Here is a 50,123-nt window from a genome sequence, read left to right as displayed (position 1 = left end):
TGTTTGTACTATTTATTAGTTCAATTAATTTTTCCGTTATCTGTTCACGAAGCATATTACTCATGTCGTAACCACCCCATACCAAAGGAAGTGACTTGTGCAATCATTGACCACTCAAATTAAGCGAATATAGCATGATATAATTCTTTGTGGTAAAAAGGAGATGTGTGTAAAAGTCAATAAACGAGATCGTAGAAGCAGATCATCTCAATGTGACGCTCGAGTCATGAAACATCACGACCAGGTCCGGACAAATTTATCCATACTGGAGATTTTTCACACAAAGATAAGAAAAATAATATAAGATTCGTGATAAATACACTGCATGAATTTTATCATGTCGTCGAATAGTAGATAAAAACGAATCTTAAAGTGACTTAGACTTCCACTCAAGTGTCGAATCAATCATTTTACGTTAACCTACAATTCGTTTTCAAGAAACTTGATAGCAGTTGAATAAGCTAAAATGCATTGGTTTGCAACGATTATATCGGGTACCACCCCTTTGTGTATAATATTATTTCTCGTTTTGCGAGCATTGTCAATTCGATTAAAAAGAGAGATATCAAGTTCTTGTAAGGATCTTCTAATTGCTTGTTTTAGCCCTTGCTTACACATTAGTAAAAAACCTGCTTTTTCAATCTCCACTTTTTTTTCATTTCCTTTCTTATCGCGATATGTAATATATTTCAGGTGCTTCTTTAATCAAATACTCAAAAACAACTCTAGCGCCGACTGTGCAATAACTACAGAAGCAGCATAACTGCCAGCCAAATATAGGTATCGTGCAGAATGAAGCAACTGATAATAAAGGGAACATCCCAACTAGACTCCAACCGATCTTTAATTGCTGAAACTTTTTCAAGTGATGTGGGTGAACCTGATGTGAATGTGAGCGGTCTTGCAAATCCAATTTGTTTGTAGGAGATTGCTGTGCCTGGAGGACTCTTCGGATAAGGTCCGACAATTAAATCGAACATTCCCACATCCCAAGGTTGAACTTGCCCATTCCCAACATCTCCCGTTATATACTGATAAACTCGCAATATCTTGTTTATAAATTTAAGACTCTCTTCAAGGCACGGATCAATTGTTCCTTCAGTGAAAGGGTCTTTAGCCTGCATATCTGCGGATTCAAGCGCTTTTAGTACATTCCGACTTGGTCTAAAACGTACTGTAACAAAAGAGCTACTAAAGGGATCATATCTAAGATAGGGAGACCATTTAATCGTATTTTCGGCCGCTTCTATCATCTTGCTAACCTGTGTAATTTTATTTACTCTTTTTATCGTTACTTCAGCCTTCGCATCTTTTAGATGTACATCATAAGCTCCATCTGGAATTGGTATGTAAATCGGCAAAATGTACTTTATCTCTGCGAGATATTCATTGTACAGTTTCTCTTCAAAATGATATGGTGGTCGATCAACATCATCCACACTATTCGATTTCGTATCGTTCATAAGAACACCTTTTTACAAGTCTAAGATAAATTATCTAACATTAATGGGTTATAGTTTTGAAGAATTCGATATTTATTGTTTCACAATAAACTCCTAATGGCTACTATTTTTACTACCTGTAAGGCTTGCCAAAATCATTGATAAACTCCACATTTTTATCTATGGAGTTAATCTCTTTGAAGCTTCTTATTTTCTTGACTTAACAAGATCTTTAGTCTCTTTCTTAGCAACCTTCGCAGTTTCCTCTAATACACTAAAATTATCCATTCGTAGAATCAAAAATCCAAATAAAGAGAAAGCAAAATCTAAGAGAAATCTAGCCTCGTTAATTGATGGTTCTACTCCCTTGCTAAACTTGGACAGGTATCCGTAGTAGTTACTTATCATCTGTTTCACATAGTCATGAATGAAACCAATCTTCTCTAGGAATATTGTATGTGCACCGAGTTGGCCTCCCTGATAGCCGTATTTCAAAGCAGTCGCTCGAATTAAGGATGTTAAGGTATTAGTAAGTCGATTCGTTGATCCTATCAAATCACCACTATGAAAATTATCCAATCCAACACTAAATTGTTGCCAGATTTCATCTAGACCAAGCTTCCTCAAATTCGTTCTGATCTGAAGAGCATCCTTGCTGATAGAATCTGGATACATGACCGTGTATTTCAATCGGGATTGGAGTTTCTTGATAGACCCTACGGTCTGTTGAAATGCTTGGTATGCTGATCGGATATGAACTGCATATATCTTTGAATCATGATCAAACCCCATAGAGCGTCTTAGAAATTCCATCGCTACGAGAATTCCACCTACCGTTTTATAAATTTGTTTAAATTCCCAGTAGTGACCATACATAGTATATCCACTTGTTTTAACAAAAGGCTTGAAATCTGCTCTAGAACCTTGATTCACCCAAATTCGGCCCAGTAGTTCATATTCTAGATTCGCTAAAAATCTCTTGTTTTCTTCATGATACCCTCTTAATAGACCAAGAGCAGTATCTATGAGATTGTAAAGGTCTTGTAGTGCTTCACTTACAGCGATTAGATAGGGGCGGTACTTTTGATCACTTACATCTCTACAGGGTCTAGACAAATGTGAATCAAAAATAGACTGTACTTTCGAAACAGCATGCTCCAGCTTTTCAATAATTGTCATTAGAAACATACCCCGTCTACGTTAGAAAAGTGCCAGTCATTCATGTCTTCTGAGGATTATATCTCCATTAAAGAATTCGTTGGATTGCTTTGGTGAGTCTATGCGATACCATCATAGCTTACCATTTACAGATTTATCATTAGCGGCTCTATGTGAAAAGACCTCAATCATGGATCCATCCATATAAAATAAATCCTGTGAGATTGCGAACCCGAAAACATCATAGTACAAGTCTTTCTAATACTTTACATGATCCTCGACTTTTCACACATCTGCATCATTGACCTGAGATTTAAAGGCCCAATAAAATCTATAATATAACTAGAAAACGTAAGTATGTGATTTATCAGTGCACGATTACTACAATTAATTATGCAAATCGGAGTCTTAACCAGTGGTGGCGACAGCCCCGGAATGAATGCTGCAGTCCGGGCGATCGTACGAGTTGGAATCTACAGGGGTTGTGAGGTCTACGGGATTCGTGGTGGTTTCCAAGGTCTCCTCGACAAAGACTTCCACAAGTTAGAGGCGAGGTCCGTAGCCAACATCATCCACCGAGGGGGAACCGTCCTCTCGACAGGCCGCTCGGAAGAATTCCGAACCGAGGAGGGCCAGAAGAAGGCTGCAAAAATCCTAACCGAGGAGGGCTTTGATGCTCTCATTGCGATTGGTGGCAACGGCACCATGCAGGCCCTCAAGAAGCTGGAGCAGTACTGGGATGGACGGATCATCGGTCTCCCCGGGACTATCGACAACGATGTCTATGGCACGGACTTCAGCATTGGGTTTGATACGGCGGTCAACAACGCTATCGACGCAATAGACAAGATCCGAGATACTGCTCAGTCGTTTGACAGAATCTTTCTGATCGAGGTGATGGGACGACACTCAGGGGCGATCGCACTCCATGTGGGTATCGCATGTGGAGCCGAGGCCATTCTCGTTCCCGAGACCCCAACAGACCTCGAGGAGATCGTGAACTGTGTAGTCAAGGGACGCAGGCGAGGAAAGGGTTTTGTGTTCATAGTGATCGCGGAGGGCGACGAGGCGGGGAACGCCGTAGAAATCAGCCGAAAGATGTCCAAGCTCGTGGGTGAGACCTGTAGGGTTTCCGTCTTAGGCTATATCCAACGAGGAGGAAATCCCACCCGGCAGGATAGGATTCTTGCCACCAAGTTGGGCGCAGCGGCAATCGGTCGAATCCTTGACGGAAAGACGGGAGTCATGCTTGGAGTTATCGACAACAAGATCGTGGAGACCCCTCTTGAAGACACGTACACAAAGAGAAAGGAAATCGATAAGGAACTCTTAGACCTCGTGGCACCGCTCTCGATCTAGTTCACGAATCAGCTCCCAATCACGTGTGACCACTTCATTCGGAGTTGGTGTCGCCTAAATCTTCCTTATCGCCGGGATGATTCTCTTTCGTGTTCTCTCTGCAAGCTCCTTGATCTCACTGATCGCGTCCTGTGATATTGGTACTTCTACCTCGTCTCTTGAGAACTCCACGCCCTTCATTCTGTCCACTCTGAAGAACAGCCTCATTGGTTCTACCATTCGTGTAAACGTCAGATTATCTGCTGCGTCTTCCCACTTCTTGATCTCGTCTGCGAGCGCACTGGTGCTCACGGAGAACATGTAGGTCCTGCTCTTGTCGCTCTTGATAATGTCCTCTAGATTCTTTATTGCGGCACTCTTGTATGTTGGGGAGAAGAGGAGCAGGTTCATAGCAGACCCAAAGACCAGCGTACCCAAGTCGGTCTCTTCAACCATGTTTTCTGCCAGTTCGATCACATCGTTCCATACATCAGGCTTCAGCAGATTCGCCTTGACAGTATGATCGTTTACCTCTTCATACGCATCAATAGAGAGATCAAACTGGATATACGCCATTCTTTCACGATAGTCGTCCAAGTCGACGTTGTATAGTCGGCGCATGGAAGTCTTCACAAATTCTACAGTTGGATATTGAAGAGGGATCCCCACTACAGAGCCTCCAGACTTTAGCCATGAGGCAACAAATGCAAATACCACCAGTGGCTTCCCTGTTCCCCCGGGGCCGCTGATGAGAGTCGACGAGGGATAAGGAAATCCCTCCGGCAGTATCCTCTGAAGCCATGTCTCTGTGGGTCGTACCGTATTCAGTTCTCGTCTACTGGAGTGTGGCAAATTCCGTCATCTCCTTTTCTCAACTTTTTGATAGTGACCGTTACCATTGATCCTGTCATTTGAGGTGCAGGTGCGAACACTCTCTCATCACCCGAAACAGTCTTTGTGCATGCGTAGAACCCAAGCGCATCACGCTCGGTCGAAACGCTCTCTAGCCCATCAGGCTGTCGCAGCATAGTTCACATCAACTGTCACTTCGGGTATGCAGATTTAATTCTCCTCTACTTAATATACGTTAAGCATTACATAAGTTTAGAGGTTGCGCTAAGAGCACTCTCCGTATATCTCTTCTCAAATCCAATCGCAATCACGCTAGGATTCATCGATAATAGAGTGCTAGAAACCCCGCGTGAAGATCCATATACTAAGAGAAAGGAGATAGCCATGAACTTTTAGATCTCTTAAGACCTCTCTCAATTTAGCAGACACTGTACAGGTCAATCTAATTCAAAATAATGGGGATGAGGAGATCATTCCCCTGAGGAAAAAAACCTCGTGAACAAGAGTTCAAGGAGGATAGATCTCCAGCATCAAATGGAATCATTGCTGTCGATAGCGAATGAAGAGAATCACGATAATCACAATAATTCCCACAGTTTCAACAATGACGACCACAAGCAATAGATCTATCGAAGAGGGTGTAGTCGGTATTGAGGTACCTGTTGTTGTCGTGGTTGGCGTGGTTGGCGTCGTAGTGGTGGTCGTTGTAGTAGTTGTTGTTGTCGTAGTAGTCGTCGTGGTAGTACTGGCTGTCACTGTTACCATTACGCAGTCTGAGGCTTTATTCCCAGAACTATCAAACACGATCAGCGTATAGTTATACACGCCTTTGCTCAAGAACTCTACATTCACAGTGATGGAAGATCCGTCCCAACTGCCAGAATACAGTAACGTGCTATTACGGTAGACTTCGTAGCTGGAGGGGTGCAGATCAGAGGGAGTCCATGTGATGCTCTGGCCCAAGGCCCCTTCCACATATGAGAGATCCGAGGGGTGATCGATCAGCGGCAAGATATCATCAATAACAGTCACGAAGACCGTATCGACAACTTGATTCTCAACCACATCTGAGACCACTATCGTGAAGTTATACACTCCAAGTCCTAGACCGTCCACATTTACGGTAATAGCACTTCCATCCCAACTATCTTGGACAAGTAGAGCCTGATTTCTATAGACTACGTACTCATAGGGGTGCACATCAGCTGGTGTCCATGTGATGGAGTTACTGGTCTCACCCTCAGTGTAGATTAGATCAGCAGGATGATTGATCACCGGAGCATCAGTATCCGGAGGCCATAACTGTGGATGGTAGTCAACACTCCCCGCAGTTCCCGGAATAGCGTACAGCCCCACACCACCATACCCGGACCAGTAGTTTCCGGTAGTGGAATTCCACTGGTTAGCAAGACCATTATCTTGGGCATTAACGGTGTTCCAAGCAAGGACATTCTCATAGAACATGCTTGCATTTGATTGTGAGCCCACCCTAATTCCCGTGCCACCATTGTGGGTAATGACATTGCCAAATACAGTACTTGAGTTACAGGAGCTGCTGAACACGATCCCATCAATATCATTATCAGTAATTGTATTATTTATTAGATCATTACCTACGTTGGAACTGGAATAAAATCCACTGAGATGATTATTTGTGATTGTGTTTCTAATAATTCTGTTATTATCCGCGTAGCTACTGATCGTGATGCCATTCCCGCTGTTGTCAGATATTGTGTTGTTTTCAACGGTATTATTGTCACAGACAGTGGAGAACTGAAGGCCATTATGCGAATTACTAGTAATCGTGTTATTGCCGATCAAACAATCATTTGTCGAGCTAAACGAGATCCCATAAGAATTGTGAGTGATGGTGTTGTTACCTATCACAATGCTTTGTGTACCAGAGAGGGAGATCCCTGTTGCCAAGTTTTGTGAGATAGTATTGTTTGCTATCACCATGTACCTTGAACCGTCCATGTGGATCGCGTCATCGGAATTACCAATGAGGGTGTTATTTACGATTGAATCATTGTCCCCCTGTTCAGTGGAGATCCCATATCCGGAATTGTCAGTGAGAGTATTGTTGATAATGTCACAGTTCGTGGAGAATCCGAGCTGGATACCAATAGTCACATTGGCATATGTCCCATCCTGTACGGTCACGCCATCACAATTTGCCAGAATGACCTGAGCATATTTGGGGCCATCGATCACTCCTCCTGTGAGATTCGCGAAGTATCCCACCGGAAGCCCATTGATCAGATTGTCCATTCCAATTGTATGAGACCACGAGTATGACATTGAACCTTCGATAACAATCCCGTTATGATCAAGAATATTATTTTGTAAGGTCTCATTATAAGAAAATTGGACAAGAATACCACCGTGTGGATTCCGCGAGATGGTATTGTTGACCACGTGATTATCGTTAGCCGAGGCAATATCCACACCAACTTCGTTCAGAGCAAGTGTGTTGTTGACAACCCAACTATCAGTCGATATGAAGTAAAGGTAAATCCCTTGGTCAGAATTATGAAGGATCGTATTGTTGCGGATCATACTGTTGACCGAGTATTGAACTTCTATTCCTTTGTGTGAATTATCGTTGATAGTATTATTAATAATTGTGGCATAGTCTGAATGCGTGAGAGAGAGACCATCGTCAGAATTATTGTTGATTTGATTATTAATTACTTTACTGTAATCCGAGTACGAGAGAAATATGCCACCCCACTCATTTTGTGTGACAGTATTGTTATCTATGGTATTATTGTCGGCCGAAGAAATTACTACTCCGTAATAATTCTTGATGAGCGTATTATTACGTATTATATTATTTTGGCTCGATGAATAGAAACCAACCCCATTATTCTTAGCAGAGATGAGGTTCCGCGTGATCATGCCATGAGTCACATTTTCAAGGTACACTCCATTGTTTGTACCATCGCCACTTAACAGGCAGCCGCGAATCACAAAGTAAGCGTCAGTATCACGTATGTCTATGCAATTTGCACTATTCGTGATATTCAGATTCACTATAATATAGGGATCATTTGAGGTTCCACTACCAGAGAATCCGAGTGCGCTAAAGTTCGAATTATCTGTAATAACTATCGGCGTGTGCTCTATGTATGTTGGCTTGAATTGGAATCCCGATTGCAATCCCTCATCAACATCGGTATTTATTGAGGAGTGCAATGCAGTAGGAGTAATCCAAATCAATGCAAGGGAAAAAGAAAATATAAAAAATAGAACTACACTCTTAGAAACGGGTGTATTTGCATTCATAAGATACAGCTCGAATTTTGATAGATATGTAACAATATAAAGCTAAGTTTATAAAAATATAAGCTCTGTGAAAGTATATCACACTATCAATCGTCGTGCACTGTCCGCGACCCAAGTTGAAACACTCCCAGCACGATACTCGAAGACACAAGAATGATCGACCATCAAATTGGACACAACAAAGATATCGAGAGTACCGGATCAACTATGGAAACAATGCCCTCAAGAGTGTGGCAAATGCAAGCACTATAATGAGTATAGAGAGACCATGCTCCAGCCATCGTGGTTTTGTCTTGAGCGAGAAGAAGCTGCCAAAGCGTGCACCAATTGTGGATCCGAGAAGTACGACCAGCCCTTCAACGACTAGGAGGTAACTCTGGCTCCAATAGAGAAAGACCCCGACAAGTGAGGTGAACACGGCAGCAAATAGAGCAGTCGCAATCGCCCGACGCATGTCTACATTGAATAGTCGAAGAATAGGAACGAACAGAGATCCTTCACTTCCACCTCTCATGCCTGTGAGAACGTTACTGACAAATATGCTAGAGGAGAGAGCGGGAAAAGTCGGATGCATTTGTTGAGACGTGTTAGGGGCGAGCGTGCTAAAATTCAGAGCCAAGACTGATAGGATCGAGACGATAACAAAGACGATCGCCAACAGAAGCGAGGAATACGCGAGGTGAAAGGCGATCAGCGTACCAACCACAGTTCCAAGGGTGCCTCCAAGGATCATATACTTGCCGAGATGAAAATCGATGTGTTCTCTATGAGAGACCGCGCCCATGAGAGTCGTGACGGGCAAGGCCATCAGATTCATGCCGTATGCAGTGATCAGAGAGAAACCGATGAGGTTCAATAGTGGGATCCGAACGGAGCCACCACCAATACCAAAGAACCCACTTGCAAAACCAGAGATCAACCCGACAATCCCAGTGAGGAGAAGGAACTGCATATAATCCATATTTTTTACCTTCGATCACGCATCAAGTAGCGCTGCGAATTGGTAAGGGATTTTAAGGTATTGCAAAGGACACTTTGCGGGATCGTCGTTTTGCATTAGGTGCTATAGCACCCAAAATAATAGAAAAAATTACACTCATCAATCATTCGAACTGACTCGACCATCTTGCAGTGTACGATTCACATAACGACAATAATCGGTGCGATCCGATGCCACTTTGTAATCACTTCAACCAAAGTAATAACACGGCGACAGAAAGAAGATCAGGGGAGAAAATAATCTCCCCCGTAAACTGATTGATTATGACTTCCGTCGTCTATCGACATAGACAACCACAATAACCACAGAGATTCCGAGAGTCACGCCAATAATGATGATCAATAGAATCTCAGCAGGGGATAGCGGAGTAGGTTGAGGCGTATTTGGTGGAGAGGTTCCGGAGGTAGTAGTGGGTGATGTTGTTCCTGAAGTTGTGGTTGTACCAGTAGTCGTGGTAGTAGTGGTTGTTGTAGTAGTGGTCGTTGTCGTGGTAGCCGTCGTTGAACCAGAAGTCACGATCACAAAGACTGTGTCCTTCGCATTATTCCCTGCCGCATCATACACGACCAATGTGTAGTTGTATGCACCCTCATTCAAAGCATCTACATTCACAGTGATAGAGCTCCCATCCCAACTACCGGAATATATGAGAGAGCTATTCCGATAAAGCTCAAGCCTTGAGGGGTGAGCATCAGACGGGTTCCATGTGATGACATGACCAGTAGTTCCGGGTTCATAAGTGATGTCAGCAGGATGATCGATTGTTGGAGCGGTGCCATCTACAACTGTGACAAAGACAGTATCTGTGGACCAATGCCCAACCACATCAAATAATTTTACTGTATAATTATATACTCCAAGACCAAGACCATCTAAGTTAACAGAGATTGCACTGCCATCCCAACTACCCGATTCCAGAACCGTTCCGTTCCGGTATACCTCATAACTCGTTGGGTGAGCATCAGATGGGTTCCACGTGATGACATGACCAGTGGCTCCCTCATTACAGATCATATCGACCGGATGGTCAATTACTGGAGCATCATTATCCGGAGGCCATAATTGTGGGTGATAGTCAATACTCCCTGCCGATCCCGAGATCGCATAGGTTCCCACACCACCGTAGTCAGACCAATAATTACCAATGGAGGAATTCCATTGATTAGATTGGCCAGCATCTATAGCATTTTGTGAGTTCCAAGCCACCACATTTTGATAGATCAAATTCGAAACGGAGTGTAGTCCAATATCGATACCCCGAGAATTATAAGTAATTGAATTATTTACTATCAGGCTCCCATTACACGAAGATGTAAAGAATATTCCTTGATACGTGTTATGAGAGATCGTATTATTGACAATCGTCAGGTCACTGGTACTGGAAAAGTATAATCCGCTAAGTTGATTCTGAGAGATTGTATTATTTCTTAGTGTATTATTATCACATGAGGATGAAAAGACAACTCCATTCCCGTCATTATTGGTGATGTCATTATTAGTGATCGAATTATTGGTAGATGATGATGTGAAATAGATCCCATTTTTTGTGTTCTGGGCGATCGTGTTGTTATCAATGATATTATCGTTCGAGGATGTCAATGAAATACCGTGGTTATGACTATGAGCGATGATATTGTTACTGATCAAATTGCTGCCCGATGTAGAGAGAGAGAGGCCCACACCGGAATTGTCAGTAATAGTGTTGTTGACTATCGTATTATGATCTGAAGAGAGTGAGAAGATCCCAGTACCAGAATTTGAAGCAAAAGTGTTGTTTGAGATCACATCATCGCTCGCGGCGTACAAGAACAGTCCATCACCTGAATTATCAGAAATTGTATTGTTAGTCATGTTACAATGTGAGGAATAACCGAATTCCACACCGCTAGTAACATTGGCGAACACACCATCTTCCAGAGTCACACCAGTACAGTTGGCAAGAATGACCTGCCCGTACTGTGAACCGTCAACAGTTCCACTGGTGAGATTCCAAAAGTAGCCAACTGGAAGCCCATTGACAATATTGTCTAGTCCGATTGTATGATGCCAAGCGGCCACGATCGTCCCATAGATATAGATACCATTATGATCAAGAGAATTATTTGTAAATATTTCGTCCAGAGAATTGTTGATGTAAACTCCATCATCTGAGTTCCCAGTAATTGTATTGTTGACTAATTCGTTATTATTAGACGAAAATGCAAATTCAATACCACGTGAGTTAAGGGTGATTGTATTGTTTGCGATTACGTTGTTAATTGAAGTGGAATAGAGATGGATACCATCGTCTGAGTTTTGAGTGATTCTATTGCCTTCGACTAAATTCTTGTCGGACGAAAAGAAGTATATTCCATCATTTTGATTGTGAGAAATTATGTTGTTAATGAGAGAGTTATCATCCGATAAGTAGTATTCTATCCCAACACTGAAATTATCGCTAATCGTATTGTTAGCAACCGTATTGTTGTTTGCGTGGTCAAGGTAAATTCCACCCCACGAGTTCTGCGAAACTGAATTATTGGTCAGCGTATTATTATTAGAATAAATGACTGCAATTCCATAATGGCTGTAATTGAGTGTGTTATTAGTAATCGTGTTATTGTAATTATCAGAGGTAAGACTGATTGCACGTTCCTTTCCCGTAATGAGGTTGCCCTCTACTGTTCCGTGAGTCACGTTTTCAAAATCCACGCCAATACCCAAGTTTTGAGTGCTCTTGAGCAGACAATTGCGTATCACAAAATATGCATCGGTATCACTAATATCAATGCAATTCGAATCACTTGTAATATTGAAGCCGTTTATGATGTATGGATCAAGCGCAGTCCCACTGCCAGAGAAACCCATCGAGCTGAAGTTCGCATTGGAGGTAATGACTATGGGAGCACGTTCTACGTATGACACCTGAACACGAGGACTCAACTGCTGACGGCCATCAGTGACATTAGCCGCAGGTGAGATCCCAGTATTAGGGAGCATAGTAGATCCAACAACAAGAGAAAATAAAAAGAAAAAAGCAATGACTGATTTCACACGAAATATTCGCGCCATCATTTTTAGTACCACTTAAGTCAAATTTGGAAAGTATCATTATAAAGATTGGCTCGAATAATATAAAAATCCGGGACAATCGGTACGGATGGCAGAACATGATAGAGATACCAATCGACCATGCACAAGCCTTTGTATTAGACGCTCAGGGAGTAAGAACAGATTGACCAGCAAAGACCGTAATTGATGTCGCCGAGCGTATACACAACATCTATCTCAAGAGAACGAAAACTGTGGTGCTTCCTCTTTAGTCATGTTTTGAGGCCTAAGAACGGTATGGATGTGGAGAATAAGTGAGCAGACACTCGACAAAGGAATTCTATGTAAATCAATCCTTTGCCAACTCCACGCAACTGTGTGTGCAAACACGAGCGAATAAGTTTTGAAACAGTGTCCGCCAACAGCATGGTGAACCACCACCAAAATCATGCAATCCACGGAAAGCGAAGGATCGGGCCACGAACGGGTCTCTTACCTCCGTCGCCTCACTATGAAGACCACTAGACCAAGAATGATAAGAGATCCGCCGCCCCCGGTCATGATACGCCATTGGAGGGTCTCTGTGAATTTTGGCAGGTCATAGTCATACTGAATGGTGCTGTTGCTCCTTGTTGCGATCTCCTCGAACGTGGCCTTTGCACTTGGTGAAGAGAAGTCGTATGCCGAAACATCCACCCCTCTATACAGGAGCATATAGTGCAGGTGTGGATAATGATCGCTGTGGAGTAAGGTAGCAATTGTTGCACCTGCTGCAACAGACTCACCGACCTCGATCGTGATAGCATCTGTCTGCTTGGAATTATTCGAAGAGTCAGTAAATCCCGGTTCGAGTACAAGCTTTACCTCCCACACTCGATCGATGGTTATGACCACACTGAAGAGAACATTTCCGGCATAAGGATTCACGCTCTCACTGACACTTGCGATCTTGCCTTCACAGGGAGAGATCACGGTCACATTTTCGGAAACGACCAAGTCGATCCCATTATGATATACTCCGGGTTCGCCCCAATCGGGAGTGTGGTATGCAGCCAAGCGTTCAATTGAGTCAGGTTGCTGAATGGGAAATTCTAACAGTGGCGATGGCGTATCGGGCAAATTTCCAAGACCAATAATAGAAGCACCTATAATCAGCAATAGCAATGAGAAAATAGTATATTTTTTCATCATGTTTCTCGTCAGTACTGGGGCCACATAATAGTTACTGTGACCAAATGGAATTCGAAACGTCCTTGCCATTTGTATTCATGAATGCCAGAGGTACACGTTCTATGATACGACCGTTGAATGATTCCCCTTTTTGTCAAATCGGATGCCAATTCCTGCGGTCATACCGTTGAAATTATAAAACTAAAATTTCAGAAACAGATACAAAGACTAAAAGCCTAAAATAATAAGATATATTTTCGTGTGGTACGTACTATTTTTTTGTAAAAATCAGGCCGACCAAAGAATAAATGCAAGCGGGTGACCTCGGATTGAGGTCATAGCCCGCGATATTAAAAGAACTGCTGACGGAAACTATGACATCTTTGCCTCGAAGGCATCCATGCATTTTTCAGAACAGAACTGGTAGGATTTGCCACCCACATCTAGCTGATAGTGACCACCAGGGCGCATCTTGCCACCACATTCATCGCAGGTGATGTCAAGTTTCCCACCGATGACGCTAACGAATTTTTTTATTTTTTCACTCATTAAATCACCGGCCAATGGTTTGAATCAAATGGTAATAAATTTGTGGCGCATATACCTCAGCAATGGTGCACTTGAAAGGCCACACATTAGAGTGGCAGTAAAATAAAAGGAGTTTATCAGCAATCACTACAACAATAGTGTATGCGAAGATCACACTCGTATCAGACAAGGCTCCTTGATTTTGAGGAAGAAAGACCCCCAATCCCAAAAGCGGCCTCATGGCGCAGAGAACCGACAGGCAGACTCTGGACAAAGACGATTCGTAGTGATGAGGAGTGGATCGTGTGTGATTTTGATGGCACCGTCTTTTTAGCACAGGTCGAAGATGATACGATTCTTGCATATGGCCAGAGAGCGGTCTGCCGATGGTGTGGCGGTCCCATCAAGATTCGTGGCAACAAGGTGTTCTGTGAGGGGGCGTGCAAGACATACCAAGGGAGAATCTCGAGAGATCTCAATGACTATCTCAGATGGGGTGGTGCGAGATCGTTCACACTACAACGCGAGATTGCCGCTATTGAACATCTCGAGCTATTGAAGGACGAACAGGAGTATCCAACCTATGCAGCAGACTGGAGCGAGTTAGATGAATTTGTGATCTGACATCCTTCAACCATTCTATTGAATGCAACCATTTGTTATCGAAAACGATTAGTATCTACAAGGAGATCGCTCTGTGACAACCGCATTCTTATAGAGAAGGCACACTACACACAATAGTAATCATTGAAACTTGCCCACTCCATGTCCTGCTCCAAGTGAAACAGTTGCTGTACTTAGTAACAAAACAATATATCACAAATAACATGAGTAGCAGCAAAAGAACAATGAAAAGAGGATAAAATGAGAGAGAGTAATACGGTAACTATTACCTGCAAATGCGATCAAAACTGATGAAGTATTTTGATAAGTCAGGCACAATAATAAAACAAGTCTTGAATAATTATTTTTATGAATCCAAGACACGATAACTTGTCGAAAAGAGTAGAGAGATTTTCAAGAATCTTATCCCGCACTACCGGAGATAGGCGGGAAAAAGAACATGTGGCTCCAAGACCTAATAGATACGACAATGATGTTGGCATTCATTCGTACATTGGAACAGGAAAATACGGGCACTAGAGAAATTGGAAAAATATTCTACGAGATCTCCGAAAAGCATTTTGATTCAATGCCTCGAATAACAAAGTGGATGATACTCCATCTCATATTTAGCAGGGTTGCCAGCAGTCACAGAAAACTTGGACATTCCTGGACATTGAACATAGGAGTGTATAAACTCCCAACCACATCTCACGTATGACCATTACCATGATTGTGAGGTTGTTGGTGTCCACTGCCGTTGGTGGGCGGACGCTGGACCTACTGTCCAAGAATGTCAAACTTAACAATCAACGGCTATGCAAAATATGTACCATATGTCTGTCTCGCAGATTATGCATTAGCACGGTCTGTGGGATTTGGGATGATAAGAACACAAACAATATCTAACGGCGCTCCGAAATGCGATTTTAGATTTAGAAAAGATTTCATAACACCATCGGGGTTTCCTCCAGATAGCCTAGAAGAATTCAAAGCAACCGAATAAGATAGGAACTTGATATCATACCTCAGTCTAATCACATAAACAAAAAAGTAGAGGGCTATGAAAATGTTCGTAAAACGACTTGCTGACTGTAAGGAGATCGTAGCTGGTGATGAGACCCGCCTGCGGGAGATTCTAAATCCTCTCCACGGCGACGACCTTCAGATCGACTATAGTCTGGCCCATGCGATTGTCGGTCCCGGACAGAGCACACGGCCACATCTTCTAAAGACATCCTCTGAAGTCTACTATATTCTCCAAGGAGAAGGAATTATGACCATTAATGGTGAGAGGAAGAGAGTAAAATCGGGAGACACCGTATACATCCCACCAGCTGCAAAACAGTTCATCAATAATACGGGAAAAGAAAATCTTGTATTCGTATGTATGGTCAGTCCACCGTGGCACTCCGAAGATGAAGTTATTTTAGATGAGTAAGCAATTGCCTCAGAGTTGACCTGTTCCAACCATGATGTATCACCTTGTCGTTCATCAGAATCCAGATTTATGATGACGAACCTGAGAAGGGCGTTTCCCTCACTACATTTTCTTCATCGACTCGCATAGATAGTTCCTATTTGATGGTTCACCACATTTGAGGCAAGTTCTACATAACCCATGAAAACCTCAAAACAGTTTCTGAAATATTGTTCCACAACCTCTCCCATTATGTGAAGTGAAATTGTTACGATAACTTTGATGTGGTCAATGTCCACACTATCCAAAGCCGATGAAAGAGTTGCAGGCACAAATTCTATCGACAATGAAGGTGTTAAGCTGTTGATTGTAGTGTTATCACCTTCCGCATCAAGATTAATGAACACACCTTCACACAGTTTCTTCTGTATGAATAGACTCCAATCACCTTGCTGGTTTAAGGAAAAAGAATCAGTTTCAATCGACATACTAGAAAAGATATTTTTAACAGCGGTTGTTAAATCGCCAGAACTTTGGACCATGGCTTGTGAACTACGACTGATCCATTTTATTTTTGATGATGGATTTGTTGAACTTTCAATCTCTGTTGCGCCCCAATGATAGGTTGCAACATACTCTATATCGCCAGATGGATCACTCATCTTTAGCGTCAAGTCCAGCGTTACATTCTCACCTATATCGACTTGCTCACGCAACTTAATTGCGGCCGGAATCATGATGATTACAACAAGTACTAACACTAATGGGGTTGCTCTACTCAAATTGCGTGTATTCCTTTGCTATTCTATTTACTTGAAGGTTGTCCAAGCACAACCATCCATGTTCATATCCGAGTTTTAAGGATATAAACTATTACACAAATGGGGCTCTGTGAGAAAAGTCAACAGTCATAGATCATTCAAGGCAGAGTGAATCCTGAAGAGTTTTGGATTCAATCACAAAGCTATGATCTTACTTTTCGTAATCACTTGTTACTAGCTTTCCAGCACCATGTTTTGTTTCATTTTGTTTCATAATCAAAAGATAATTGAAAAGTCCGATAACCTATCAATTATCTACGTGCGACAGTCAACCGGTAATTAACCATAGTTACCTATATAAGGATATGCGCATGTTAGTGAATTGTTCAGTTTTGGAGTAAATGCTAACCTATATATTTTGAAGTATCATATTAGAAACGTCATATAGAACGAGAACGCATCGCCCCTATATCAAGCATTCTGAAAAGGCTCAAAATATTGGCAGTGGAACGCAGGGACACCAAGCTGGATCACTTGGGAGTCAAAAACAATGGAAGTCGAACCATCGCTCAATACTCAAATAATAAAGATACTTGGTGATAATCCGATAGGATTAACTATCAGCGATATATCTAGGATAATCGGCGTTAGCAGAAATACAGTTTCAAAATATGTACAGACTCTGGAAGCACGAGAAGAAATTGCTCATAAGGAGGTAGGATCGGCCAAGTTATTTTATCTTGCGTCCCGGGTGAAAAAGACTCGACTTATAGATGTTTTTCCAATACCATTGGTTGTGGTTGATGCAAAGCTTACCATTATTAAATCAAATCAATCATTTCAACTCTTAGTAGGCCGTCCTAATGAGGAAATAGAAGGCCAGACAATTACAGAGTTTATAACAAGACCAAATAAAAAAGAAATGAAAAAAGTGTTAAAAGAATGCATAGTGAATCAAACACCACTTTCAATGATAACCATGAAAGTCGACAAATATACCTATGAAACGTTTCTCATTCCGGTCAGATTAGAGAACGGACAGATAGGAATCTCAATTCAGTGTATTATTCCGCTGGATACACACAATCAGTTGTTCAATAACGAAATCAAGGAACTCATGACATCTGTCATAGACACATTTCCAGTGTTTTTTGCCATAATTGATGCAACAACGAAACAAGTCCTCATTGTTAATGACAGTGAACATTCAATCTATCCCTTAAAGAATTCGGATCACAGGCACAACCAAAATCAATCAATAATTACTGAAGATCAGATACAAGATGTTGTTGACGACATAGATTTGTTAACCCCGTTCACACTTGCAATATCTATCACGCTTCAGTTCAAAGAAAAATTTGAAACACTAACAGTACGTAGAGTAAATCGGAAGAACACCAATCTCCTAATAATCCATGGCGAGTATTACGAAAGTAGTGATCAACAGAAGAATTCCGACGATGTAGTATTACAACTGATCGATACAATGTTATCGATCATTCAAGATAGAACCAACACGCATGACTCTGAAGATAATATGCTAAGAGAAATTTCACAAATCATAACAAAGATCCACAGTGAAATATTGATAACTGGCACTATTGACTGGGAGAATAGCATCCTAAAGTTGAAGTATGTAAAACTGCCTGATGCATGGAAAGAAATGGACACAAAGAGGGCCAAAGGGAGAGGCAGTAGAGAAGAACATGTGTTAACAGATCAACCTGCAAAAGCACATCATATATTCATGAGAAAAGCATCAAAAATGATAGATCCAACTTTAAAGAAGCAATTAGAAAAAAATCAAGCAGAAATCCAATCAGCAATTATTACAAAAATAGTCAGAGATGGAAAGGTACTGTTCTCGCTTGCTGGAAAGTTTACTAATAAGGGATTGACAGCAACAGAAATCACTTACATGAAAATTATGTCTTCATTTGGGTCATGCTCTAGACTATTTCAAGCGATATAAGATATTTACACTATGCCGACTAAAAATCGTCATGGCTGATAAAAAAACAGGAGCGACGCTAAGCAGAAGCCAAATGCAGACAAAGTAAGCAGTAGCAAGTATCAGCAGTACAAAACTAGTCCGCAAGGCCACCATTTGCTTATCAACTAACATGAAATACTCAATCTTGGACCAATGCGACCTCCGAGGACATCGTAGTGTTAAGTATTTGGTCCGGAGGTATTAATTAGAATGGATTACAAGGGATTACTTGATGTATCCAACTTTTCGATCGCAGCCATAATCCGATCCATTTACAAAATGGGTCTGACTGGCGAGCTGATCACAACACAGGTAACTGATGAATATGCAGCTGATGATATTTTAGAGTTACTGCATGACTCTAAACTTACAGTTGAGGGATCAAATCCGGATGAGGTAACACAATCATTCATGGAATTGATGAATACACTTGGCGCTGTAAGAAGTGTTGGATTTCCTTCTGTTACAGAGGATGTCATCGAAGTATCTTTACAAGATTGCGTATTTAATACTGCAACGAAACTAATACGAAAAAGCAGCCCTAATGAGATTCCTGTTTGCACATGGATATCAATTTTGTCAGCGGCCATATACAAATCAACAAACAAGACACTCACTGTTTCAAAATACGAGTGGGATGAAGCGACCAACACATGCAAGTTCAAACTAACAATGGAGTGATAACCATGGCGGATCGGTGTAATTGCATTCATGCAGGAGAAACAAATTCAGAGGGACAGATCTGGTGCAAGAAGAAGAATGTGTATGTAACTGGTTCGCAGGAAGAAACTTGCGAATTCTTCGAGGCAAAATGAACGAGGTGATAATAAAATGAGTTCAAAGACAAGAAAACTTGTTGATATACTAAACCAATTAGTGACTTCAAGCGAAATCGACGGCGCAGCACTTGTCAGTTCAAAGGGCCAGTTAATGGCCTCAGTGCTGCAAAAAGATGTAGACGAAAAAGCAATTGCAGCTATGGCTGCTGCTCTGACATCCATAGGTACGAGAGTCGGTATGACACTGAAAGGTGGAGAGCCAAAAAATATTGTGATCGAGGGGATTTCGAAGATAATCCTTGTGAGAACATTAGATAAAGCGTCAGTCATCGCAACAGCGCCCGCAGATTCCAAGATAGGGATGCTGGATTTTGAGTTAGGGAAGGTCTTGAAGGAGATTTCAAGCGTTCTTTAATAGTCCATCGAGGGATAGACATCCCTCCCCTTTTTTTAGGAGCGACAAAAATGAGAATACAAATAAAGAATTATGACTACAAGGTATATGTTACGGGGCCATTCCAGGCAGGCAAGACAACACTAATCCATACCCTTGATCCAAATACAGTATCTATCGAAAGGGATCTCAAAGGGGGCTATCAAGGTGAGAAATGCACAACTACAACGGCATTTGATCTTGGTCGTGTGACATGGGCCCGAAAAAGAGTTTCAGATAAGGGGCTAATTATCCCTCAAAGGGAGTTTCTTGCCGAGGCGGAAGAGTACATCGGATGGATAAGGAAAGAAATAGAATTGCGAGGTGTACCGGGGCAATTACATTTCAAAGCAGTCAGAGATGCAATGAGGATTCATACTGATGGAGTACTACTGATTATTGATTCAGCGGACCCAGGGATGATTGGAGAGGCATTATCGATGCTTGCTGAAACTCAAGCCGCATTCAATGAAGAGATCCCCATTCAAGTCATAGCGAATAAACAAGACAGAGAGTCTGCATCATCTCCACAGAAAGTTGCAGAATGGCTTGGTGTAAGAAGGACAATTGGAATGAGTGGTAAAGACTTCCATTCTGCTGAAATGGCACTGACACGACTCCTTCACCTCATCGAACAACCGGATTCAGAAGAATCATCAGTCTTGGAATTATATAATTAAAAGACCACCGTATAGAAATTAGGATAGAACATGGATAGGAGAAAAAGACAACAATGAAAAGCGGCATATATCATGAATTAATGAAAAATATAAGCGATCTTCAAAACGCCCTAAAAGAAAGTGTTTGCATTGTGATTACAGATTATCGGGGACTAATTATTGCGGAGTATACACATAATGATTTTGATACAAAAGAAGTGGCTGCAATGACCTCGCTTCTAGTGAATGCAACTAATAGAATCTCTGAGGTATTCCAAGATTCAACTTCAATAATTTCATCTATTTGCTCAGAAGATCTAACTCTATATGCTCTTGAAATTCATGTTAAAAATAAAAGATTCCAGCTAGGGATATTAATGAAAACAACCAAGACCTACAATTTTTGGATGCGACTCCGTAATAGATTGAACTCAAGTGATAAGAAAACCATCAAGAATGAGAGCGATCTAATTAAACAGGTGCTTGAGAAATATGTGAGATAAAACTAACCTGCTGAAAATGGAACAGGGGATTATAATTTAAATATGTTTTACACCACGAGGTAAGGATAATGAGCAATATTCGAAAATACCAGCTTGCAACGCCCATGATGATCAAGTATAGATTCCATTGGTTAGAAAAAATAATTGAGAAGACTAGAATATGGAAGAGAGCACTATCAAGTATAATTAAAAAGTCCCCGTTTTCAGAACACCAAGACAACTCAATCAGATTGCATCCGTCTTACACGACACCTATCATTTCACAACAGATACTGGATAAAGTTTCAGAACCTATTCTTGTCATCAATGCGAACACACTTACCGTCATTATGGCAAATGATTCCGCAAAAAACAAAGGGATTGCAGAAGGCGGGTCTCTAAGAAACAATGAAAAATGGAACGAAATTTTTAATTACGAAAACTATAGATTTTTTGATTTGATTAACACAGGGTATACGGGAACATTAGAATTAACTCGGATTGATAATTTCGGCCACATTAGGTATGAAACAATTGATATCTATCCAATCAGATCTGACAACAAAACTAAACGGCTAGTTGCACTAAGGATAACGGATCAGACTGAAATAAAAGAAGTGCTAAAACAATTAAAATCAGCACGAAAGCAAGCTAAGATGCATCTTGATATTATGCGTCATGACTTGATCAATATATTTCAAATTATTACTTCATCTACAGAATTATTAGCCCATAACAAAGAAAATAATGAATCGTGCTCAAATATTCTAGAGATCATTAATGATTCTGTTAATCGTGCGGTAAATTTAATCCGCAAAATACAGTGGTTTGACACAAACAAAGATGAAAATGTTGAATTGGTTTCAATCCAAGATGCATTAGATTTTGCAATTGAGAGAATATATCATAACTATAGAGATACCCAGCTACAGATTTTAATTAACAGTACGAAAGTTGATTATCAAATTAATGCACAAATATCAGAGGCCTTTTTTGATATTATTGAAAATTCGATTGTCCACAACACAGCCAAGAATCGAACTGTATGGATCAATCTTCATTATACTCGTGACCAAATCATTATAGAGATATCTGATAATGGCCCAGGACTTTCTGAAGGTATGAAACAGTCAGTATTAGATTCTGAGAAAAGGATAAGTGGCACAGGACTTCATCATGCCGTTGAGATCATTACAAGCTTGGGTGGAACTATTCAGATAGGGGATCGGATTTCAGGCAACCCTTCTGAAGGCCTGAAGGTCACATTTACTCTCCCAAAATTAACAAAGGGTCGAGTCTTGAATCAATTCTTTAAAGCATCTAGTTAAATGCAGTGAAGAGAGCCCTCCAATCTACACAGAGAAATACGGTTGTTATATTTAATAAATAGAAACTCGACACCCGGTTCTTAAATGATGATAAACTTTGTTTCAAGAGAAACATCATTAAATAAAAATTGGCTGAATTAGTCTTATCTCCTGAGAACCGCTTGAAAATCGTGAAACTGGTAAGACTTGAAACTTACCCGCTTTTGATAAGCCAATGATAGAGAGATAATGTAATATATTAGAAATTACACACCAACTCCGAGATATCAGTTAGTTTATTGCTGTTTTGATTGAAGTCGTTCCAGTGCCAGTCTTGCAGCCTCGGTCTCAGGTTCAAGAAACAAGGCTTGTGTGGGACATCTGAACACGCACGCTCTGCAATTCACACACATCTCAGGATGTGCAAGAACCACCTTTCTGAGATCCTTGTTGAGTTCGGGAATTACCATTGGACATACATCCACACAGATGCCACAGCCATTGCACTTCTCAGAATCCAAGGAAATTCGGCCATAAGGTGTGAGTTCATACGAGGGCCCCCCATCGCATCATGACCTTGAGTTTACCCTTGTTCCAACTTCACGCCAGCAGTGATGATCTTAAATTCGGAGTCAGGCCATCGGTATCATATACTGTGACGACTGACAATAGACCAATTAACAGATAGAGAGGCCAAAGGTTCAAGGATGCAAGAATACCAAGTGAGGGGTATCATTCCCGGACCGTAAATTTCCAGAACATCCGTGGCAAACCATGAGTCCACTACCAACCACAACAGGACAAGGCCTGCCCAGATCATTACTTTCTTTGCGCCTAAATGTGCAGAGATGAAGGGCCAGAGGACAAACATTCCGTATATGTAAAATGCAATAGATAATAATAATAATGGAACAATCCAGAAGGTCAATTGATAGATCCTAGACTAATGCCCTATAGAACGTGTCCTTGAAAGGATACAGACAACTGACAGCATAACCATCTACTTGCAGGTCTTCAAGCATCTTGGTGACAAGCCGTCGCACATTCCCCTCTCCTCAGTGTTCGGGTGCGCTGGCGACCATAGCAAGACCGCCCATCTTTTTCCAACTACCGCGTACATTCTGTTCAAAGGGGATCATACGTGCAATCGCAACGGGATGACCATCAATCTCAACACATTCGAATTCTCGAAATACACCAGCAAAGACCGATTTGATCCGCGCACGTCGAGTCTCGGGAAATCCATATGCATATAGAGCAAGGTCCACAAATTCATCGGCATCCTCTGGAGTCCCATGTCGTATCAAAGTGATCACTCATAATGAATTCACTTGATGACAAAGGCTGTCACTAAAGCGTCAACATGACCTCAAGCGTGATTCTATGCGGGAGCATCTCCAAATCTCTGTTCGTAGAGCAGGAATGATCGCTTCTCATATTGACTATCAATGAAACCAAGATGCTTTGACCACTCTTTTACGCGAGGGCCAAGAAATACAACGACACGTGGAGGATTCTTGGACTCCGCCTCATCGAGAATTCGAGCCATAACATCAACAAAGGCAGTCCTGTCACTGGCATAGACAGTATAGGCGCCTCTCCGTCGTTCAGCCTGTCCAACATAGCGACTGAAGTACAGAGCCACGGCAAGACCATCATCGTTGATAATGACCTTGAACTCCGTCTTCTCACTAAGTCGCGTGAGCCCCTCAAGAGAAGGATAATCGAAAGACCAAGCAAGAGGAATATGATCTGTATCGATCAGGTCGGAATTTTCTTGAAGCAACGAGTGCAGACGCTCGGGTGAGACCGTGAGGGGGACAACATTCGGACTCGGCTGAGGATGCTCGGGATAAGGCGGTTCGAAGCCAGCATAACCGACACGAGTGGCAAGTCTAAATCCAACTCGATCCGCAACTAATTGAGATGGCTCGTTTCGACTCCCAGTAGCATACCAGAGGGTCTCAATTTTCTCCTCTTGTGCCTTTTCTACGATATGCAGGACCAATCGCGTTGCAAGCCCTTGTCCACGGTAGGAATCGCGCACGCGGAGACCCTCGACCCATGCGATCGTAGTATTCGGCACCCTCTCAAGAGCAGAAACGGCGATTAGATCGGAGCCATCGAAAATACCATAGACAAATGCGTTTGAACTCTTAATCCAGTTAGGGAAGGTCTCACCAACGTAATCATTACCATCCCAGATCGTAGAACTGAGATCCTTGACCGCCTCATGATCATCCATGGTGAGTTCTCGTATATTGTAAAGCATATATTATCCGACAACTAAAGCAAATAATAATGACTCGGCATCGGCATCAAAAATGAAAAGCGAGTGTTCAGAATTAGTTCTAGAAAACGAGAGTCACCCAGATTCATCTCTTTGCTAATTCTGTAGTATCAGACAGTAGTGATGATGAACATTGGAAACATAGGTAGTTGGATACCCCCAGCACCCCAATCGCTTGTTATCTTGACACCATATCTGTTCCTGCCGGAGGATGTAGACCTCTGAGAGACGCCGTGCAAGATCCCAAGCAACAGGACGGACGACCCCATCAACATCACGCATATTTTGAACAATGACGACAACATACGCCCCAGACCGCAGGAAGGGTTGGGTCTCCCGTAGGACATGAACAACGCCATCGAGATAGTCCTCGTAGGAGTCGATATTACCAAGATCTTGAGATGATGAACTGTATACTTGAGGGAGTCCCTTTTGCAGACGTTCCTTATGGACGGTTTCATTGTTTCCTCGTGATTTTCGCAACATATTCCAGTATGGTGGAGAGGTCATCAAGAGATCAAAGACTGGAGCAGTCGGAAAATGATCTCCGAGCACACTTGTAATCTTTGCGGAATCACCGACCAGCATGTGAGCCTCGCTTGCATCCGACACGGTCTCAAGTGCCTCCTGTGCAATGGTGACAAATTCATCTACAAGTTCTATTCCCACACTGTTCCTGTGCAAGCGCTTAGAGGCGATCAGAGTACTGCCTACTCCCGCAAAGGGATCAAGAACCCATTGCCCCTCACGTGTGAAAAAAGTGACAAAACGCTCGACGAGTTCCTCAGGGTATTTTGCAGGATGCGTCAGCTGACTCTGAGTTCTCCGACGCGGATTGATCACGAACCACGACTTGGTCTTCTTGACCCATTCCTTGGCGTCTAAGTCGTTGAGTCGATGAGACCATCTCTTCTTGGTCACTACGTATCACTCCGATTGGTAGAGAGGCTGAGACCTATCTTTGAACCTATCAGCCGATTGATAGCGACTTCTCCGATATCAGCACAGTACGATGCGACCCGTTCCAAGTGCATCAACAGAAGGACCATCCGGGGAGAAACCCCACGCCGTGACGAACCCATCTTTTCTAGACGCTGAGCCAGTCCCTCAGCGGACTCGAGGACTTCAAAGGCCTTCTCATCATAGACGCTCATCTCCTGCTTTGAAGAGTCTGTACTGAAAAATGTCTTCATGGTCTGCTCGTAGGTGCTTGTGAGAACCTTCGAGGTCTTGATCACTGATGCACTGACCTCTTTGAGAGCAATAAACTCCGAGGCGGCGTCACAGACATGATCTGCAATCCGTTCAACGTATTTTGCTGCAAGACTGTAGTTCAAACAATCGGATGGTGTGATTGCAATCTTCCGGGCATAGGCGGCATCCTGCAAAGCAAGATGGCAGAGGCGTTCGACAAAGTACCTATGGCGATCCACGTCTTCATCACGTGGAAGAATTCGTGCTGCGAGATCCGTGTTACCGTTCTCCATTGCTGTCACGAGACCATTGAGCATATACTTAGCCGTAGAGAACTGCCGTTTTAGAATCGGGAGAATCATCTGCTTCTCACTCGTGTCCGAGACCACCAAGGTGTCACTATGTTCGTCTAGGATCTCAAAGCCCGGCAGTCTTCGAATCCACCGTGAGATCTTCTCGCGGGTGGCCATATCAATCGCCTGAGGAAACTGCAGAGCAATTGTAGTTCCACCGATGATATATGCACCAGTAAGAAGGATCTCAACTTGGTTCTTGTCCGCATCCTTAATCTTGACAGTCATCTCCCTTTGGATCTGGCCCTCATACGCTGGGGGAATGATGACAAGGACACCCTCAGGTGATTCTTCCAAGCGGACCTCAGAGTCCTTTTTCAACGAATGCTTGTCACACCAAGCGCGAGGCAGGTAGACATAGAACGAATTTCGTACCCGATTCAATTTTCTAGTGGTCGTCGATACGCACATCCTCTTTCGTAAATGCCTGTCATATGCTATACTATGCATAGTCATGCAAAAGTATGAAGTACGCCTTAAAGGGTCTATCGGCCCACTTTTTCATGGTTAAACGAGCAACGATCATGCCAATAGAGTAGGAAGAAATAAGAATCAGTTAGTCTCGTAGAAGGCACGGATAGGTAAATGCATGCATTTACAATAACTGAAACCTATGCGCGTAACTTAATTTAGGCATTATTTGGCAAAGGTCGAAGAAAGGAGCTAACAAAGAGATGGCACGAAGCAGGAAGATTCTCCTGGTAATGTTTTTCGTGGGCCTGATCGTCGGTTCGGGCCTGACTGCTCTCATAATCTCGTCGGGACCCGGCCCCATCTATACAATCACAACAGCAGGATCAACAACAGTATATCCACTGTCACAAGAGTGGGCGACGCGATTTCATGATGAGAATCCAAATTTCATTGTCAACCCAAGCACCGGAGGCTCAGGCCTTGGACAGTCGCAGGTGGCCTCGGGACTGATCGACATTGGGGCCTCAAGCTCATACCCCAAGGACTCGTACTGGGAGGTGGCACCACAGGTAAAGATCCTCCCGGTCTCGGCCGATGCACTTGGGATCGTTGCAAATCCTGCGATCAATGGATCAGTCCTAAAATTGGACTGTGATATGGTCGTTGCGATCTTTCAGAGAAATGTGACGACATGGGAAGAGTTTGCTGCCACCTTTGGAGTGACCATTAAACAGACGGGACCCATCAATGTGTATGTTCGATCTGACGCGAGCGGGACGACGGCCACATTTGGAAAATGGTTAGACACCGCAGACGAGAACATAAATGCGAACGGAGCAGAATATGAATGGATACTTGGACACGAGGAGACCATCTCGTGGAGACCGGGTACGAACTCGGTCGATGGAAACCCGGGAGTCGCAGAGGGAGTGCTAAGTGACGATCACGGGATAGGCTATGTGGGTCTCGCGTTCATGGAGGGTCTCACTGCTGCCGAGCTCTACAATCCGGGAAATGGTGAATGGGTCACTGCGAACTTGGCGAATGTCTTGAAGGCCATACCAGACCAGATGAGCGACCCGGGCGTGAACTTGATGAACTCGCCGAATCAGGGGGCTTATCCGATAGGGCGGTTGCTCTACTATCTTGTCAATACGCAGAAGATCAGATGGGATGTCATAATCTATTTGAACTGGGTGCTCATTCAAGGACAGAAATACATTCATCATGTGGGATACGTGCCCATTAATGGAACCTCCGCAATCACGTATGCTCAGTCGGTGGTCGCCTCACTCACACCAGTCAACTAAGAGCAGATGGAGAGAACGGTATTGTTGGATAAGGGAAAGGAAATGAGAGAAGGTCAATCAGAAAATGGAAATGGCGATATCATTTCCAGCCTACTCTCACGCGCTCGTCACGGTCTCTGGATATTGCGACACGGAAGAGGTGGGGCGCGTGTGGACCTTCTCGGAAAGATCGGGCTGGCGATCCCGGCGTTCACATCGATCCTAATCATCGTGCTCATTCTCTCATTCTTATGGTTTGAATCAATTCCCATCCTGACGAGTGATGTGGGAGGACCTGCCATCTTCTTAGAACCGACGTGGGACCCAAATCGCGACCTTTACGGTATCGGGATATTCATTGCGGGATCTTTTGCGTCCACGGCCATCGCCATCGGAATAGCACTGCCTGTGGGAATTGGTGCAGCCATCTTTCTGAGCGAGTTCTGCCCCACAAAAATTCGTGGTGCCTTTAGGATGATCGTGGAGATGATGGCCGCAGTCCCATCGATCGTCTATGGCCTGTGGGCGTTTCTGGTCATTGTCCCGTGGATCAAGGAATCGCTGGCCCCGGCAGTTCAATCAAATCCTGTGACATCGTGGATACCATTCTTTCAGGGGAACACGAACGGTCTGAGTCTCATAGCAGGTGGACTGATACTGGCCATCATGCTTCTCCCCACCGTGATAAGCGTCTCAGACGATGCACTCAGATCCGTTCCTCAGAGCCTGCGAGAAGCAGCACTTGCACTTGGGGCATCAGAGAGTGAAACCGCTCGTAAGATCGTCCTGTCCGCAGCGCTCCCCGGTGTCGGTGCGGCAGTGGTGCTCAGTCTTGGAAGAGCGGTAGGGGAAACCATGGCAGTATTGATGGTGACAGGGAACTCGCTTCAGATACCGTATTCATTATTCGATCCCTGCTATGTGATGACCAGCATCATCACGAACCAGCTCGGGTATGCATACATCTTTCCGATGTGGCGATCCGCACTGTTCGCTGTAGCGCTGGTCCTGATGCTGATGAGCATCTGCTTCACGACCATTGCGAAAATTATGATCAAATGGGGAAGCAAGACCCGGGGGATTGTATGATCATGACAGAGGAACAGAACGGTAGCAGACTTGAACGTATTAATAAAATAATAAGTGACGTTCCTCAGAACACTAGGTCGATGTTGCATAAAGTACGCCATGCCACTCGCCGCGATGTGTCGGACTGGCTGTTCAAGGGTCTCTTTGCTCTGATGATTCTCGTGGCCATAGCTCCATTCTTCATGCTCATTGCAGAAATCGCCTCAATCGGACTTGCCGATCTTCTTGGAACAGGTCCGGGACAAGGCATTGAGCTCTTCACTACCTACCCGGGCGTCGGGCTTATGGGAGGGGTCTTGAACGCGATCGTCGGAACTGGCACACTCGTTGCAATAGCAGCGGCTGTTGGGATTCCACTGAGCATATTCGGAGCAGTCTACATCAATGAGTATTCGCGTCCGGGCCGGATGCGGGAAATCGTAGAATTCGCGGCGGATGTATTAGCAGGTATTCCGTCCATTGTCTTTGGAGCCTTTGGCTTTACGTTCTTGGTGTTCTATCTAAACATCGGCATGGGGATGGTGGCGGGAGGACTTACCCTTGCGTTCATGATGATACCAACCGTCATGCGGACCACTCAGGAGGCACTCAAGCAAGTTCCGCTGAGCTTGAGGGAGGCATCATTAGCACTTGGTGCCACCAAATGGAAGACGACTTGGAGTATCACGATCCGAGCGGCATTTCCCGGAATCATCACAGGGGTCTTACTTGCAATAGGACGGGTCATGGGTGAGACCGCACCTCTGATCTTTACTGCTGGGAACAATTTAGGAGCACCGACAAGCCTCGTTGGGCCAGGGTCATGGGTGGCATCAATGCCCTTCACGATCTGGGCCTACATTTCAGACCCAAGACCATACCTTCAGATGCGTGCGCACAGTACAGCACTGGCACTCTTGCTGATCGTACTGGCTGTAGACATCGTAGCAAACTATGCCTCACGAAAGATCACGAGGAGGATAGTATAATGAACAAGACCGATTGGGAACATAAGATTGAGGTCAGGAGCCTCAATACATGGTTTGGCAAAAAGCACATTCTCAAAGACATCAGCTGCTACTTTGAGGATAATTCAGTGACAGCGATCATGGGTCCTTCAGGGTGCGGAAAGAGTACGCTCCTGCGCAGCGTCAATAGACTCAATGATAATGTGGCTAACTTTCGAATGAAAGGAGAAATCCTCATCGAGGGCAAGAACATATACAATCCAGAGGCGAATGTCTATAGTCTCAGACGCCGAGTCGGAATGGTCTTTCAACGACCCAATCCATTTCCCATGTCAATTCGTGACAACATTACCTTTGGCCCCAAATTGCATGGTATCCGTGACGAAGACAAGTTAGAGAAGATCGTGGAAGACTCGTTACGCAGAGCTGCATTATGGGATGAGGTTCAAGATAGGCTTGACCATCCGGCCACTCTACTCTCCGGTGGACAACAACAGCGGCTTTGCATTGCCCGTGCATTATCAGTAGACCCCCCAGTCCTCCTCATGGATGAGCCAGTGTCCGCATTAGACCCAATAAGCGCGGGAAAGATCGAGGACCTAATCATACAATTGAAGAAGGATTACACTATAATTCTAGTAACGCATAATGTACAGCAAGCATTCAGGGTCTCAGACTTTGCGGCATTCTTGTATCTTGGCGACCTCATTGAGTTTGGCAAGACAAAGCATATCGCAGTTGCACCAAAAGACGAACGTACAGAAGCGTTCATCACGGGAAGAATAGGATAGGTGAGAGAAATGAGAAGTCAACTTGAGTTCTATATGGAAGAGATAAGGGGACGAGTCTATCGAATGTATGAACTCGCAGGTCATGCATTTATGAGGTCGATCGAGGCATTCAAGGAACTCAACCCTGAGATATCACATGAGGTTCAAAAGATCTCGGATGAGATAGAAGAGCTCGGTATTAAGATCGAGGACAACGTCTTTGAAACCATCGTGCGCAGACAGCCAGTGGCAAGTGACCTTCGTGCTCTCGCCTCCTATAATTTTGTGTCTCTTCACCTGTACCGAATTGGAAGATATGCATACAAGGTGGCACATATCGCAGAGCTCGCCAAAGACTTGAAGCACTACAAGGAACTCGAGTCGATCCCATTGATGGCGAAACTGGCAAAGAAGACACTCGATATTGCAATAAAGGCCTTACTGGAAGGTGATCTCTCAGAGATTGACAAGCTGGAAGAGATGGAGGCTCAGTCGGATAAAGAGACTGTGGCGATGTTCGAGGAGATCATAGGCTTTCTCAAGAAGATGAGTGGCATCACATCAATGTCAATGTACTACATAATCGTAGGAAGATATTGCGAACGTGCAGCAGACCATGCATTTTCCATCGCGGAACGAGCGATCTACGTCCATACGGGAAAGAGACGGAAACTAGGACTGGCGTACAAAGGTCAAGCGGACGAAGGGCCACACTGAAAACCTATTCGAATCCACGCTCAGAACGGAATTGACGAATTGCCTCTAAGAGCCCAGCAAAGGCAAGATCCACATTCTTGTTCTCAAGCGCACTCGTCTGTATGAGACGATTCGCCTTGCTCTCGGCAAGCTCCATGACGCGCATAGGGTCCACAACGCTTTCAAGATCAATCTTGTTCTCAACCATGACAATTGGAACCTTCCCTGCGGCCGAATAGAGAGCGTTCAACCAATCATCAATATGTTCAAGAGTATCGGGACGTGTACGGTCAAAGACGAAGAACGCTCCACTTGCCTGAGAACAGTACTGCTCCCTCAGCTGGGCGAAGGCATCCTGACCACCCAGATCCCAGATGACAAGCTTGTAGGTCATGTCCCGATGACGCAGCATCTTGACATGAAGCATGGCCCCGATTGTTGTACCCACTTCTATTGGGAGGCTATCGTAGACATACCTCTGCACGAGACTGGTCTTACCTACACCAGTATCTCCTAGAAAGACAAGCTTGAATACGTAGTCGGGTGTGGCAGGTTCCATGTCTCGTTGAACACCAAGAGTTTGTTGTGTGAACTGCCGAATAAGTCTTTGGAATTCATCGATGAGAGCAGATTAAAGTCGTTCTCGTGCCCTCTCTAATATCTGGCGCGTCAACTTGATGAATGCGTCCTCTACATTCTGATCATCCTTTGCGCTTGTCTTCACGTATGTGCAACCCAATTTACTGGCAATCTCTTTGGCCCGGTCCTCGGAGATCTGTGAGGGCAGATCAATCTTATTCTCCACAAGCACAAGAGGAATCTTCCCGGTCACACTGAACAGGGTTTCAATCCAGCCGTCAAAGCGATCGAGTGTTTCGGGACGTGTGGTATCAAAGACGAAGAATGCGCCACTGGCATTCTGATAGTAGGCCTTCCGCAACCGCTTAAAGTCGTCCTGACCAGCAATGTCCCAGATGACCAACTTGACAAGCGTGTCGTCGATCTGGATCGACTTGACATGGATATGTGTACCAATAGTTGCCAGATAATCACCCTCAAAGCTATCGTAGACGTATCTACCGACGAGACTGGTCTTACCGACGGCTCCTTCGCCAAGAAATACCAATTTAAATAGGAAATCGGGGGGTTGTGACAGCTATACTACTCTCCATGGCAACCTTTCAAATAGGAGTTAGTGAGACCACAAGATAAAACTATCGAGAGTCGCACACAAATCATAAAATGTAGTAAATGACCAAAACTAACAAAAGTACGACCCTGTGAACATAAGTAGGTGCTGGCTAATGCAGGTGGGAACGTTCGCAAGAACCAATCAACAGATAGAACAAGCCATCAATAACGGTGCGGATTTCGTTGATCTTCGTATGGACTCCAAACATACGATCAACTTCGAGCAAGCAAGGACTCTTCTGACAAGAGAAGGTATCCCGTGTACGCTGCATCTCCCCAGTTCACCAGAGTGGAAACCAGTGGATGTCAGCCGTGAGATCCTCCCCTACATAGACCTCGGAAGAAGAATGGAAGCGGAACTTGTGACGATCCACACCACCCTATCAAGCCTCTTCTACACCGATGAGGATATCGATCAATTCCTACACGGCATTAGACCCGCATGTGAAGCGGCTCGTAATGCAGGAGTCACCTTGGCGATCGAGAACTTGGGACTCCTCTACACTGAAATGGCCTTGCTCTTTGATGCCCAGCCTTGCATGATGATGGCACTCGATATCGGTCACGGACAAATCATGGCCATGACCAATAGAACTCTATCTCACATCCAGTTCTTCTATAACCGGATCGCAATGGTCAATGTCCATGACAATTTTGGGCAAGATATGGTCCAAGAAATCGTGGAGCTGCGAAAGAGAGGACCACTCTCACGTGAAAAGGTCCGCGCCCTGGCCCACGAATATGACCTGCATCTGCCCATGGGCGAGGGGCGAATCGATTTCATACCCATCTTTTCCGAACTGAAGAAGCGCGGCTATGACGGGAAGTTCCTCATGATGGCTGCAGATCCAAGCCTGTTCCCGGGCGAGGCCAAAAAATTCCGGGATCTGTGGAAACACGCTTAGACCATCTATGCCGACCGTGCAAGAGACTCGATGAGTTTGTCAGACTGCTCAAGACCTTTTTCATCATGGGCACGGGTGAATAATGCCCGAGCGATCCGGATGACCTTCCTTGCCTGCTCATACTTTCCCTGAACTACAAAGAACCTTGCCTGCTTCAAGCGAGAGTTGCCCATCTCTGCATAGACTTCAGGGGGATATTCGAATGTGTCCACATACATGATAGTACCACACTGGGGGCACACACGAACCTCTGCCTCATCCTCGTCTTTTGCCTCGATCACAGTTGTAGGCGGTTTAGGAGCCTCCACCTTGACTGGAACCGCCTCTTCAACAACTGGTGTTTCTTCAGGAGTGACGGTAGGTAACTTGCTCTCATCGACTTCCACAGAATCATACAACGAGGATGTAAGTTCAGGGGCGGTACTTGCAGGTGGCGGAGCAGATGTGATCGATGAGGCCATTGCGCTCCCTCCTGTCGAATCAACCATTGGGGACATCGTACCCAATAACATCACCTCAGAATCATCTATTGCTCCAGCATCAATAGTATGGATTGGTTCTGAAGTAATCGCCTCGGATTCGGCCCCCCCCGGAGATGGTGCAGCGTCCGAAGAAGCGGGGGTCCCCACTTCGTCAAACAGTTCTTTGACCTCACTTGCCCGAAGCATCCTCTCCTCAATGCCCATGCTCTCGGCCTTCTTGAACGCCTCACGTGCCTTCTCCAATTCCGATTGTTGACGCCTCTTGCCTGTGGTACGTACACGATCACGTGACACTTGGGAGGGGCGAACCCATTGCTCTTCAACAACTTCGGTATGCGACGACTTGGTTTCTGTCGCTGCCTGTGCTTGTACATCTGCTATCGCATCTGCCTCTGCTGCCGCAACAGCAGCTCCGGTGACGACTCGACCGGTTTCAGGAACCGCAACCTTCGGCTTTCTTTTTCGTGGCTTAGCCACAAGCTTGGCGCCACATCGAATGCAGTACTTTCTCTCAGGACGATTAGCTTTACCACATTTGGGGCAGACCCTCATGATAGATTCACCAAACGCTACTCTATGTAGAGTAAGGACATCGGCCCTAGTTATAGTTTTGCAAAATAGGACCATGGCAAGTAAGGGTCTTCAAAAAGACCAACCTATTTTGTGAACGACCATAAAAGATTATACTTACGGAGAGCTGTAGTATCTAGAGCTGTCTAAAGTGACTGAAAAGATTCCTCCCTGCACATGGACACGCAGGCTTGATGAAGCCCCCTCAAAACCGGGAAAATCAAGACGCTATCCATGGCGAATGGCATTACGGATGTTGCCGTTATTTCTCCGGATTAAAAAACAAGCAAAAATCGCAGGCACAGGAGCCGAACCACCTCAAGGATTTTCAGTCAAGATGATCGATGATGGGGTCAATCAGGGAATTCCAATCGGAGGCTTGGGAGCAGGAAGCATAGGTCGGACCTATAGAGGTGACTTTGCCAGATGGCATCTCGAGATAGGGCAACACATCTACTATCCATCGGTCCCAAATCAGTTCCATATTCGTATTGAGAGAGATGGTAAAATCTTTACTCAGACCCTAAATCCAAGACCGCAACCTCCTCAGAGGCTACAGACATGGAGCTGGGGGATGAATCCGGAACGAGCAACCTATCATGCATTGTTTCCACGAGCTTGGACAGAGTACAATTTCGAAGACCATGATCTACGTCTTGTCTGCAAGCAGCTCTCACCAGTGATTGGTGGAAACTATCAAGAGAGTTCGTATCCAGTTGGGGTCTTTCACTGGACGATGGAGAATATTGGCAAGAGACCTCTTGATATCTCGTTGATGTTGACTTGGGAAAACGCCATTAATCCGTTCAGACGAGCGCATCCAAAAGATTACGTGAGTGGTTCTGTTTCCGACTCGCGTGCACTGCTTGAGCTTGCTCATGCAAGAACCGAGGAAGTCTATCCAGTGTCTTTTGGTATTGGAGCAGAAGGCCACGACTCGCAATTATCGATATGTGAGCAATTTGATACAAGTGGCCATGGCGGAGAGATCTGGTTTCCATTCGAGAGCAAGGGTTTCCTTGATGACAGACCGTATGTGACATTTCACAATGACCGCCCGTTTGGAAGTGCTATCAACTCCAAGACGACCATTCTCCCATTCGAGAAAAAAGAGGTCACCTTCGTGATCTCATGGGACATTCCGATTATGCGGTTTGGTCAGGGGCGAGAATGGTATCGGCGCTACACCCGCTTCTTTGATGTATCAGGAGATAATGCTATCAAAATAGCACGACTTGCACTGGACAAGTGGCAAGACTGGGATAGAGAGATCACCAAGTGGCAGCAGTCAATCATCACGAGAGAATGGCCGGACTGGTTCAAGACCGCCCTCTTCAACGAACTCTACTATCTTGTTGACGGTGGGACCGCATGGGAAGCGGGATCTGTTGAGAGCGGCCCATCGAAAGAAGGCATTGGCCGATTCGCATATCTAGAATGCTTTGATTATCCGTTCTACAATACCTATGATGTTCATTACTACGCCTCATTCGCTCTGCTCAGAAATTGGCCGGAACTGGAAAAGTCCATCCAGCGGGACTTTACACAGGCGGTCTTGATCAACGACCCAAGAGAGAGAATGCTTCTCTTTGATGGAGACAAAGCTCCGCGAAAACCCTTTGGTGTAGTACCTCATGATCTTGGCGCACCCCTCGAAGATCCTTGGCACGTGACCAATGCATACAACGCTCAAGATGTCAGCCGCTGGAAGGACCTCAACACAAAGTATGTACTTCAGGTCTACAGAGATTTTGTCATTACCCAAGACAAGGAATTCCTCGAGTACTGTTGGCCAAGTGTGAGAGTGGCAATGGAATATATTGATCAGTTTGACAAGGACGATGACGGACTACCTGAGAACGAGGGCTTCCCCGATCAGACTTATGATGTCTGGGTGATGAGAGGAGCCAGTGCATATTGCGGTGGTCTGTACCTTGCGGCGGCCGATGCAATGATAGAAATGGCAAAGGTCATGGGCGACAAAGAGACCGCAGACAAGTACCGCGAGATCTACAGAAAGGGCAAGGTCTCATTCGATGAGAAACTATGGAACGGCGAGTACTTTAACTTCGACTCCAGCGGAGGCAAACATAGCAACAGTATCATGGCAGATATGCTATCCGGACTCCTCTACACTCACGCCAGTGGTCTGGAACGGTACGTCGATCCTGAGAAGGCCATGAAGTCGCTCCGTAAGATCTTCGAGTTCAATGTCATGCAATTTGAGAATGGCCGGATTGGTGCCATCAATGGAATGCGACCGAATGGCAGTCCTGACAGAACAAGTATACAGTCCTCAGAAGTCTGGACAGGAACGACCTATGCCTTGGCCGCATTAATGATATTCGAGGGGCTACGGAAGCAAGCGTTCAAGACAGCAGAGGGGATCTATAACGTTGTCTACAACAAGAGCGGCTATTGGTTCAGGACTCCAGAGGCGTGGACACATGATCTGCGCTTCCGGGCGTCGATGTATATGCGTCCGCTTGCGATCTGGGCCATGGAACTTGCACTCCAGATGAATGATCCCAAATGACTTAAGGAGATAAGCAGGTTAGTGACAAACAGGCTAGCGTAAAGAGTAACATACTTTTTTGATTCTGATTTTTTCAATACAGGCTTGTTTCTAATGTGGCATCAACAAAATGATGCACAGAAATCAATAGCGAAAATAGGCGGGAGAATATTACTCAATAGCACCACCACCTACTGGTGGAAAGAGCACCAGCAGATCACCGTCCTGCAACTGATGCGAATGGTCTTGTGTCCGAACGCCATTGACCATGATAATAGTGACTTTCCCTTCAGGTATCCCCAACCTATCAATGGCTTCCCCGACGGTTCCCTTGTGCAACTCCAATGGGAACGCCTCACCAATTTCCAAGTCGGCGGGCGCAAACTGCCGCAGTGTAGCATACAGTTTGACATTAATCCTCATGCTGATCCCCATCAGTAATAATCGACATCCACATCCGATTGAGTATAACCATGACCTTTCAGATGCTGTCCCCCACAGAGCAAGACCATATTAAATGGAAAGAGGCCGATGCGATCGCCATCCGACAAGACCGTGTTCTCGTGGACAAGAGTCCCATTAACAAAACAATCACCGAGGTCGGACATCGAAAGACCCAGTCGCTGCACAAGGCCGTGGAACGACTCGCCTTGAACGTAGGGCAGATTCAGGATCGTGTCTTCAGTTGGGACACTGCCGTTGACCAGCTGACGGAGGACACCATAGAGATGCAATTCGAGCATAAGAGAACAATACGGCGATCATAATTAAAACATGTGAAATAACAAAAACCGTCTATAGAAAAAGAGGGAGGGGGCCGAGACCCCCTATACTATTCTCACAAGTCCTTGAATACTGCGTCCAGTTCCTCGTCGGTCACGTCAAAGGTGACGTTGTGAGGAGGCAAGGGCTCAGTCCTGAAGAACTCAGGTAGCCGATCGTCCTTCTCTGTGAATCCGGCACGGCGGTTGAACTCGCGTTCCTTCTTGATGACAGCAAGTCCGTATTCCGTGACATCGATCTCTTTTCCAAGGAACCCATTAACGGTATCGACCATTCCCTGGAAGCCATCATCGTTGTCAAGTATTGCAAAGGCGATGAACAGACAATACCCAACAGAGTCGATGTACGCAGTTGTTGCCTGAAATGCGCGGGACAGGTCAGCCTTCTTGAGGTCACGAGGATCTGAAATCTTCCCCTTGACACCAAGAATCTCTGCGGCAATAGTGTATCCGGCGGTGTGGTCTGCTCCCATGGGAGTCGTTGCGTAGGTGACACCGATACCTCGGATCGGACGTGGATCATAAGCAGGAAGTGCCTGACCCTTCACAACAGGGATACGGGTGACGCCCAGAGTCCGGCCCGCAATAAGAGTGCCCGAACAGATGAGCCGACCGATCGGTGACTTTGGATCATAGGCCTCCTTCAGTGCGGCGATCGCACCGGGGCCATCACCAAACTCCAAGAGACCGCCCTCCATCATCATAGCCAGAGTATTCCCGGTCTCAATAGTATCAAGTCCGAGATCATTACATAGACGATTCAGTTCAGCAACGTCGTGAAGAGAATCGATATCGAGGTTTGCACCCAGCGCCCAAGCCGATTCATACTCTAGTGGACCGACTTGTAACTTCCCAGTGTCTTCATACGGCACCACGTTCGAACATGCCATCACACAACCGGGATGACAGGGATGACCATACTTTCCCTCGGCAGCATCACCGAATTTTTCTCGGGTCTTGTCAACAAGTTCGTGTACTGCCTCACCTGAGATCTTGGCTGCACCCTTGAATCTGCCATCTCTAAATCCGTGAGTGGGGAGTCCACCAGCCTCGCTGATAATATTTTGTAGAATATTAGTTCCGTAGTTGGCAAGGCCACCAAAGGGCTTGCCCTCATCATCAGTGAGACGACCGGTGACAGGGTGATTCTGCAAGGCTTCAGTAAGTGCTTTCCGCCCGCGATCAAAACGCTCTTTGTCCTTGGGCTTAGGTCCCTCACCACCACGACCATCACTGATGATCGCAATGATCCTCTTGGATCCCATGACAGCACCCAGTCCGCCTCGTCCTGCGAATCTGCCCGGATCCGAGTTTTCCATGTTATTCCCGAAGATCCCAGCACCAATATGGAGCCGTTGGCCAGCGATCCCGCACCCGATGACTCCGGGGCGACCGGGATATTTGTCCCAGATTTTCTTGATCAGCTCATAGAGGCCAATGCCGGCCCATTCATTAGACTTGAAGATCTCACATTTATCTTTTGAAATATAAATACTGTACCAGTCTGTTGTACCAGCGGGGGGCATCCCTTCAATAATGATCCCACGAATACCAAGTTGACCGAGTCGGGTTCCGGTCAGTCCACCTGCATTACTCTCCTTGATACCGCCCGTGAGCGGCGACTTTGCACCTATGCTCAGGCGCCCAGAAGAGGGAGCAGATGTTCCAGCCAGTAGTCCGGGGGATATGACGATCTTGTTCCCTTCTCGAAGGGGATCGCATGTCGGGTCCACCTCATCACTGAGTACTGAAGAGGTAAAGGCCCGTCCCGCAAAGTCACTATACTTGCTAGGGACATCCATCCACTTGTGCGACAGGCTGCTCATATCGATACGAAGCAGTCGCGACATATTTCCACCTCTTCTAATGGTATTGTGTCCGTCCCTAATAAACGATATGAATCGCAAGGACATATCGATATGTTTCATCATGCATATCGAATAAAGATTCGAATCCTGATTGATGTTCCTTGGGGGGAGTGAGGGCGAGGTGTATTGAAAAATAGCTACACACCCAATGCAACCGAGATATCTTCAAGGTCTCGATCTTCGACTTTAAAGTGCCAATCGGTCTCGAGTAATTCGCGCAGCCGCTTTCGAACTGAGGCATTATCGAATTCGAGAACGGCAAAGAGGCGGGCATAGATATCTGGAGTAATATTGTAGACTCGTAGGAGCTGCCTCACATTATAGGAGGATCTCTCAATCGACTGCGGCCAGAACATACACTTTTGCGACATCAGCGGACAGGTGACCTCATCTTTTACAAGGCCAAACTCGAAGAACATTCCACACTTCTTGCAAAAGTATTTACCAATGTCACGGTTTCCAACAATCTCGATCGAATCGATATGAATTTCTTGGGCAACAGCAAGCTCTTCACGTAAAAGTGATAATGCCTCTTCAAGAACAGTAAACAGAATTGTTTTGCTCCATAATTTTTCGACATCGAGAATCACAAAAGTGATGTCAGAAGTACTGACGCGCTGAGCGGTCTCACAACCCGTGACTAACAAGATAAAACTCTTCAATGTCTGCATAGGCTGCTCTTGATACTTTACATGCCAGTCTTTGAGAAAGGACAGATACGTCTTGGCTAATGCTGAACCGATCCCTAAGATCGAGGCCTGCTGCTCAAGAATCTCCGCCATCAGAATCTGCGGTATCTTCGGGTAGAATAGTCCAAATTTTTCAAGGCTCTCTGTGGACTCCGGAGGCAAGTTCTCAATTGCAATTGGTGTGTTCACGCACATTCCCGTCATGTAAGGGCACTGTGGTCTATCAAGTCGAAACATCTTCTTGCAGGTCACACACCAGTAACGTCCGGAGGGAGATTGGCTTCCGGGCTGCAGCTGCTGAATCTTCTCGCGAATCATTCGTTTGCGGTCATCCATCATTGCATGAGGCCTTCTCATAAGTACCTGACCAGTAACTCAATGTAGGTAATGCCAATGATACGTCTATCGGACACGGACAATTTAGTGATGGTGTACGTGGCCAGTACGTGCATGCTCTTTGCTCTCTGCGCAGGACTCAGCGCCTTCTAATTTTCCGGCAATATAGTCGTTCACAATGTCGTTGATCTTGCGCGGTTGCGTTGTCACAGGGTTCACTCCAAGTTGCTGGAACCAATCAATGGCACGCATGCCCATACCACCTGCAATAATGACGTTTGCGCCAGATCGTGCGATGAACTGCGGAACGTCTCCGGGGCCATGTCCATCAAAGAAGGGACTATGCTTGACCCAAATATCGGTCACTTTGTTGTCCTGAATGTCTACAAAGACGTAGTAGGGACAACGGCCAAAGTGTGGTGACAGTTCACTCTCGAGGTCTTGTCCAAGTGAAGCCAGTGCGAGTATGGTCATTTCAATCAACTCTCGTAATATGATTTGGACTTTCAATCGGTCCTTAAACAGGTAAGGAGCGTGTTGATTTCCAAATATCAATCTTCACATATGCACAGTTGTCAATCGGCCACTTGATTAAAATATAGTTTCTTATTGTCATAAAACAAAATGTTTACATCAAATATTGTAAGATAGGGGGACAACAAACTAAAACGTAGCAACAAAAGGCGACATGCAATGAGACCGCAAATTTTGTATTTGGGGTTAGTGGTTGGCCTGCTTTTTTTGGGAGCTGTGACATTTAATGCGTCACCAATGACGAGTTCAGCACCAGTAGACCAACGCATAAAACACGTCTTGGCTGACGATCAGGGACCAACACTCACACTCTCAATAGATCCGGCAGAGCCAAGAGTAAGTGATGAACCAACAGTATCGATCACAGCTGTCGATGTCGATGGTGTGGACACGGTCATTCTATCATACAAGACCTCTAGCAGTGGAAGCTGGACCAACAAGACCGCAGACAAAGCAGACGGCAGTACATATACTGCAAAGCTGCCACCAACCGATGTTGGGACAAACGTCACATACAAGGCGTATGCCAATGATTCTCTTGGGAACTGGGGCATCTCAGACACCTACTCGTATATCACGGGCCGTATTGATCAGGAAGGCCCAGAGATAGTCCTATGGTACACACCAGATGAACCGGAGCCTGGTGATGAGATAACAGCCTATGCAAGTATTGGAGATCCTTATGGGGTCGCGGAAGTAAAGCTTGCAGTATCATATGATGGAAGCACATGGACAAACCAGTCGATGTCCTATGACGATTCAACAATGGTCTATAGCAAGAGCTTGGGATCGTTGTTAGACGGCCAGACAATCTACTTTAAGATCTATGCCAGTGACAACCTCGGGAATTGGGCCGTGTCTGAACTCATTACGATCTCGTTTGCTCATACTGCAGGCACGACCTCCACCATGAGTCCAACATCAGATACAACAACAGCCGGTGATGGTGACTCGGTGAGCTTCGGTTCACTCTCGATATTTACACTAGGCGGTGGAGCAGCGGTCGTACTCGTGATCATTCTAATAGTATTCTCAAAATTTAAAAGATGAGTGAGAAGATCACTCATTCTTTTTTCTTTTTCAAGAATAAAAATACGGGACGAAACCCCCATCATAGTCACAGGTCTAAAAACAAACGGTACAATGTTCAACCAAGATTTATGTCCCAAGAGCTTAAACGGATAGCAGGGCCAACTTAATGGAACGATTTCAAGAGGTCCTATCCGGGAAGATCAGCCCATACACATTCTTTCGTGGACGCGATGTCAAGATAGATGAAGAATTACTTGATGTTGCACGATGGGCTGTCACCAATCTCGATTACGAGACCCACAGAGAGATCATTCATGAGGCTTTTGAAATTCTTGCTTCTGCACGCGACCTCTCGGTACTTCCAATACTGCGTGATCTTCGACCAATCTAGAAAAATATCTATATTCGTCAGCATGCCTACCTGCTTGCCCTCTTAGAGAATGCGGAGGCGGGGGCCAAGTGCAATTGTAATGTCTATTCTGATGCATCATTTAATGTCCCACCATACCAAGAGGATCTTGAGATACTGAATCAACAGGCCAGCGAGGATGAGTTCATAGATGATGTGATCACCGTCAGATGCGAGATCTGTGGGCAGGTGTGGGATGTCGGAATAGACTAGCTCTATCATTATCCGCATTCGCACTGGTCAAAAGCTGAACAGGTGCACGCGGACATCTACGATGATAATTTGGACCAACAACCTGACACAGAGTGACAGAGGTTGAGACGTAGGACTATACTAAACCGTGACCTACTCACAGTCAGGGATAAGATGGCATTGATATAACCAGCTAATGCTTTTGTATACCGCCGACTGAATAAATTACATGGCGAGTTTGAAAAAACAATTCAAAGAAGAGGTCATGACAGGAAAGATCGGCCCGATCAAATTTTTTCGCTTGACTGACAGAGAGCGAATAGAGGAGCTCTTGGATGTAGCACGATGGGTGATCAAAAATATATCGTACCGGAAACATAGAATGATTGTATCAGAGGCCTTTGAGTTACTTGCCGTGTATAGAGATGTGTCGGCACTACCAAAATTACGTAGTCTCCGTAAAGTATGGAAGAGCGTGTATCTCGGACAATACGGTTTCTTATATGCACTCCTTAAGCATGCTGAAGAGGGCGGGAAATGTAACTGTAGCATCTATGGTAGCAATCGATTCAATACTCCTCCAAATCAAGAGGATCTCGAACAGCTGAGTTACAGAAAATCAAGAAGCGTATCTTATGATGAGGTAGTCACCGTCAGATGCAAGATCTGTGGACAGAAATGGCGAGTTCAGATTGATCATTCATACCACTACCCACATTCATACTGGCGAAAAATAAAATAGATGTTGAGATACTCCAAGTAAATAAAATGAACAACTCAACACGATTTGAAAACTGACGGTCTCAATACTGATGCTTATCTCAGGACTTGTCATGATCCTTACAAGACTCAGCGCCTGCTAATTTTCCCTCTATGTAGTCTTTCAATATCGCGTTAATCTTTCGTGGAACGGTTGTAATAGGAGTCACACCCAACTGATTGAACCAATCTATTGCACGGGGCCCCATTCCCCCTGCGACGATCACGTTGGCACCTTCCTGAGCCACAAACTGAGGCACAACACCTGGCTGGTGCCCACTGTAGTAGGGATTATTTTTCGTGGTCACTGACTTGACAGTATCATTATCCAGATCCACAAAGACGTAGTATGGACAACGACCAAAATGTGAGGAGAGCTCGCTCTCGAGGCCTTCATTTATCGAAGCAAATGCTATACGCATCATTATCACCTTTATGATTGTTCAATCCACGATACGAAACAGAGTTCATATCAATATGAATTATGATTCTTTCGAAACATCTAGGTATATCAATTTTATTGTAGGAACAGCGCTGTGTAGCAAGTCAGTAAAATAGGGGTTATGAAAAGTATGAAATCATTTAGCGTTCGAATCTGAAATTTTTCGGGATTCATTCTGACTTGAACAAGCTATGTCTGTGGACTTTTCATACAGCTCCTGTAGAAACAACCTATCCAAACATAATTTGTTGACTCTGTAAAAGAGCTCGTCAATAAGACATGATAATTAAGATATGATAAAACCGGTGAATATAGAAGCAATTACAGAAGCTCTCAAGAGAGCGGATCACGTCATATTCGTATACATCTTTGAATCTGTAGCACGTGGTCAAACACATCCCCTTAGTGATCTGGATATTGCAGTATTTCTTGACAAATACAATGTAGATGAGTTTCTAGAAATATTAAATAACAATGCGGATATTGTAGAGTGCAAGGTCGATTTAGTAGTACTTAATGATGCATCGCCATTACTACGACACAGAGTCGTTTCTGAGGGAATCCTATTATTTTCAAAAAACAAAGAATTAACCATCCAGTTCTACACAGATGCGTTAATTGAAGGACTTGACTTCAAGGAATCATACGAGTTATACAAACAGGAAGTGAGAGAACATCTTGGGAGTTATTGAAATTATAATGCAAGCACTTGAACGACTTGCAGAAGTAAAAAAAGCAAGCTCAAAAATGCTCACACATGATTCGAAGCTTTAGAGCTACGTCTTATGGAACATGTACGTTCGCATTCAGTCAACTATTGATTTATCACTAAAGATTATAGGACGCTTAAATGGTGCAGTTCCTTATACATATTCCAAACCTTTCGAAGTACTAGCAGAGAAATCGCTAATCAGTTCTCAGACAGCCAAGCAAATGGTCCAAGCAGCAAGGCTCATGAAGGTCATGGCACATCGTAAGGAAGCATCAACATGGATGTAATTGCCGAGGTTGTTTCCAAGCACCTAGACGATTTTCACGCCTTCATTAGTGAACTGGAAAAGTCACTGACCAAGAAAGGTATTGACATATTCGATCTGTAATACCGTTTGAAACCCCAAAAATCAACGGACAGACTGCTGGATATCCAAGCTGGTCTTTACCGCCAGTCCATACAATGAAGGAAGGTCTGGACCTGTAACAATGATCGAACAGATAGGATCACCGCGTTGTACTGTCACACCTATAGGAGTTCTATCCACTGTATTAGGATACTTGGCCAGATCAGGGACAGTTCCATCGCGCCTTGCAAAGACGATCATCTTTACAGCAGGTCTGAAAATTACCTCATCAGAGGGAAGCTGACCACTACACGCCTGAACATGAAGTGCCATCAATGACTCATCACTTGCGAGTTCCAACATCTCAAGAGTACCGGTTATCCGGGGATTAATCTCAAGAAGCCAGGGGCGACCATTGTCATCAACAACAAAATCAATTCCGTTGTAACCGCGAAGTCCAAGACGTGCAGCCAATGATTCGAAGGTCTCCCGGAGGTCAGTGGGGATCTCGTCTTCAGTTGGCCAATAATTTCCGCAGTAGACAAAATCGCAGTTCCGGCCAGCAGAAGGCATCCCAATCAATTGGCCTTGGAAAGAGATCACCCGCGAACTGGTACCAGTGCCTAGGACAGTGGCACTATAATCCGATCCTGAGATATATTGCTGAATCAGCAGACCATCCTTGGCCAAGTTGTCACGTACTACCCAGAGGTCTCGCAGAGAAGCCTCGTCACGGAGAAGATGTATGCCTCCGCCCCCGCCAGAAATAGCCCTTCGAAGTATACAGGGATAACCAAGGTCACCTGCTGCTGTAACTGCCTCATCCAGCGAGGCGACTCGTATCGTGAGAGGGTATCCAAGATCAAGTGTTTTGGCCAGTCGTGAGAGTTGCCCACGATCTCTTGCCCGCCGGAATGTTGCCGAATCATTGCCGACTATCCGAACCTGTTTCTCCAGCAAAGCCACGGTCTCAAAGTGATCATCAAAGCCACTTCCCAGAACCACGAAATCGACATCCTCTGAGAATTCGCTGAGAAAATTATTGACAAGCGATTCATGAACAGGCGCATCCAGTGGAGAACGCTGCCTCTGACCAGCCTGTGGATGTAGGACCGAGACCCACTGGTCACAACACCCCATAAGATCGTCATCGCCCCAGTAGTCCGAGACAAGGACTCGTGCGCCAAGTCGCTTCAGAGAACATGCAATCGGGCGGGCATTAAAACCAATGACACCAACAGTCTTCCCTTTCAGGTTCAAGTCAACTCAGGGTCTAGTGACGTATAGCGAAGATAAGAGTTGCTGACCACTCATAGTTTTAAGACTGACAAGTACTACTGTCACGATAATAATGAAGCACGTTCACGAATCAGAGATCGAGAGAGTCACAGTGCAAGGTGAACGGGGCTACGTTCATATCTGGGATGCAGTGAGAGAGCCGCTCGTCGCAGGAATCAGAGAGGTCGCTCCCAATAGTGAAGTCCCCGCACGAACTCATGTTCATCCCGAGGCGCAGATCATCTATGTCATCACAGGGCGGCCAAAGATCACTAACCTCCATGAGACCATTCAGCTGCGTCCCGGGGATTTTGTCATTCTTGAATCTGACGAGGAGCATTATGTGATCACAGAAGACGAGCCTTCGAGAATCTTTGAAGTCAAGTATAGAGCTTAGAACGCACTCTTGTGAATTCAGGGCATTGAGTGTGGAGCGGTTCACAAAGCAATATGACCGATACATTCGATGTGGCATCGCAAAGTGATTTATCATAGAGATGAATGAAGAAGACCATGTCTAGTCGAAGAAGGCCTTGAACGATGAGAATAGATGTCTTCGAACTCGAACGAATTCAGTCCTTATGGGAACATATCGTTGAGATCAACTTAAGCGAGAGTGGCATAGAACCACTTCTGCTTAGTGAGCTGGTCGATGTTGAAGATCTTCATGATGTGAAGCTCGGATACACGCAGACGAACGGAAGCAGACTTCTCAGACAGAGGATCGCGGATCTCTATCCCGGAGCCGGAGAAGACAACATCATCGTCACAAATGGTGGATCCGAGGCCAACATGGCGACCATGTGGAATATTGCTCGCGAGGAGTCCCGTGATGAGATCCTTATGCTCCTGCCAAACTACATGCAGATCTGGGGGCTCGCAAAAATGCTGGGTCTCAAGCGAGAGGCGTTTTGGCTCAAGAATGATGGTACACGCTGGGCGGTGGATATCGAAGAGCTCAAAGACAAGATCTCTAAGAACACAGCAGCAATCGCAATCTGCACACCGAACAATCCTACAGGAGCTGTGCTAACTGCAGAGGAGCTTCGAGCGATCGCAGATATTGCAGAGGATCTCGACGTATGGATCATATCTGACGAGGCCTATCGTGAGGCTGAACTTGGTGATAAACTCTCTCCAACTATGTGGGACCACTATGAAAAGACATTGGTCACAGGGACTCTATCAAAGTCATACGCGGTTCCCGGTCTGAGAATAGGATGGGTCGCAACAAAAGACGCTGCGAAGATCGAGGAGCTCTGGGCGTATACAGATTACACGAGCATCGCGCCTTCAGCACTGAGCGACCATCTGGCAACAATCGTCCTTGAACAGGAGATGCGCGAGAGCATTCTTGATCGAACACGCCACATCTTGAGAACTAATTGGAGAGTTGTAGAGGACTGGCTGAAACAGAATAACGACATCTTCGAATGCATTCCACCCGAGGCCTCGGCGATCTGTCTCATGAGATATGACAGAGATATAGATTCGGTTGAACTTGCAAATAGATTGATCAAAGAGAAAAGCGTACTAATAGCACCAGGTGATCATTTTCTGATGAGCCAGCATCTCAGACTGGGATACGGCCACGATACAAGTAAGCTGACTACAGGTCTTGACAGAATTGTTGAAATCTTGAAATAATGGCATAACCATTTATCTAGACGATAATCTATAATCATACGTGTACTAGATGAGTACTAGTACACGTATGCAATTGGCTAGTACACGTATAAATTTACAACAGTCCAAGCGTGATATAAATAAAATTGTTCTACGAATGATAGACGGGCTGACCATCCTTCAAGACAAGCAAGTGACCATCACCGATAGGTTTCCAATTCTCGTATGTGAGCCGTTCAGTACTGACTATGTGACCAACACTATCACGAGCCTTTTGCTCATCAAGATCTACAGAAACATGCACAGAGCCAAGCTCACGCTCTTCACGTTTTAGGTGCACTGTTCCGAAGGGAAATTGCCTCTTGACAAAATGAAGCCCACCATTATGAGCCCCAATATCCGAATAACAGTACAGATACGTTCCATCAGAAAAGATGCAGTTCAAAGTATTTGATCCATGATTGATCTCCCGAAGGTGCATCTCTAGTTCTTTGAAGACGTGATCGTTCCATTCCTCAATGCCAAGCGAATCAAAGTAATTGAGCAGATGACACAATAGATACTCCGAGTCAGTATCACCGAGTGGAACATAGTTCCCTGTCTCAAGGCCATTCAGATCAACAAGAGTGCCATTATGAGCAAGTGAGAACTCGACAAATTGATTGTTCCATTTGACCTGACGATAGAATGGATGCGTGTTGAGATAGCTCACACGGCCTCGTGTTGTCCTTCGGACATGAGAGATGAATATTGAAGACTCCAGATGCGATTCGACAAAATCATAGAGCTTGCTTGAGTCAGCAGGTCGTGGTTCTTTGTATATTTGGAGGTGGCCGTGTGGATAGACCGCAATGCCCCATCCGTCAGGATTTTCGCGTCCTGCTTGTTGAAAGACATCCAGCGATATTCGTGCATTCACAGATCGATTAAAGGAGAGGCCGAGCAAGTCACACATTCGTAACACAACCTATCAGGAGAATAGCGAACCTATGCAACTCAAGTGACAAGAACAGGCCAATAATCTTTTGTTCTCCAACTGATACTATTATCTGATTCAAATGACAATCAAACGCCTGTTGCCGATATTTGTAGCAGTCATCATGATCACAAGCATGGGTCTCACTCACTCGAAGAGTCCCATTATGCCAACAGTTTCATCAAGTACCGAGCACAAGCTTGCAGACACAGTGACGATCATTCGCGGACCGACAGTCCATCTGGTCACAAATCAATCTGTGAGGATCATGTGGAAGACTAACGGAATGTCAGACACAGTAGTGGAATTTGGATATACAGACAGCAATCTAAACATGAGCAGTGTCAACTCGACCCTATCGGTCACCCATAAGGCGGATATAGATCATCTCAAGACTAATACTACCTACTACTATCGTGTGAGTTCCAACAGCACGACCAGCGCAATCTATCACTTCAAGACCGCACCTGCTGATGGTCAACCATTCAAGCTGATCATTCTGGGGGACAACAGGCCGGGCAGCGATACAGCACCAGAGCAACCAGCAGTGCTTGGTGAGATCATTGACCAGGTGATTGCGGAAGATCCCGATATCGTGGTCATGACTGGGGATTATATCTATTCACTATCAACAAGTGATTCCACCAACTGGAACACTTGGTCGAAATTCACCAATATTTCAGATAGGCTTGGACATTATGTGCCCATCTATGCGGTCATAGGAAACCATGACTATCAGGATTCACAGGGAACGCCACGACCACAATATTTCCTTGATGCGTTTGAACAGTTTAATGAACCCAATCTGTATTTATCGTTCAACTTTGCGGGTGTGCATTTCACCATACTCAATAGTGAAGAAAAGGGGTATGAAGGACAGATCCGCGGCGAACAATGGAACTGGTTGGTCAATGATCTGACTGCTGCTGGGAGCCGAACGAAGTTTGTCTTTGCCCACAGACCACTCTATCCCCTAAAACACATTGGCAGCGCAATGGATGTGAACCAGACAAACAAGGCTGCACTGCAACAACTCTTCGAGGACAAGAACGTCACGCTTTTTGCAGTAGGACATGATCATCTTTTCAACAGACTCACCGTCAATGGTGTTGTTCACGTTATCACTGGTGGAGCGGGAGCACCTCTATACAGTAATCCGTGGGGCGGGAATTATTACCATTATTTCCGCGTGAA

Annotated in this window: 52 protein-coding genes and 1 pseudogene (1 of these 53 only partly in view); 24 read left to right on the top strand and 29 right to left on the bottom strand. The window is 44.9% G+C overall.

The genetic code is table 11. The features are described 5' to 3' along the window. Nucleotides 1-746 precede the first annotated feature (746 nt). Nucleotides 747-1,439, bottom strand: coding sequence for a hypothetical protein (locus K9W43_13285; GenBank protein MCF2138198.1), 693 nt, complete (start codon nucleotides 1,437-1,439; stop codon nucleotides 747-749). Nucleotides 1,440-1,649: 210 nt separating this feature from the next. Continuing rightward, on the bottom strand, nucleotides 1,650-2,621 hold the full coding sequence (locus K9W43_13280) for a hypothetical protein (GenBank protein ID MCF2138197.1): 972 nt from the start codon (nucleotides 2,619-2,621) through the stop codon (nucleotides 1,650-1,652). A gap of 369 nt (nucleotides 2,622-2,990) precedes the next feature. Here K9W43_13280 and pfkA point away from each other — a divergent pair, with 369 nt between their 5' ends. Further along, nucleotides 2,991-3,959 carry a 6-phosphofructokinase gene (pfkA, locus tag K9W43_13275; GenBank protein ID MCF2138196.1) on the top strand — a complete coding sequence of 323 codons (969 nt, stop codon included), beginning with the start codon at nucleotides 2,991-2,993 and terminating at the stop codon, nucleotides 3,957-3,959. Between the two features lie 54 nt (nucleotides 3,960-4,013). Here the strand turns inward: pfkA and K9W43_13270 are convergent, their stop codons facing one another. From K9W43_13270 to K9W43_13240, 7 genes are all read right to left on the bottom strand, one after another. Then, nucleotides 4,014-4,790 carry a hypothetical protein gene (locus K9W43_13270; GenBank protein ID MCF2138195.1) on the bottom strand — a complete coding sequence of 259 codons (777 nt, stop codon included), beginning with the start codon at nucleotides 4,788-4,790 and terminating at the stop codon, nucleotides 4,014-4,016. Next, nucleotides 4,763-4,966 (bottom strand): hypothetical protein, encoded by a 204-nt coding sequence (locus K9W43_13265; protein MCF2138194.1) that lies wholly within the window; start codon nucleotides 4,964-4,966, stop codon nucleotides 4,763-4,765. Before K9W43_13265 ends, K9W43_13270 begins: the two co-directional genes overlap by 28 nt. Nucleotides 4,967-5,330: 364 nt before the next feature. Continuing rightward, complete coding sequence (locus K9W43_13260; protein MCF2138193.1) at nucleotides 5,331-8,012, bottom strand: right-handed parallel beta-helix repeat-containing protein; 2,682 nt, start codon at nucleotides 8,010-8,012, stop codon at nucleotides 5,331-5,333. A gap of 271 nt (nucleotides 8,013-8,283) precedes the next feature. Then, nucleotides 8,284-9,039 (bottom strand): sulfite exporter TauE/SafE family protein, encoded by a 756-nt coding sequence (locus K9W43_13255; protein ID MCF2138192.1) that lies wholly within the window; start codon nucleotides 9,037-9,039, stop codon nucleotides 8,284-8,286. 300 nt (nucleotides 9,040-9,339) lie between these two features. Then, nucleotides 9,340-12,132, bottom strand: coding sequence for a right-handed parallel beta-helix repeat-containing protein (locus K9W43_13250; protein ID MCF2138191.1), 2,793 nt, complete (start codon nucleotides 12,130-12,132; stop codon nucleotides 9,340-9,342). A 468-nt stretch (nucleotides 12,133-12,600) separates the two neighbouring features. Further along, nucleotides 12,601-13,368: a M23 family metallopeptidase gene (locus tag K9W43_13245; protein MCF2138190.1), complete on the bottom strand. Its 768-nt coding sequence runs from the start codon at nucleotides 13,366-13,368 to the stop codon at nucleotides 12,601-12,603. 282 nt (nucleotides 13,369-13,650) lie between these two features. Further along, the gene (locus K9W43_13240; protein ID MCF2138189.1) at nucleotides 13,651-13,827 is read right to left on the bottom strand and encodes a hypothetical protein; all 177 of its coding nucleotides are present in this window, start codon (nucleotides 13,825-13,827) and stop codon (nucleotides 13,651-13,653) included. Between the two features lie 141 nt (nucleotides 13,828-13,968). Between K9W43_13240 and K9W43_13235 the strand changes: the two genes are divergently transcribed. From K9W43_13235 to K9W43_13225, 3 genes are all read left to right on the top strand, one after another. After that, a complete protein-coding gene (locus K9W43_13235) occupies nucleotides 13,969-14,430 on the top strand; it encodes a hypothetical protein (protein MCF2138188.1) in 462 nt (153 codons plus the stop codon). A 772-nt stretch (nucleotides 14,431-15,202) separates the two neighbouring features. Next, entirely contained in the window at nucleotides 15,203-15,415 is a 213-nt protein-coding gene (locus tag K9W43_13230) for an L-2-amino-thiazoline-4-carboxylic acid hydrolase (GenBank protein ID MCF2138187.1), read from the top strand. Nucleotides 15,416-15,478: 63 nt separating this feature from the next. Next, nucleotides 15,479-15,850 (top strand): cupin domain-containing protein, encoded by a 372-nt coding sequence (locus K9W43_13225; protein MCF2138186.1) that lies wholly within the window; start codon nucleotides 15,479-15,481, stop codon nucleotides 15,848-15,850. A gap of 113 nt (nucleotides 15,851-15,963) precedes the next feature. Here K9W43_13225 and K9W43_13220 read toward each other — a convergent pair whose 3' ends face one another. Further along, nucleotides 15,964-16,566 (bottom strand): hypothetical protein, encoded by a 603-nt coding sequence (locus tag K9W43_13220; GenBank protein MCF2138185.1) that lies wholly within the window; start codon nucleotides 16,564-16,566, stop codon nucleotides 15,964-15,966. A 574-nt stretch (nucleotides 16,567-17,140) separates the two neighbouring features. Between K9W43_13220 and K9W43_13215 the strand changes: the two genes are divergently transcribed. The 6 genes from K9W43_13215 to K9W43_13190 all read left to right on the top strand — a co-directional run bounded on the left by K9W43_13215 (nucleotide 17,141) and on the right by K9W43_13190 (nucleotide 22,264). Then, complete coding sequence (locus K9W43_13215) at nucleotides 17,141-18,562, top strand: PAS domain-containing protein (protein MCF2138184.1); 1,422 nt, start codon at nucleotides 17,141-17,143, stop codon at nucleotides 18,560-18,562. A gap of 231 nt (nucleotides 18,563-18,793) precedes the next feature. Then, nucleotides 18,794-19,264: a hypothetical protein gene (locus K9W43_13210; GenBank protein MCF2138183.1), complete on the top strand. Its 471-nt coding sequence runs from the start codon at nucleotides 18,794-18,796 to the stop codon at nucleotides 19,262-19,264. 150 nt (nucleotides 19,265-19,414) lie between these two features. After that, complete coding sequence (locus tag K9W43_13205; GenBank protein ID MCF2138182.1) at nucleotides 19,415-19,777, top strand: roadblock/LC7 domain-containing protein; 363 nt, start codon at nucleotides 19,415-19,417, stop codon at nucleotides 19,775-19,777. 50 nt (nucleotides 19,778-19,827) lie between these two features. Then, nucleotides 19,828-20,475, top strand: coding sequence for a hypothetical protein (locus K9W43_13200; GenBank protein ID MCF2138181.1), 648 nt, complete (start codon nucleotides 19,828-19,830; stop codon nucleotides 20,473-20,475). 53 nt (nucleotides 20,476-20,528) lie between these two features. Then, nucleotides 20,529-20,957, top strand: a complete 429-nt coding sequence (locus tag K9W43_13195; protein MCF2138180.1) for a hypothetical protein — start codon at nucleotides 20,529-20,531, stop codon at nucleotides 20,955-20,957. A gap of 68 nt (nucleotides 20,958-21,025) precedes the next feature. After that, nucleotides 21,026-22,264, top strand: coding sequence for a HAMP domain-containing histidine kinase (locus K9W43_13190; protein ID MCF2138179.1), 1,239 nt, complete (start codon nucleotides 21,026-21,028; stop codon nucleotides 22,262-22,264). 275 nt (nucleotides 22,265-22,539) lie between these two features. Here the strand turns inward: K9W43_13190 and K9W43_13185 are convergent, their stop codons facing one another. From K9W43_13185 to K9W43_13160, 6 genes are all read right to left on the bottom strand, one after another. Further along, nucleotides 22,540-22,764 carry a ferredoxin family protein gene (locus K9W43_13185; protein MCF2138178.1) on the bottom strand — a complete coding sequence of 75 codons (225 nt, stop codon included), beginning with the start codon at nucleotides 22,762-22,764 and terminating at the stop codon, nucleotides 22,540-22,542. 417 nt (nucleotides 22,765-23,181) lie between these two features. Continuing rightward, nucleotides 23,182-23,286 (bottom strand): GNAT family N-acetyltransferase, encoded by a 105-nt coding sequence (locus K9W43_13180; GenBank protein MCF2138177.1) that lies wholly within the window; start codon nucleotides 23,284-23,286, stop codon nucleotides 23,182-23,184. A gap of 12 nt (nucleotides 23,287-23,298) precedes the next feature. Beyond that, entirely contained in the window at nucleotides 23,299-23,550 is a 252-nt protein-coding gene (locus K9W43_13175; GenBank protein ID MCF2138176.1) for a GNAT family N-acetyltransferase, read from the bottom strand. A 74-nt stretch (nucleotides 23,551-23,624) separates the two neighbouring features. Next, a complete protein-coding gene (locus tag K9W43_13170; GenBank protein ID MCF2138175.1) occupies nucleotides 23,625-24,488 on the bottom strand; it encodes a GNAT family N-acetyltransferase in 864 nt (287 codons plus the stop codon). A 141-nt stretch (nucleotides 24,489-24,629) separates the two neighbouring features. Further along, nucleotides 24,630-25,454, bottom strand: coding sequence for a hypothetical protein (locus tag K9W43_13165; protein MCF2138174.1), 825 nt, complete (start codon nucleotides 25,452-25,454; stop codon nucleotides 24,630-24,632). Beyond that, nucleotides 25,454-26,464 (bottom strand): phosphate uptake regulator PhoU, encoded by a 1,011-nt coding sequence (locus K9W43_13160; GenBank protein MCF2138173.1) that lies wholly within the window; start codon nucleotides 26,462-26,464, stop codon nucleotides 25,454-25,456. Before K9W43_13160 ends, K9W43_13165 begins: the two co-directional genes overlap by 1 nt. Nucleotides 26,465-26,754: 290 nt before the next feature. On the opposite strand from K9W43_13160, the gene K9W43_13155 reads away from it, so the two are divergent. From K9W43_13155 to K9W43_13135, 5 genes are read left to right on the top strand one after another with little or no spacing between them, the layout of a single operon-like run. Then, nucleotides 26,755-27,804 (top strand): PstS family phosphate ABC transporter substrate-binding protein, encoded by a 1,050-nt coding sequence (locus K9W43_13155; protein MCF2138172.1) that lies wholly within the window; start codon nucleotides 26,755-26,757, stop codon nucleotides 27,802-27,804. 24 nt (nucleotides 27,805-27,828) lie between these two features. Beyond that, the gene (pstC, locus tag K9W43_13150; protein MCF2138171.1) at nucleotides 27,829-28,872 is read left to right on the top strand and encodes a phosphate ABC transporter permease subunit PstC; all 1,044 of its coding nucleotides are present in this window, start codon (nucleotides 27,829-27,831) and stop codon (nucleotides 28,870-28,872) included. A gap of 2 nt (nucleotides 28,873-28,874) precedes the next feature. After that, nucleotides 28,875-29,840, top strand: coding sequence for a phosphate ABC transporter permease PstA (gene pstA, locus K9W43_13145; GenBank protein ID MCF2138170.1), 966 nt, complete (start codon nucleotides 28,875-28,877; stop codon nucleotides 29,838-29,840). Continuing rightward, nucleotides 29,840-30,610 carry a phosphate ABC transporter ATP-binding protein PstB gene (pstB, locus tag K9W43_13140; GenBank protein MCF2138169.1) on the top strand — a complete coding sequence of 257 codons (771 nt, stop codon included), beginning with the start codon at nucleotides 29,840-29,842 and terminating at the stop codon, nucleotides 30,608-30,610. The genes pstA and pstB overlap by 1 nt, the downstream gene beginning before the upstream one ends. A gap of 9 nt (nucleotides 30,611-30,619) precedes the next feature. After that, nucleotides 30,620-31,306, top strand: coding sequence for a hypothetical protein (locus K9W43_13135; GenBank protein MCF2138168.1), 687 nt, complete (start codon nucleotides 30,620-30,622; stop codon nucleotides 31,304-31,306). 4 nt (nucleotides 31,307-31,310) lie between these two features. Here K9W43_13135 and K9W43_13130 read toward each other — a convergent pair whose 3' ends face one another. Both K9W43_13130 and K9W43_13125 read right to left on the bottom strand, forming a co-directional pair. Further along, entirely contained in the window at nucleotides 31,311-31,844 is a 534-nt protein-coding gene (locus K9W43_13130) for a GTP-binding protein (protein ID MCF2138167.1), read from the bottom strand. A 72-nt stretch (nucleotides 31,845-31,916) separates the two neighbouring features. Further along, nucleotides 31,917-32,411, bottom strand: coding sequence for a GTP-binding protein (locus K9W43_13125; protein MCF2138166.1), 495 nt, complete (start codon nucleotides 32,409-32,411; stop codon nucleotides 31,917-31,919). A gap of 178 nt (nucleotides 32,412-32,589) precedes the next feature. Here K9W43_13125 and K9W43_13120 point away from each other — a divergent pair, with 178 nt between their 5' ends. Further along, nucleotides 32,590-33,381 carry a sugar phosphate isomerase/epimerase gene (locus K9W43_13120; GenBank protein MCF2138165.1) on the top strand — a complete coding sequence of 264 codons (792 nt, stop codon included), beginning with the start codon at nucleotides 32,590-32,592 and terminating at the stop codon, nucleotides 33,379-33,381. 5 nt (nucleotides 33,382-33,386) lie between these two features. On the opposite strand, the gene K9W43_13115 is transcribed toward K9W43_13120, so the two are convergent. Both K9W43_13115 and K9W43_13110 read right to left on the bottom strand, forming a co-directional pair. Beyond that, entirely contained in the window at nucleotides 33,387-34,340 is a 954-nt protein-coding gene (locus tag K9W43_13115) for a hypothetical protein (protein ID MCF2138164.1), read from the bottom strand. After that, a pseudogene (locus K9W43_13110) lies at nucleotides 34,341-34,415 on the bottom strand (zinc-ribbon domain-containing protein). Between the two features lie 169 nt (nucleotides 34,416-34,584). Between K9W43_13110 and K9W43_13105 the strand changes: the two are divergent. Beyond that, entirely contained in the window at nucleotides 34,585-36,969 is a 2,385-nt protein-coding gene (locus tag K9W43_13105; GenBank protein ID MCF2138163.1) for a non-lysosomal glucosylceramidase, read from the top strand. A gap of 150 nt (nucleotides 36,970-37,119) precedes the next feature. Here K9W43_13105 and K9W43_13100 read toward each other — a convergent pair whose 3' ends face one another. From K9W43_13100 to K9W43_13080, 5 genes are all read right to left on the bottom strand, one after another. Then, on the bottom strand, nucleotides 37,120-37,383 hold the full coding sequence (locus tag K9W43_13100) for a MoaD/ThiS family protein (GenBank protein MCF2138162.1): 264 nt from the start codon (nucleotides 37,381-37,383) through the stop codon (nucleotides 37,120-37,122). Beyond that, nucleotides 37,383-37,691: a MoaD/ThiS family protein gene (locus tag K9W43_13095; protein MCF2138161.1), complete on the bottom strand. Its 309-nt coding sequence runs from the start codon at nucleotides 37,689-37,691 to the stop codon at nucleotides 37,383-37,385. Before K9W43_13095 ends, K9W43_13100 begins: the two co-directional genes overlap by 1 nt. Before the next feature lie 95 nt (nucleotides 37,692-37,786). Next, nucleotides 37,787-39,580 (bottom strand): aldehyde ferredoxin oxidoreductase, encoded by a 1,794-nt coding sequence (locus K9W43_13090; protein ID MCF2138160.1) that lies wholly within the window; start codon nucleotides 39,578-39,580, stop codon nucleotides 37,787-37,789. A gap of 155 nt (nucleotides 39,581-39,735) precedes the next feature. After that, nucleotides 39,736-40,626: a hypothetical protein gene (locus K9W43_13085; GenBank protein ID MCF2138159.1), complete on the bottom strand. Its 891-nt coding sequence runs from the start codon at nucleotides 40,624-40,626 to the stop codon at nucleotides 39,736-39,738. 81 nt (nucleotides 40,627-40,707) lie between these two features. After that, nucleotides 40,708-41,097 (bottom strand): NifB/NifX family molybdenum-iron cluster-binding protein, encoded by a 390-nt coding sequence (locus K9W43_13080; GenBank protein ID MCF2138158.1) that lies wholly within the window; start codon nucleotides 41,095-41,097, stop codon nucleotides 40,708-40,710. Nucleotides 41,098-41,394: 297 nt separating this feature from the next. Between K9W43_13080 and K9W43_13075 the strand changes: the two genes are divergently transcribed. After that, nucleotides 41,395-42,207, top strand: coding sequence for a hypothetical protein (locus tag K9W43_13075; protein ID MCF2138157.1), 813 nt, complete (start codon nucleotides 41,395-41,397; stop codon nucleotides 42,205-42,207). A gap of 148 nt (nucleotides 42,208-42,355) precedes the next feature. Then, entirely contained in the window at nucleotides 42,356-42,580 is a 225-nt protein-coding gene (locus tag K9W43_13070) for a hypothetical protein (GenBank protein MCF2138156.1), read from the top strand. A gap of 96 nt (nucleotides 42,581-42,676) precedes the next feature. Here K9W43_13070 and K9W43_13065 read toward each other — a convergent pair whose 3' ends face one another. Next, entirely contained in the window at nucleotides 42,677-42,820 is a 144-nt protein-coding gene (locus K9W43_13065) for a hypothetical protein (protein ID MCF2138155.1), read from the bottom strand. Nucleotides 42,821-43,019: 199 nt separating this feature from the next. Between K9W43_13065 and K9W43_13060 the strand changes: the two genes are divergently transcribed. Continuing rightward, a complete protein-coding gene (locus tag K9W43_13060; GenBank protein MCF2138154.1) occupies nucleotides 43,020-43,532 on the top strand; it encodes a hypothetical protein in 513 nt (170 codons plus the stop codon). 79 nt (nucleotides 43,533-43,611) lie between these two features. Here K9W43_13060 and K9W43_13055 read toward each other — a convergent pair whose 3' ends face one another. After that, complete coding sequence (locus tag K9W43_13055) at nucleotides 43,612-43,974, bottom strand: NifB/NifX family molybdenum-iron cluster-binding protein (GenBank protein ID MCF2138153.1); 363 nt, start codon at nucleotides 43,972-43,974, stop codon at nucleotides 43,612-43,614. A gap of 322 nt (nucleotides 43,975-44,296) precedes the next feature. On the opposite strand from K9W43_13055, the gene K9W43_13050 reads away from it, so the two are divergent. Beyond that, the gene (locus tag K9W43_13050) at nucleotides 44,297-44,683 is read left to right on the top strand and encodes a nucleotidyltransferase domain-containing protein (GenBank protein ID MCF2138152.1); all 387 of its coding nucleotides are present in this window, start codon (nucleotides 44,297-44,299) and stop codon (nucleotides 44,681-44,683) included. Between the two features lie 429 nt (nucleotides 44,684-45,112). Here K9W43_13050 and K9W43_13045 read toward each other — a convergent pair whose 3' ends face one another. Then, the gene (locus K9W43_13045) at nucleotides 45,113-46,309 is read right to left on the bottom strand and encodes an ATP-grasp domain-containing protein (GenBank protein MCF2138151.1); all 1,197 of its coding nucleotides are present in this window, start codon (nucleotides 46,307-46,309) and stop codon (nucleotides 45,113-45,115) included. A 91-nt stretch (nucleotides 46,310-46,400) separates the two neighbouring features. On the opposite strand from K9W43_13045, the gene K9W43_13040 reads away from it, so the two are divergent. Next, nucleotides 46,401-46,724, top strand: a complete 324-nt coding sequence (locus K9W43_13040; protein MCF2138150.1) for a cupin domain-containing protein — start codon at nucleotides 46,401-46,403, stop codon at nucleotides 46,722-46,724. A 143-nt stretch (nucleotides 46,725-46,867) separates the two neighbouring features. Continuing rightward, nucleotides 46,868-47,974, top strand: a complete 1,107-nt coding sequence (locus K9W43_13035) for an aminotransferase class I/II-fold pyridoxal phosphate-dependent enzyme (protein ID MCF2138149.1) — start codon at nucleotides 46,868-46,870, stop codon at nucleotides 47,972-47,974. A 130-nt stretch (nucleotides 47,975-48,104) separates the two neighbouring features. On the opposite strand, the gene K9W43_13030 is transcribed toward K9W43_13035, so the two are convergent. After that, nucleotides 48,105-48,908, bottom strand: coding sequence for a class II glutamine amidotransferase (locus tag K9W43_13030; protein ID MCF2138148.1), 804 nt, complete (start codon nucleotides 48,906-48,908; stop codon nucleotides 48,105-48,107). Nucleotides 48,909-49,011: 103 nt separating this feature from the next. On the opposite strand from K9W43_13030, the gene K9W43_13025 reads away from it, so the two are divergent. Continuing rightward, nucleotides 49,012-50,123 carry the 5' portion of a metallophosphoesterase family protein gene (locus K9W43_13025; GenBank protein ID MCF2138147.1) on the top strand. Its footprint extends 505 nt past the window's final position, so the window shows 1,112 of its 1,617 coding nt (coding positions 1-1,112); the start codon lies at nucleotides 49,012-49,014; its stop codon lies off the right edge, out of view.

Source organism: Candidatus Thorarchaeota archaeon, from assembly GCA_021498125.1.
Taxonomy (GTDB): Archaea; Asgardarchaeota; Thorarchaeia; order Thorarchaeales; family Thorarchaeaceae; genus B65-G9.
Note: the sequence above shows the minus strand (reverse complement) of the source record. Positions and strands in the feature narration are given on the sequence as shown.

Coding starts and splice junctions, on each gene's coding strand:
- K9W43_13280 (MCF2138197.1), bottom strand. CDS start 2,621: ATGACAATTATTGAAAAGCTGGAGCATGCTGTTTCGAAAGTACAGTCT.
- K9W43_13265 (MCF2138194.1), bottom strand. CDS start 4,966: ATGCTGCGACAGCCTGATGGGCTAGAGAGCGTTTCGACCGAGCGTGAT.
- K9W43_13255 (MCF2138192.1), bottom strand. CDS start 9,039: ATGGATTATATGCAGTTCCTTCTCCTCACTGGGATTGTCGGGTTGATC.
- K9W43_13250 (MCF2138191.1), bottom strand. CDS start 12,132: ATGATGGCGCGAATATTTCGTGTGAAATCAGTCATTGCTTTTTTCTTT.
- K9W43_13245 (MCF2138190.1), bottom strand. CDS start 13,368: ATGGCAAGGACGTTTCGAATTCCATTTGGTCACAGTAACTATTATGTG.
- K9W43_13240 (MCF2138189.1), bottom strand. CDS start 13,827: ATGAGTGAAAAAATAAAAAAATTCGTTAGCGTCATCGGTGGGAAACTT.
- K9W43_13235 (MCF2138188.1), top strand. CDS start 13,969: ATGCGAAGATCACACTCGTATCAGACAAGGCTCCTTGATTTTGAGGAA.
- K9W43_13230 (MCF2138187.1), top strand. CDS start 15,203: ATGTCAAACTTAACAATCAACGGCTATGCAAAATATGTACCATATGTC.
- K9W43_13225 (MCF2138186.1), top strand. CDS start 15,479: ATGTTCGTAAAACGACTTGCTGACTGTAAGGAGATCGTAGCTGGTGAT.
- K9W43_13220 (MCF2138185.1), bottom strand. CDS start 16,566: ATGATTCCGGCCGCAATTAAGTTGCGTGAGCAAGTCGATATAGGTGAG.
- K9W43_13215 (MCF2138184.1), top strand. CDS start 17,141: ATGGAAGTCGAACCATCGCTCAATACTCAAATAATAAAGATACTTGGT.
- K9W43_13210 (MCF2138183.1), top strand. CDS start 18,794: ATGGATTACAAGGGATTACTTGATGTATCCAACTTTTCGATCGCAGCC.
- K9W43_13205 (MCF2138182.1), top strand. CDS start 19,415: ATGAGTTCAAAGACAAGAAAACTTGTTGATATACTAAACCAATTAGTG.
- K9W43_13200 (MCF2138181.1), top strand. CDS start 19,828: ATGAGAATACAAATAAAGAATTATGACTACAAGGTATATGTTACGGGG.
- K9W43_13195 (MCF2138180.1), top strand. CDS start 20,529: ATGAAAAGCGGCATATATCATGAATTAATGAAAAATATAAGCGATCTT.
- K9W43_13190 (MCF2138179.1), top strand. CDS start 21,026: ATGAGCAATATTCGAAAATACCAGCTTGCAACGCCCATGATGATCAAG.
- K9W43_13170 (MCF2138175.1), bottom strand. CDS start 24,488: ATGGATGATCATGAGGCGGTCAAGGATCTCAGTTCTACGATCTGGGAT.
- K9W43_13155 (MCF2138172.1), top strand. CDS start 26,755: ATGGCACGAAGCAGGAAGATTCTCCTGGTAATGTTTTTCGTGGGCCTG.
- pstA (MCF2138170.1), top strand. CDS start 28,875: ATGACAGAGGAACAGAACGGTAGCAGACTTGAACGTATTAATAAAATA.
- pstB (MCF2138169.1), top strand. CDS start 29,840: ATGAACAAGACCGATTGGGAACATAAGATTGAGGTCAGGAGCCTCAAT.
- K9W43_13135 (MCF2138168.1), top strand. CDS start 30,620: ATGAGAAGTCAACTTGAGTTCTATATGGAAGAGATAAGGGGACGAGTC.
- K9W43_13130 (MCF2138167.1), bottom strand. CDS start 31,844: ATGGAACCTGCCACACCCGACTACGTATTCAAGCTTGTCTTTCTAGGA.
- K9W43_13120 (MCF2138165.1), top strand. CDS start 32,590: ATGCAGGTGGGAACGTTCGCAAGAACCAATCAACAGATAGAACAAGCC.
- K9W43_13100 (MCF2138162.1), bottom strand. CDS start 37,383: ATGGGGATCAGCATGAGGATTAATGTCAAACTGTATGCTACACTGCGG.
- K9W43_13095 (MCF2138161.1), bottom strand. CDS start 37,691: ATGCTCGAATTGCATCTCTATGGTGTCCTCCGTCAGCTGGTCAACGGC.
- K9W43_13090 (MCF2138160.1), bottom strand. CDS start 39,580: ATGTCGCGACTGCTTCGTATCGATATGAGCAGCCTGTCGCACAAGTGG.
- K9W43_13085 (MCF2138159.1), bottom strand. CDS start 40,626: ATGATGGATGACCGCAAACGAATGATTCGCGAGAAGATTCAGCAGCTG.
- K9W43_13080 (MCF2138158.1), bottom strand. CDS start 41,097: ATGACCATACTCGCACTGGCTTCACTTGGACAAGACCTCGAGAGTGAA.
- K9W43_13075 (MCF2138157.1), top strand. CDS start 41,395: ATGACGAGTTCAGCACCAGTAGACCAACGCATAAAACACGTCTTGGCT.
- K9W43_13070 (MCF2138156.1), top strand. CDS start 42,356: ATGGAACGATTTCAAGAGGTCCTATCCGGGAAGATCAGCCCATACACA.
- K9W43_13065 (MCF2138155.1), bottom strand. CDS start 42,820: ATGATAGAGCTAGTCTATTCCGACATCCCACACCTGCCCACAGATCTC.
- K9W43_13060 (MCF2138154.1), top strand. CDS start 43,020: ATGGCGAGTTTGAAAAAACAATTCAAAGAAGAGGTCATGACAGGAAAG.
- K9W43_13055 (MCF2138153.1), bottom strand. CDS start 43,974: ATGATGCGTATAGCATTTGCTTCGATAAATGAAGGCCTCGAGAGCGAG.
- K9W43_13040 (MCF2138150.1), top strand. CDS start 46,401: ATGAAGCACGTTCACGAATCAGAGATCGAGAGAGTCACAGTGCAAGGT.
- K9W43_13035 (MCF2138149.1), top strand. CDS start 46,868: ATGAGAATAGATGTCTTCGAACTCGAACGAATTCAGTCCTTATGGGAA.
- K9W43_13030 (MCF2138148.1), bottom strand. CDS start 48,908: ATGTGTGACTTGCTCGGCCTCTCCTTTAATCGATCTGTGAATGCACGA.